Raw genomic sequence first — 57,671 nt, 5'->3', positions numbered from 1 at the left:
GGACGGCCTCGCGCGACGCACACGACCTGCAGGCGATGCTGCAGGCGCGCGGCGTACCGGCCCATGTCGTCCAGGACAGCCACGATCTCCTGCACGATCCGCAGCTCCTGCACCGGCGACACGTCGTCCAGCTCCGGCACCCGACGCACGGCACGAGCCCGGTCGAAGGCTCGCGCTTCGTGCTCTCGCGCACCCCGGCCGAGATCGGCGGCAGCGTGCCGACCTTCGGGCGCGACAACGAGGACGTGCTGTGCTCGATCCTCGGCTACGACGACGACCGCATCACCGCGCTCGTCGCCGCCGGCGCGCTCGAATAGCCGACGGCGAGATCCGGCTGCTCGAGCCAGCGGCTGACCAGCATCAGGCGCCAGAGCACGCCGCCGTCGTCGAGCCCCGCGTCGTGCTCGGCGCGCAGCCGCGCGACCGCCGCCGGATCGAAGAGTCCGAGACGCGCGACCCGCTCGGATGCCAGGACCTCGCCGGCGAACGCGGCGAGTGCCCCCCTCCGCCCTGGCGGCGGCGTGGGCGCAAGCGGTATGTGCACCGCGCGCCGGACCTCGCGCACGAGCGCGTCGCCGATGGCGCCCAGGAGCAGCGGGGTACGCCGGCGCAGCGACGCGCGCACGCGCGGCGGGATCGCCGCGGCGATCTGCGCCACGCGCGGATCGACGAAGGGCAGCCGCACGTCGACGCCCATCGGGGTGGCGGCGTCGAACATCGCCCCGATGCGCGGCACGCCGAGCACGAGACGGACGTAGTAGAGCGTGTCGCCGGCATCCGTCGCACCCGCCGAGACGGCCTCGGAGACGATCGGGACGAGCGCGCGCGCCGCCGGCGCGAGCGCCGTCGCGGCGCGCAGCTCCGGTCCGTAGAGGGCGTAGCGCCGTGCCGCCCCAGCGAGGGACTCGACGTCCGCATAGACGTCGAGCGGCGCGCTTCCCGCCGCCTGCGTCGTCCAGGCGAGGCGGCGCGGCCGGCCGCTCGCGCCGACGATGTCGAGCGCCTCGCGGACGAGCCCCGGGAGCGCGCGGTAGCGCTCGCAGGCGAGCCACGCGCGCTCGGCGGGGCCGCCGCCGAGGACCTCCTCCACACCGGCGCCCGCCATGAGCACGCGGGCCTGCGACGCGAGCGCCCCGACCGCCGGACCGAGGAGCACCGACTCGACCGCGCCGTCGGGCCCACCCTGCGTCGCGAGCATGACGTCGACGGCGCGTTCCCAGTCGACGTCGGGGTGGAGCACGTCGTGCGCGAGGTGCGCGCGCTGGGCGAGCGCGCGGGCGCGCCGGGCGTCGGCTTCGTCGTTGCCGGCCATGGTGATCGCACAGGCAGGCTCGCGACCGAGTCCGCTCGCGAGCGCGAGCAGCGTGCCCGCGCCGAGTCCGCCGGAGAGAAGGAGCCCCGTGACGACGCCCGCGGTGCGCTGCCGGACCGCCTCGTCGAGCTGCTCGCGGGCACGTCGGGCCGCATCGCGCGAGACGACCTGGCGGGCGCTGCGCGCCTCGGGAAAGCGGAGCTGCCAGTAGCGGTGTGCGCGATGGCGGCCGCTCTCCCACACGAGCAGCTCGCCCGGACGGAGCTGGCGGATCCCCGGGTAGAGCGTCGCCGGCGCCGGCACGGCGCCGAACGCGAACACGAGATCCACCATCGACAGGTCCGGCCCTCCGGCAACGCCGGGCAGGACGGCGAGCGGCGCCAGCGCGGAGGCAGCCGCGCACCGCGACCGCTCGGCCAGGTAGTAGAGCGGCCGCAGCCCGAGCTGGTCGCGCGCGAGCAGGAGCCGCTGCCGCCGTCCGTCCCACAGGGCGAGCGCGAACCCACCGCGCAGCGCGCCGACCGCGTTGTCGCCCCGCCCCTCGTAGAGCCGCAGCATGATGGCGGCGTCGTCGCGGGGCGCGTGCGCCGCCGCCGCGAGTCCGAGCACGTCCTCGAGCTCGCGACGGTTCGAGAGCGCGCCTGCGAACACCGCCGAGATGAGCCCGTCGGCCGACGTCGCGCGCGCGACCGCCGGGCCCGGGCCGCGCACGTCGCCGAGAACGATCGGAACCCCGCCTGCCGTCGAGCCCGTCCAGGCCTCGGGCGGCGCCTCGGCCTCGGGCCAACCGACGAGCGCGAGCAGCGCGCCCATCGTCAGGCGGGTCGGACGAGAAGCCCGACCTCGTCCTGCACGGCCGTGATCTCGTAGACCGTGGCGCCGAGTCGTACACCCGCGCGCAGCTCGAAGGCGTCGCTCTCCACCGCGATCTCGCCGGTTGCGCCCTCTTCGCCCGGCACGAGCGCGTAGGCGATCGTGAGCGGCAGCGACCCGTTCACGCGGAGCACGACGGCGGGGGCAGGCGCCCACACGCCCGGGGCGGTCGCGTACCATCCCTGCGTGTCGGGCTTGGTCGCTCCGCCGACCAGGCCGACGCTGCGCACGCCGGTGACGAGGACCGAGACCGCCGACGCCCCGGAGCGCGCGATCGTGACCACCGGCTTCCCCGCGCACGCCGCGCGCACCGTGACGTCGGGATGGAAGTGGACGAGCGTCTCGCCGGCAAAGGTCCCGCGGCCCGTGATCTCGTCACACACGAACCAGAAGCGACCCGGGAGGCAGAACACCCGACGCCGGTATTGGATGTCGGCGCCGAGGCCCGCGAAGCCTTTGGCCGTCCCGAGGAAGTACTGCACGCCCTCGCGTACGGTGAAGCGGCCTTCGATCTCGCCCTCCGGCTCGCCGCTGAGGCGCGCCGGCACGAGCACGTTGCGGGCACGTCGCGTGCGCGCGTGCCCGGGGACCGCCCCATCCTCTTCCAGCGTCACGCGCGAGCCGACGACGAGCGGCAGCCCGCCGACGGCGAGCTCGTAGCCGAAGACCGCCGATCCGTCCGAGCACGGGTGTGCGCCGCCGTCGAGGACCATCATGTCCCCGGGCCCGCCGGCCAGCACGTAATAGCCCGTGCGCCGCACCGCGCGCGCTTCGGGAACGATCTCGCCCGAACGGGTGAACCCGGCGTACGTCCGGCGGCCGCTCTCGCCGAGCAGCAGGAGTGGCCAGATGCCCGGCAGCTCCGGCGCCTGCGCGAAAGCCGGATCGTGCAGCACGACCGCCGCCGTCGCGAGGAGCTCCGCCACGGGCCAGGTGCCGTCGACGGGCGTCGGCCCGAACTCGGGAAGGAGGCCACCCGGCTGGACGATGCGCGCGAGGGCGTCGGTCATGCCTTTCACGTGCTTGCGACCCCAGACCGGGATGTCGTCGTTGTCGGCGCGCAGGATGGCGAGGACGCCCAGGTACTCGGCGAGGACGAATGCCTGCCAGCCCGGCGAGCGACTCTCCTGCGCACCGTCGTCGCGTCCCTGATCGCGCAGGCGGCCCCAGAGGAGCACCGTCGCGGCTTCGATCCAGCTCCGCGCCTCCATGCCGTCGAAGAACCGGCCGGCGAGCAGCAGCGCCTGGCCGGCGGCGACGAGCCACGGGCCGGGCGCGTGCTTCGCGGTCGCCGCCACTAGCGCGCCCGCCTGGTCGTAGAGGCTCACCAGCAGCTCGCGCCGCGTCTCGACGTCGCCGCGAAGCTCGGTCGCAAAGAGCGCGCTCATGAGGAGGTGGTTGCGGAGCCGTCGCGCGAGCGGCGGGACAGTCCAGGCGACGGGGTGTCCCGCCGGCACCTGGCGCATCCAGTCGCGCACCAATCCCTTCGCGAGGTCGTACCAGGCGCGGCGCTCGGCCGGGTCGGCCGCGGTCGCGCCGGCGACGGCGATCGCGAGCAGCTCGTCGTGCGCGTTGAGGGCCTGCTGCCACGCCGGGCTCGTGCCGCGCGGGAACCAATCCACCTGCTTCCCGAACCGGACGCTCCGGCCGAGGTGCGTGACGGTTCCCTTGCGGACCGCCGCGGCCTCGGCGACGAACGCCGCGGCGGCGTCCCGCTGCGCGGGGCCCAACGAGGCCACCCCCGGAAACACCGGTTGTCCGAAGCGGACCCGCGGCTCGGGTCGTCGGACCCAGCCACGCGCGGTGAGCGCCGAGCGCAACCGGCCCGGCAACGTCGTCGCCCCGGACTTGTCGCGCCGCGCGCCCTCGATGCTCGCGAGCTCCACCACCTCACCTCCCCTGACGACCTCGGTTGTAGCGCACCTTCGGCGCCGCGTCGACTCTTTGCGGCATGTTGCAGCGCGGACACCCGTCGACTAAGCGAGCCGCGAATGGACGGCCTGCGGGCAGCGTTGCGCGAGCTCGGCCGGCGTCGCCTGCGCACCACGCTCACCTGCGCCGGGATCGCGATCGGCGTGACCGCGCTCGTGCTCCTGGGCGCGCTCAGCGAGAAGATGGATCGCCTCGTCCGTGGCGGCCGCGACTTCGCGACCGGTCAGATCACGGTGAGCGGCGCCGGAAGCGGGGGCGCGACCGGCGGCCTCACGCGCGGAGGGCTCGTGTCGGCCGATCAGCTCGCCGCCCTGCAGGCGGTTCCGGGCGTGGAAGCCGTCGCGCCCATCGTGATGTTCCCGGTCGGCGACGGACCGCCGCCACTGCCCTTCACCTTAGCGCCGCTCGTGTTCGGGATCGACGTCGAGCGGCTGTGGATGAACCGCTCGACCGGGCCGCCGCGCGTCGCCGCCGGCCGGCTCGTTCCGCGCCCCGGCGCCGACGAGGTCGTGATCGGCAGTCAGGTCGCACGCAGCACGGGGCTCGCGGTCGGCGGGACGCTGACCGTCCGCGGACGGGCTTTCGACGTCATCGGGGTGCTCGAGCCCACCTTCACGGGCCCGGACAGCTTCGTGTTCATGCCCTTCCCGATCGCCGAGCAGCTCCTGGTCGAGAGCGAGCCCCTGCTCCGTCGGCTGGCGCTGGTGCCCGGCTCGAAGGTGCTGCCGGTCGCGACCGCGGCGGCCGCCTTCTGGAAGGACGGAGAGGACCCCGAAGCCGTGGCCGCGCGGGTGCGGGAGCAGGTGTCGGGCGTGTCGGTCCTCTCGCCGGCCGACGCGCGTCTGCAGGTCGACCGGGCGCTCGTCTTCCTGCGGGCCCTAGTGCTGGGGAGCGCGATCGTCGCGCTCGTCGTCGCCGCGCTCGCGGTTGCCAACACCATGGTGACCGCGGTCGTCGAGCGACGCCGCGAGATCGGGCTCCGGCGCGTCGTCGGCGCGACGCGCGGGCAGGTCGTGCGCGCGCTCGTGCTCGAAGCGACGGCGATCGGTGCTGCGGGCGGCCTCCTCGGCGCCGGCACGGGCATGGTCGTCGCGAGCGCGCTCAACGCCGTGACGGAGCGGCTGGGCGCGCCGATCTTCCTGCTCACCGTGCGCCTGCTCGCGGGTGCGATCGTGCTCCCCGCTGCGCTGGCCGCTCTCGCCGGGCTCTGGCCGGCCCGCCGTGCCGTGCGGCTCGCGCCGACGGACGCGCTTCGCTACGTCTGAGCGGGTGTGGCCGCGGCGGCCGGATGCTGGCCGTGGCCGCGGCGACGGCGGCGGCGACGGCGCCGGCGACCGCCCCCGGGGTGATGACCGGGCTGCTGCCCGGGTATCGGCGGCGGTACGTCGCTGCCGGCGAGGGGTGGCAGGCCGGGTGCTCCGAGCTCGGCCGCTAGCTCGTCCGCGTCGGCGCCGAGCGGCTCGAGGACCATCAGGGGCGGCGCCACCGGCTTCGCCACCTGCGGCTGGGCAGCACCGTCTCCGGCACCGCGGCGACCGCGCCGGCGCCGGCGGCGCCGGCGTGGGTCCGGGAAGTCGTGGTGCGATTCGGGCCGGCGTCCCTGCGCGGCGAGCGGCTGCTCCGGCGAACCCGACGGCTGCCCCCCAACCGGCGCCGGATGACGGTCGCCGCCGCGACCCCGGCGCCGGCGGCGCCGGCCGCGACCGGGCTCGGCGAGACCGTTCGCGCGGCAAAGATCGCAGCGACCGCACGGACGCGGATCGACGTCGCCGAAGTAGCGCCGCAACATCTGGCTGCGGCAGCCCGTCTCGTTGGCGTACTCGCTGATCGCGCGCAGGCGCCGATCGTCTTCACGGCGCAGCACCTCGAAGCGCGAGCGCAGGCTCTCGACCCGCTCGACGAGCGTGTCGAGCTCGCCGAGGGCCCGCACGCGATCGCCCACGCGCTCGGCGATGCCGGCCTCGACCAGCGCCGTCACGATGGAGGTGGCGGCACGCTGCGAGATGCCGGCCGAGAGCGCGAGCTCCTCGATGTTGGCGTCGCGGTCCTCGCCGGCGTAGGCGGCGATCGCGCGCCCGAACTTCCCGAGCAGGGCCGGCGAGAGACGCGAGAGCGCGAGCAGGTGCTCCTGGATCGCGAGGTCGCTCTCGTCGAAGAGGAGGATGCAGCGGGCCTGATGCCCGTCGCGTCCGGCGCGGCCGGCCTCCTGCAGGTAGCGCTCGAGCGACGCCGGCGCCTGGTAGTGCACGATGTAGCGGATGTCCGGCTTGTCGATCCCGAGGCCGAAGGCGCTCGTCGCGACCATGACGATGCGCTTGCCCTTGTGCATGAACCGCGCCTGGTGCTCGGTGCGGTCCTTGTCGGTCATCTTGCCGTGGTAGCGGGCGGTGGGGATCTTGATCAGGCGGAGCCCGAGCCACACGTCCTCGACCGCTTTGGTCGTCGAGCAATAGATGATGCCCGGACGCGGCAGGCGGCGCGCGAGCTTCGCGAGCTGGCGCAGCTTCTCGTCGCCGCGCACGTGCCGCACCTCGAAGACCAGGTTATGGCGATGGGGCGAGGCGACGATGACCTCGGGGTCGCGCAGGCCGAGGTAGCGGATGATGTCGTCGCGGACCGGCTGCGTGGCCGTCGCAGTCAGCGCCAGCACGTGGCCGGCCTGGAGCTTCGCGACGCGCTGGCCCAGCGCCAGGTAGGCGGGGCGGAAGTCGTGGCCCCACTCCGAGATGCAGTGCGCCTCGTCGACGGCGACGAGGCCCGGCGGGTTCTGCTCGAGCAGGCTCCCGAGCTCGTTGCCGGCGAGCGTCTCGGGCGTGGTGAGGACGAGCAGCGAACCGCCGTCCTTCAGGCGCGCCAGCGCTTCGCGCCGCTCGGTCACGCCGACCGTGCTGTCGAGACGGATGGCCGGGATGCCGTACTCGACGAGCTTCTGGTGTTGATCCTCCAGCAGCGCGAGCAGCGGCGAGACGACGACCGTCGGGCGGGGCAACAGGACGGACGGGAGCTGGTAGCAGAGGGACTTCCCGCCGCCGGTCGGCAGGATGAGGAGGGTGTCCCTGCCCCCGAGCACCGAGAGGATCGCGCGCTCCTGCTCGCGATGCAGGCGCGAGAGGCCGAAGCGCTCGCGCGCGACGCGGCGCACCTCGTCGATCATCTCGTGCGGCTGCACGATCTCGGCTTCGGGACTTTGGAGCATCACCTCACGTCCGGGCGGCGAGTGCACTGCGAGCTTCGAGCACACCGCGCGCGTCGGGCCGGTATGGCGCCACCCGAGGGGGCAGCGAGAAACAGCCCAGACGGACGGTGCTTAGCTTATCGACCTGACCAAATCCACCCCGGGCTCAAGGGGTCAGAGCAGGAGCAGCTGGGCCGCCATGGCGGCCATCGACACCACCGCCGCAAGCACCCCGATGGTGACCTTGCCGGCGGTCGAGGCGGCCTTCTCGTTCTCGGTCGGCGGTTCCACTGGACCGATGCCCTGCTCCTGCGAGGGCGCCACGCCCTGGACCACCTGGCCGCTCGCGGCAGGGCCGATGGGAGCGACCTGCTGCTCCCCGGGCGGCGTCAGCGGGACGATCGCCTGCTCGGTCGCGCGCGCACGCTCGCCGAACAGGATCGGCGCACCGGCCAGCAGCAGCACGACGAGCATCGCTCGCACGTCCCGAGCGTAGACCAAGTCCGTCGGGCTTGCGAGCCCTATTTGCCCGGGGTACGGGCAGCGGCTAGCTAGCACGCCGCCCCGACGGTCAGGGAGGAGTCCGCAGATGAGCGCACAGCACCCGAGCGAGCTCGAGGACGTCATCACCGAGGTCGCGGCGAGCTACGGCGGGGGCCGGCTGATCGACAGCCTCGGCACCGCGACCCTGCCGAGCAAGCGCCAGGTGATCGAGGCCCTGACGCACCTGAAGGCCGCCATGTACCTGGGCTACTACGCCACCGGCTCGCTCGACGAGAGCAAGCTGCGCTTCACGGTGGCCTCGCACCTCTATCCCGCCTACGAGATCCTGGTCGAGCAGATCCGGCGCGCCGTGAGCTACGTCGGCTTCCGGACGGCGGGCGAGCCGCGGGCGGCCGAGTGGCCCAAGGCGGTGACGGTCGAGCTCCTCCGCGACATCCCGACCATCCGGACGCGGCTCTCGAAGGACGTGCTGGCGGCCTTCCAGGGCGACCCGGCCGCGAACAGCGTCGAGGAGATCATCTTCAGCTATCCCTCAATCGAGGCGATCACCGTGCACCGCATCGCGCACGAGCTGCACACGCGCGGCGTGCCGATGCTGCCGCGCATCATGGCCGAGCACGCACATTCCCTGTCCGGCATCGACATCCATCCGGGCGCGAAGATCGGCGATTCGTTCTTCATCGACCACGGCACCGGCGTCGTCATCGGCGAGACCTGCGTCATCGGCGCGAACGTGAAGATCTATCAGGGCGTCACGCTGGGCGCGCTCAGCGTGGAGCGCGGTCCCGCGGGGCGCGGCAAGCAGCGCCACCCGACCATCGAGGACAACGTCACGATCTACGCCGGCGCCACCATCCTCGGCGGGCAGACGGTGATCGGCGCCGGCTCGGTGATCGGCGGCAACGTCTGGCTGGTCGAGTCGGTGCCGCCCGGCAGCCACATCACGTTCGAGGACGGACCACGGCGCTGAGCGCAGAACCGGTGCTCGCCCCTCCGCAGAAGCCGCTCGGGCTCCGCGTCGTCAACGCGGCCGGCGGGGCGCTCCGCGCCCTCGGCCTGCCGCTCGTCCGCCTCGACGAGGCGTCACTGCTCGCCGAGGCATCGCGCCGCGCCGGCCTCGACGATTTCGGCGACGACGCCTTCCGCGATCCGCTGCAGCGGCTCCTCGCGTCGCTCGAGACCGAGGCCAACCTGACGCTCATCGGTCGCATCGCCGCGCGCAAGGACATCGTCCGACTGCTCGAGAACCGGCTGCACATGCAGGACGAGCACCGCCGCCATCCGGAGATCGCGACGGGAGCCGTGACCGCCCCGCTCTTCATCCTGGGGCTCCCCCGCACCGGCACATCGATCCTGCACGAGCTCATGGCCCAGGACCCGTCGAATCGCGTGCCGATGACGTGGGAGGTGATGCACCCGTGGCCGCCGCCGGACGCCGTCACCTTCGACACCGACCCGCGCATCGCCGCCGTCGAGCGCCACTTCGCGGGGGTCGACCGCGTCCTGCCCGACTTCAAGAAGATGCACCCCATGGGCGCGCTCCTGCCCCAGGAGTGCGTCGCACTCACGGCGCACGACTTCGCGACGCTCATCAACCACACGACCCATCGCGTTCCGAGCTACCAGGCCTGGCTCGAGTCGACCGATCTCGTCTGGGTGTACCGGTCGCATCGGCGCCAGCTCCAGTACCTGCAGTGGAAGGCACCGGCGACCCGCTGGGCGCTGAAGTCGCCCGGGCACCTGTGGGCGCTCGACGCGCTCATCACGGTATATCCCGACGCGCGCATCGTGCAGACGCACCGCGATCCCCTGAAGGTTGCCGCATCGCTCGCAAGCCTCGTCACGGTTCTGCGGAGCCTCGCTTCCGACGCGATCGATCCGCGCGAGATCGCCGACGACTGGACGCGGCGCCTGGCGCGCGGTCTCGAGCACACGATGCGCGTGCGCACTGAGCGCCCGCTCCCGGCCTCGCAGGTGTACGACGTGCATTTCGCCGAGTTCATGCGCGACCAGATCGGCATGGTGCGGCAGATCTACGCGCACTTCGACATGACGCTCTCGGACGAGGCCGAGGCGCGCATGCGCCGTTTTCTCGCCCAGAACCCGGCCGAGAAGCACGGCCGCCACACCTACACGCTCGGGGCGGCCGGGCTCGACGTCGAGGCCGAGCGGCGGCGCTACGCCAACTACCAGCAGCACTTCGGCATCGCGTCCGAGGCACAGGCATGAAAGGAGTCGACACATGATCACCGTCTATGGCGTTCCCCGCTCCCGCACGATGCGCTCGCTCTGGATGCTCGAGGAGCTGGGCGTGCCCTACGAGAACGTGAAGACGAACTTCGCGACCGGAGACACGCGCAAGCCCGACTACCTGAAGGTCAACCCGAACGGGCACGTTCCGGCCCTGCGGGACGGCGACACGGTTCTCTTCGAGTCGCTCGCGATCAACCTCTACCTCGCCCGCAAATACGACAAGGGTCTGTGGCCGAAGAGCGTCGAGGACGAGGGACGGACCTTCCAGTGGAGCGTGTGGGCCATGACCGAGCTCGAGGAGCCGGTCCTCACCACGCTGCTCCATCGCATGTTCTTCCCCGCCGCGCAGCGCGACCCCGCCAAGGCCGACGACGCAGCCGAGCGCGCGAGGAAGCCACTCGGCGTCCTCGAAGGTGCGCTCGCCGGACGCGAGTACCTGCTCGGCGGCGGTTTCGGCGTCGCCGATCTCAACGTCGCGTCGGTCCTTTCCTGGGCGCCGCTCGCCGGCATCGATCTCGCGCCCTTCCCGGCCGTCCAGGCGTGGCTCACGCGCTGCACCAGCCGCCCGGCGTTCCAGCGCGTCCAGTAGACTTCGAGCCAGGACTACGTCCTGGCTCGAGTTGGGACGCGAGGTTTGTCACGTTGGTGGTACGCGCGACCGGCATGCCGCGGCCAGCCAAGCTGGCGCGGCAGCGCCGGCACGCGCGACGTGGCGAGCCGAGGCGGGGACGAAGCCGAAGGGCCAGCGGCAAGGTACTCGCCAGCGTCGTTCGATGACGCGGAGCGGTCCGGCCCTTCTCGAACCGTGGCCCCCGGCGCGTAACTGTGCTGCCGCGCCGGCTTCGCCGGCCGCGGCATACCGGTCGCGCGTGCCACGGACGCCACACCCTCGCGCCCGAGCCAAGACGTAGTCTTGGCTCGGACTAGAATATTTCGGCGAGGCTTTCGGCGACCGGGCGCACGCGCAGCCCGAGTCGCCGGAGGTCGTCGTCGACCGGCACCTGCCGCAAGCCCTTCAAGCCGAGCAGGCTCTCGCTGCGCAGCGGGGTCGGCACGCCCAGGCGCTCCAGGCTCCTGACCCCGAGGAGTGCCGGCCCGAACGGGAGCGGTACGAACACGCAGCGCACGCCCATCCGCTCGGCCGCCATGCGCAGGACGTCGCGGAACGCGCGCGGCGCCGGCTCGGCGACGTTGACGGCGCCGGTGACCCGGCGCTCGATGCCGAGGGCGATCGCCTCGCAGACGTCGTCGACGTGCACCGTCTGGAGCGGCTGACGCCCGCCGCCGAACAGCGGCACGACGTGCACCTTCTGCATGAGATCGCGCATGAGGCCGAAGATACCGCCCCCACCCCGCGCGAGGATGGTGCCGGGACGCACGACCAGGTCGCGCGCCGGATCGAGCAGCGTCTCGGCGACGTGCTTGGTGCGACCGTACTGGTTCGGCGCATCGGCCGCGGCGGCGACGCTCGACACGAATACGACGCGGCCCACGCCCGCGCGGCGGGCGGCGTCGACGAGGCGCCGCGTCCCCTCGACGTTGGCGCGCTCGGCGCGCGCCGGGTCGGTCTCGCGGGTCGCCCAGGCCGCGTGCACGAGCGCGTCGGCGCCGGCGAGCAGTTGGTCGTCGACGGCATCGGGAAGCTCCAGCCGTCCGGTGCGGATTGCCGGTGGGAGGGATGCCGCCTCGGGGCGTCGCACGAGTGCGCGCACCTCCCAGCCCCGCGCGCTGAGCGTGCGGCAGAGGTGGCCGCCCAGGAATCCCGACGCTCCGGTGACGACGACGGCGGGCACGAGTCAGGCCCGCTTCCGCGCGACGGCCCGCAGCAGCACCGCACCGGCGATCGCCTCCACGACCGCCCGGACGCCCGCGGCCCCGACCTTGAGCATGAGCGCCACCGGACCCACCTGTCGGGGCAGGAACTCGTCGGCGTGCTCCGGCGTCGTCTCGAGGATGGCCGCCATGACGAGGATCTTGCTGCGCAGCGCCCCGCCGGGACGAGAGAGACCCGACGCCCCGTCGAGCATGCCGACGCTCCACGGGTGGGCCTGCGCGAAGGCCAGCGCCGCGGCGTCCTCGGGCGCGAGCGGCTCCGTGAAGAGAGTCCGGTTCGCGGCGACGTAGCGCTCGACGACCGCCGGCTCTGGCTCGCGTCCCACGAGATAGCGCCCGAACAACCGGGCTTCGGCGGCGAGCACGTCGGGCTCCACGCGGGACGTTTCGCACGATCGCGCGGGGCCCGCAACGCGACGGAGGCCCTTGCACACATAGTTAACCCATGTTAACTATCGGTCCGGATGCCCGCCACGCCGCCCATCACCGACGTGCACGACGCGATCGCCAGGCTGCAGCGCCTGACGGACCTGTTCCGCGAGCGTCGCGCCCAGCTCGCGGAGGACGCGGGTCTCACCGAGCAGCAGTGGGAGGTGCTCGAGCGCATCGCGACCGAGCGCTTCATGCCGTCGCTGTTCGCCCGTCATCGCGAATCGAGCGCGGCGGCCGTCTCGCGCCTGATCCGCCAGCTGATCGAGAAGAAGCTCGTCTCGGTGTCGGTGTCGCCGAACGACGGGCGGCAGCGGCAGTACGTCCTCACCGCCAAGGGGCGCCGCACGCTCTCCGCGCTGGGCGCGAACCGCGCGGCCGCGATCGAGGCGATCTGGACGACGCTCGATCGCGAGGCGCTCGCCACCTTCACGCGGGTGAGCGACGAGCTCATCCGCCGCATCGAGACGTACGCCGAGCGCACGTAGCACGCCAGGAGGAAGCATGGGACAGACGCTCTACGAGAAGGTCTTCGACGCGCACGCGGTCCGGCGCCTGCCGTCCGGTCAGTACCAGCTCCTGATGGGGCTGCACCTGATCCACGAGGTCACCTCGCCGCAGGCGTTCTCCATGCTCCGCGAGCGCGGCCTGCGAGTCCTCTACCCGCAGCGGACCTTCGCGACCGTCGATCACATCATCCCGACCCACAGCCAGGCCCGTCCGCTCGCCGACCCCATGGCCGAGGAGATGCTCCAGCACCTCGAGCGCAACTGCGCCGACTTCGGCATCCAGTTCTTCGCGCCGTCGTCGGGCTCGCAGGGCATCGTGCACGTGATCGGACCCGAGCTGGGCCTCACGCAGCCGGGCATGACGATCTGCTGCGGCGACTCCCACACGTCCACGCACGGCGCCTTCGGTGCGATCGCGTTCGGCATCGGCACGTCGCAGGTCCGCGACGTGCTCGCCACCCAATGCCTGGCGATGGAGAAGCTGAAGGTTCGCCGCATCGAGGTGAGCGGCCGGCTGCGGCCGGGCGTGTACGCGAAGGACGTGATCCTCTCCATCATCGCCAAGCTCGGCGCGCACGGTGGCGTCGGGTATGCGTACGAGTACGCCGGCGAGGTGTTCGACCGCTTCTCGATGGAGGAGCGGATGACGGTCTGCAACATGTCGATCGAGGGCGGCGCGCGCTGCGGGTACGTGAACCCCGACCGCTCGACGTACGAGTATCTGAAGGGCCGCCGGTTCGCGCCGTCGGGCGCGGCCTGGGAGCGTGCCGTCGCCGCGTGGGATCAGGTCCGCTCGGATCCCGACGCGCGTTACGACGACGTCGTACGGCTGCGCGGCGCGGACATCGAGCCGGTCGTCACCTGGGGCATCACCCCGGCGCAGTCGACGCCCGTGGGCGCGCCCCTCCCCGACCGCAGCCGCTACCCCGAGGAGGAGCGCGATCTCGTCGACGAGGCCTACCGCTACATGCAGCTCCGCCCCGGTGCGCCCGTGCGGGGCGCCAAGATCGACGTCGCCTTCATCGGCTCGTGCACGAACGGGCGCCTCTCGGACTTCGAAGAGGTCGTGCGCCACATCCAGGGTCGCAGCTTCAAGGTGGCGCCGCACGTGAAGGCGCTCATCGTCCCGGGCTCGCAGGCCGTCCGCCAGGAGCTCGTGCGGCGCGGCTACGACCAGATCTTCCGCGACGCGGGGTTCGAGTTCCGCGAGGCCGGCTGCTCGATGTGCCTCGCCATGAATCCCGACAAGCTCGAGGGCACGCAGCTCTGCGCGTCGTCGTCGAACCGCAACTTCAAGGGCCGGCAGGGCTCGCCGACGGGACGCACGCTTCTCATGTCGCCCGTCATGGTGGCAGCGGCGGCCATCGCCGGCGAGGTGACCGACGCGCGCGAGCTGTTCGAAGCCACCCTGGGAGGCACGAATTGACATGAGCCACGCCAAGCGCACGATCATCGAGGCACCTGCCATCGCGCTCCGGGGCCACGACATCGACACCGACCGCATCATTCCCGCGCGGTTCTTGAAGTGCGTCGTCTTCGAGGGGCTCGGCGAGCACGTCTTCGAAGACGACCGCCGCCAGGAGCGCGGCCGGCCCGGGCCGCACCCGTTCGACGATCCGCGCTACGCCGAGGCGCGCATCCTGCTCGTCGGGCGGAACTTCGGCTGCGGCTCGTCGCGCGAGCATGCGCCGCAGGCCATCATGCGATGGGGCCGCGGCATCCAGGCGATCGTCGGCGAGTCGTTCGCGGAGATCTTCTTCGGCAACTGCGTCGCCAACGGCATCCCCTGCGTCACGGCCGACGAGCGGGCCATGGCCGCGCTCATGGAGCGGGCCGAACTCGAGCCCGGAATGCCCTTTCAGCTCGACCTGGCGTCCATGCGCATCGTCGCCGGCAACCTCGTGTTCCCGGTCGTCATGCCCGGCGGCGCCCGCTCGCAGCTCATGGAGGGACGCTGGGACACGACGGGCGAGCTGCTCGAGGGCAAGGACGCGACGGCCGCGGTCGCAGCGAAGCTGCCCTACTTCCGGGGGTGGGTCTGACGTCCGTGCGGGCCGTCGCCAGCCATCCGGCGCGGCTCACGCTCCGCTTCCTCCTGCCGGTCTTGGCGGCGATCGTGGGATCGCTCCTCACCGCCGTCCCGTGGCTCGTCGTCACGCTCGAGCGCGACCAGGTCACGACGCTGGTCACGCGACTCGAAGGCGACGCACACGTCGCGGCGGCCGTCCTGCCGTGGACGCGCGGCACGGCGCTCGATCGCGCCTGCGCCGAGCTCGCGGGGCGCCTCGACGCGCGCATCACGGTCGTCGCGCCCGACGGCGTCGTGCTCGGCGAGTCTTCGCAGCCGTCCGAGAAGCTCGTGAACCACGCCGATCGTCCGGAGATCCAGGCGGCGCTGCGCGACGGTCAGGGGCACTCGGTGCGCCGCAGCGAGACGATCGGACGGCGCCTCCTCTATGCGGCCTGGCTCCAGGAGCGGGGCGACGAGCGGCGCGTCGTCCGGATCGCCGTGCCGATCAGCTCGATCACGGAGCACCTGCTCGGGCTGCGCGGCCCCGTCTTCACCGGGCTCGCCGTCGCGGCCGGGCTCGGCTTCCTCGTAGCCTGGCTCCTCTCGGGCGCGATGCTCCGCCGCATCCAGCGGCTCGTGCGCTTCGCGGCGGCCCTGGCGCACGGCACCCCGCCGCCTCCCCTCGGCCCCGAGCGCAACGACGAGCTCGGCCTGCTCGAGGCGCGGCTGGCCGAGATGGCGCGCGACGTGAACGCGACCCTCGTCAGCGTGCGCGTCGAGCGCGAGCGGCTGGAAGCCATCCTGCGCGGCATGGTCGAAGGCGTGCTCGTGACCGATCTCGACGGCCGCCTCGTCCTCCTGAACACGCGGGCGCGCGAGCTGCTGGACCTTCCCCGCGACCTCGATCCGGCGGGGCATCCGCTGGTCGAGTTGGTGCGCGATCCCGGGCTCGCCGAGCTGCCGCGCGAGCTCGCCGCGGGCGTGAGCGTCGTCTCGCGCGACGTCTCGCTCGGCGGCGGCAGCGGACCGGTCGTGCAGGTGAACGGCGCGCGCCTCACGGGCCAGGACGGGAAGCCGTTCGGCCTCGTGCTCGTGCTCCACGACGTCACCGAGCTGCGGCGCCTCGAGACCGTGCGCCGCGACTTCGTCGCCAACGTCTCCCACGAGCTGCGCACGCCGCTGACGGCGATCAAGGGCTACGCCGAAACGCTCCTCGGCGCCGCCGGCGACGATCGGGCGACGGCGCTGCGGTTCCTCGAGGTCGTCGACCGCCACTCCGAGCGGCTGGGCCGTCTCATCGACGATCTCCTGACGCTCTCCGACCTCGAGTTCGGGCGCACGCCATTTCGCCGTCGCCCGATCCCGGTCGGCCCGGCGATCGACGACGTGCTGCAGATCCTGGCCGAGCGTGCGGCGCAGCACGGCGTCACGATGACGTCGGACGTCGCCCCGGATCTGCCACTCGCGTTCGCCGACGGCGACCAGCTCCGCCAGGTCCTCATCAACCTCGTCGACAACGCGATCAAGTACTCGACCGAGGGCGGCCGCGTCGTCGTGAGCGCGCGGAGTGGCGACCTCGGCGGCGCACCCTCGGTGGTGCTGGCGGTCGCCGACACCGGCATCGGCATCCCGAGCCAGGATCTGCCCCGCCTGACCGAGCGCTTCTTCCGCGTCGACAAGGCACGCTCGCGGGAGCTCGGCGGGACGGGGCTCGGGCTCGCGATCGTGAAGCACATCGTGCAGGCGCACGGCGGGCGGCTCATCATCGAGAGCACGCTCGGCCAGGGCACGACAGTGCAGATCGTGCTGCCCGCCGCGACGTCCGACGGCCGCTAGACCTACCCGCTCGGGCTCGTGCAGTCGCAGCTCGGAGGTTCCCCATAGGGTTCCGAGCCGTCTGCCGTCAACGCGAGCGCTGGTTGCCTTCCCGGCGACGGCCGGGCTAGAAGCCGCCCCCGGATGCTTCGCCGTCTCCTGCCGCGCGAGGACGATTTCTTCGGCCTCTTCGAGCAGCATGCCGCGCTCACGGTCGAGGGAGCGAAGGAAATGCAGCGCCTCGTGCAGGGCGGCCAGAACACGCGTGTCCTCGCCGCACGCATCAAGGAGATCGAGCACGAGACCGACGTCATCACGCACGACTGCGTCGAACGCCTCCACAAGACGTTCATCACGCCGTTCGACCGCGACGACATCCACCGGCTGATCACCCGGATGGACGACGTGATGGACTATATCGAGTCCGCGGCCGTCGCGGTCATGCTCTACGAGCTCCAGGAGATGACCGTCCCCGCGCGCGAGCTGGCGGCCGTCCTCGTGCGATCGACCGAGGAGGTCGCCATCGCCGTCGCGGGCCTGAAGAACGTCAAGCAGTCGCAGACGATCCTCAAGGCCTGCATCGAGGTGAATCGCCTCGAGAACGAAGGCGACGAGATCCTGCGCAACGCGCTCGCCGGCCTCTTCCGCGAAGCGAAGGATCCCCTGCTGGTCCTCAAGTGGAAAGAGGTCTACGAGGCGCTCGAGAACGCGACCGATCGCTGCGAGGACGTCGCCAACATCATCGAGGGCGTCGTCCTCGAGCACGCCTGATCCATGACGCTCGTGGTCGCCACCGTCGTCCTGGTGGCGCTCGCGTTCGACTTCGTCAACGGCTTCCACGACGCCGCGAATTCGATCGCGACCGTCGTCTCGACCCGCGTCCTCGCGCCGCGCTACGCGGTGCTGTGGGCGGCGTTCTTCAACTTCGTCGCCTTCCTCATCTTCGAGACCCACGTCGCGAACACGATCGGCAAGGGGGTCGTCGATCCGAGCGTGATCGACACGCCCGTCGTCTTCGCCGCGCTCACCGGCGCCATCGCCTGGGATCTCATCACGTGGTGGTTCGGGATCCCGTCGAGCTCCTCACACGCTCTCATCGGTGGGCTCGCGGGTGCCGCGGTCGCAAAGTCCGGCGCGTCGGTCCTCGACACGGCGGGGCTCACGAAAATCGGCCTCTCGATCGTGCTCTCGCCGTTCATCGGGCTGGCGCTCGGGTTCTGGCTGATGGTCGCGGTGTTCTGGATCTTCCGGCGCTTCACGCCGGCGCGCGTTGACGCGTGGTTCCGACGCGGGCAGCTCGTCTCCGCGGCGCTCTACAGCCTCGGCCACGGCGGCAACGACGCGCAGAAGACGATGGGCATCATCACGGTGCTGCTGTTCGCGAACGGCTACCTCGGCCAGACGTTCCACGTCCCGCTGTGGGTCGTCCTAGCGTGCCACGCGGCGATGGGGCTGGGCACGCTCACGGGCGGCTGGCGGATCGTGCGGACGATGGGCCTCAGCATCACGAAGCTGAAGCCGGTGGGCGGCTTCTGCGCGGAGACGGGCGGAGCGATCACCCTCTTCCTGGCGACAGGGCTCGGCATTCCGGTGTCGACGACGCACACGATCACCGGTGCGATCGTCGGCGTCGGATCGGTGCTGAACGCGTCGGCCGTCCGGTGGGGCGTGGCGGGGCGGATCGTCTGGGCCTGGGTCCTCACCATCCCCTGCTCGGCGTTCATCGCCGCCCTCACCTGGGCGCTGTTCCACTAGCCGGTCGCGCGGAGTCCTTCGCTAGGAGCGAACCTCGTAGCCCATCGGCAGATTGATCTGCTTCGGCTCGAGATAAGCCTCCAGGCCTTCGGGGCCCAGCTCGCGACCGATGCCGGAGGATTTGAAGCCGCCGAACGGGGCGCAGAACTCCATGGCGAAGCCGTTGACGGTGTAGGTGCCGGTGCGAACGCGGCGTGCGACGTCGAGGCCGCGACCGACGTCGGCGGTCCACACGGAGCCGGAGAGGCCGTAGTCCGAATCGTTCGCGATGCGGACGGCGTCGGCCTCGTCGTCGCACGGGATCACCGCGAGGACGGGGCCGAAGATCTCCTCCTGCGCGATCTTCATGCGGTTGTCGACGTCGACGAAGACGGTGGGCTCGACGTACCAGCCCTTGGGAAGGCCCGCCGGGCGGCCGCCGCCGCACGCGACCTTCGCGCCTTCCTTGCGTCCGATCGCGATGTAGCCTTCGACGCGATCGCGCTGCCGAGCCGCGACGAGCGGGCCGCAGAGCGTCGTCGGATCCATGGGATCGCCGAGCTTCCACTCCTTCACGGCGGCGACGAGCGCGTCGGCCACCTCACGGTAGCGGCGGCGCGAGACCAGGATGCGCGTCTGTGCCACGCATGCCTGTCCGTTGTTCATGAGCGCACCGGGGAGCAGTCCCGCCATCGCGCTCGGCACGTCGGCGTCGTCGAGGAAGATGGCGGCCGACTTTCCCCCCAGCTCGAGCGTCACGCGCTTCAGCTGCTCGCCGCAGATGGATGCGATGCGGCGGCCGGCCGCCGTGCTGCCGGTGAAGGCGATCTTGTCGACCTTCGGATGGCGCACGAGGTGCTCGCCCACCTCGCGCCCGGCGGGCACGATGTTCACGACGCCAGGCGGGATCTCCGCGGCGCGGATCGCGTCGGCGAGCAGGATCGCGTCGAGCGGCGTCTCGGGGGCGGGCTTCAGCACCACCGTGGCTCCCGCCGCGAGCGCGGCGCCGAGCTTCAGGATCGTGACGAACAGCGGAACGTTCCACGGCACGATGCAGCCGGCGACGCCCACCGGCTCGCGGCGCACGAGGCACGGGCCGAGCATGCCGGCGCGCACCTGCTCGAACGGGTACTCGCGCGCCAGGCGCACGTAGTAGTCGAGCACCATGTTCGAGGCCATCACCTGGGCCATGTGCGAGAACGAGATGGGTGAGCCCATCTCCTGCGTGATCGTCATGGCGAGCTCGCCGGCGCGCTCCTGGAGACCGGCGAGCAGCCGGGCCATGGCGTCGGCGCGCTCGGACGGCGTCATGCGCGGCCAGGGTCCGCGATCGAACGCGTCGCGCGCGGCCACGACGGCGCGATCGATGTCGGCCTCGCGTCCCTCGGGAACCCGGCCGATGACTTCTTCGGTCGCCGGCGAGACGACGTCGATCGTGTTGGACGTGGCGGGAGCGACCCACTCGCCGCCGATGAAGAGCTGCTCGTGTACCTGCATGCGCGAACATATGCCGGGGCGCCCGCCCCGGGGTCAACGGCGCACGGGCTTAGGCAGGCGGAAGGCGGCGTAGAACGCGACCAGCCACCCGCCCATGAACGCCGCGTAGGCGCCCAACCCCACGACCAGCGGCATCGAGGTCATCTGCCCGCCGCCGTGGAGGTTCGCCCGCAGCGCGAGCTCCTCGGCGAGCGCCAGCACCAGTGCGGTCGCGACGCCGAGCCACGAGAGCCATTCGCCGATCCGCTCGACCGACGCCTCGCGCCGCTCGGGCGCGAGCCAGTAGTCCTTGTTCGGCAGGTTCACGAACCGCACCGGCACGCGGCGCAGGAACGCCGGCATGCCGACGAAGACGACGACCAGCAGCGCGAACATCGTCACGTTCGTGGTGACGAACGCGTCACGCGCCATCCAGCCGTTCGGCCGACCCGCGCCGTCGAAGTGCGACGCGACGCGTTCGGGTAGCGCGCTGCTCGCCAAATACGTGCGTCCGACCGAGCAGGCGGCGATCAGTACCAGCGCGACGTTGCCGAGCCCCATGCCTCCCCTCCTCCTTTACCCTCGTCCCGGAGCCTTGTATCGAAATCGGGCGCCGACGTCAGGGAGGTAGATGACCATGGCCTGGGATTTCGAAACCGAGCCGGAGTTCCAAGAGAAGCTCGACTGGATGGACACCTTCGTCCGCGAGGAGGTGGAGCCGCTCGACCTGGCCTTCCGCGAGCCCGGCGCCGCCTACGATCGTCGCAACCCGGTCTACAAGAAGATCACCGATCCGCTGAAGGCCGAGGTGAGGCGGCGCGGGCTCTGGGCCTGCCACCTCGGGCCCGACCTCGGCGGCCCCGGCTACGGCCAGGTGAAGCTCGCGCTCATGAACGAGATCCTCGGCCGCTCGAACTGGGCGCCGAACGTCTTCGGGTGCCAGGCGCCCGACTCCGGCAACGCCGAGATCCTCGCACACTACGGCACGCCCGAGCAGAAGAAGAAGTACCTCCAGCCGCTCCTCGACGGCGACATCGTCTCGTCGTTCTCGATGACCGAGCCGCAGGCCGGCGCCGACCCGAAGGAGTTCAAGTGCCGCGCCACGCGCGACGGCGACCAGTGGGTGCTCGACGGTGAGAAGTACTTCTCCTCGCATGCCGACCTGGCGTCGTTCCTGATCGTCATGGCCATCACCAATCCGGACGTGCCGGTGCATCAAGGCGCGAGCATGTTCCTCGTTCCGCGCGACACGCCCGGCCTCAAGTTCCTGCGCATGGCGGGGCTCGGCGGCGAGCCGCTGGGCCACGGGCACCATCCGCACCTGCGCTACGAGCACTGCCGCGTCCCGGCCGAGAACCTCCTCGGCGGCGAGGGGCAGGCCTTCACGATCGCGCAAACGCGCCTCGGCGGCGGCCGCATCCACCACGCCATGCGGACGGTGGCGATGGTGAAGCGCTCGCTCGCCATGATGTGCGAGCGCGCCCTCTCGCGCCGCACGCAGGGCGAGCTGCTGGCGCAGAAGCAGATGGTGCAGCAGTACGTCGCCGACTCCTTCATCCAGCTGGAGCAGTTCCGCCTCCTCGTCGTCTACACGGCGTGGCTGATCGACAAGGGCCGCAAGAAGGAGGCGCGCACGTACATCGCGGCCGTGAAGGTGGGGATGGCCGAGGTGCTGCACGACGTCGTGCGGCGCGCCCTCCACGTCCACGGCGCGCTCGGCTGCTCGAACGAGATGCCGCTCGCCGGCCTGTGGATGGCCGTGCCGGTGATGGGCATCGCCGACGGCCCGACCGAAGTGCACAAGGTGACGGTCGCGAAGGCGGTCCTCTCGCAGCACAAGGCATCGCCGGGCCTGTGGCCGACCGAGTTCCTCCCCGATCGCGTGGCGGCGGCGCGAGCCCGCTTCGCCGAATACCTCGAGCACGAGGCGGGCAACCAGTGAGCGCCGAGACCGATCGCACCACGGGTCTGATCGACGCCGAGGCGCTCGCGCGCTGGATGGACGCGCGGAAGCTTCCCGGCTCGGGTGAGCCCCTCACGGCACGCTTCATCACGGGTGGCGCCTCGAACGAGCTGTTCGAGATCCGCCGTGGCGATGCGCGCCTGGCGCTGCGACGGCCGCCGCGCAAGGTACCCAAGGGACGCAACGAGACGATGCTGCGCGAGTACCGCGTGCTCGAGGCGCTCAAGGACACCGACGTGCCGCACTCGCGCGTGCTCGCCGCGTGCGATGATCCGGCGGTCACCGGCGCCGCGTTCTATCTCATGGAGTTCGTCGACGGCTGGTCGTGCATGAGCACCGACGGCTGGCCGGCGCCGTTCGACACCGACCTCGAGGCCCGCAAGGGGCTCGCCTACGAGCTCGTCGATGCGATCGGGAAGCTCGCGTGCGTCGACTGGAAAGCGCGCGGGCTCGAAGGGTTCGGGAAGCCGGACGGCTTCCACGAGCGCCAGGTCGACCGCTGGCTCGCGCATCTCGCCGCCTGCAAGTTCCGGGAGCTGCCGGGCATCGACGAGGCGGCGGCGTGGCTGCGCCGCCACAAGCCGCGCACCTATCGCCCGGGCATCCTGCATGGCGACTACCAGTTCGCGAACGTCATGTTCCGCCACGGCGCACCGGCGCGCATGGCCGCCATCGTCGACTGGGAGATGGCGACGATCGGCGACCCGCTGCTCGACCTCGCCTGGGTGGTGATGGGATGGCCCAACCCGGACGAAGATCGCAGCGGCGCCGGCTACGTCGACTACACGGGCATGCCGTCACGCGAGGAGCTGCTCGAGCGCTACGCGAAACGCTCGGGCCTGCCGGTCGACGAGATGGACTACTACGTCATTCTCGGCCGCTTCAAGCTCGCGATCGTGCTCGAAGCGGGCTACGCGCGCTTCGTGCAGGGCGGCGCCGACAATCCCAAGATGGCGATGTTCGGCGACGTCGTGCTCGACCTGGCGAGGAAGGCGGGCGACCTGTCCCGCACGACCCGGCTGTGAGCCCTGGCGCCGAGGCCGTCGCCCCTGTCGCGACGCGCCATGGCGTCGCCGGACGCCCCCCGGACGGGGGAGTTTGCGGCGCGGCGAAAAACTGCTTTACCTCGCCCGGTCAATTTTCCGATCGAGGGGGACCCTGATGATGCGTGAGCTCGTGCTCCTAGTCGCTGCAGCGATGATCTCGACGGCGCTGACTACTTCGGTCGCGCGCGCCGAGTTGAGTCCCGGCGAGACGCTCGACGCGAGCAGCTACCAGAAGGCGGAAGGCCTCCTGCCTCCCGAGATCCTGCGCCACTACAAGGACGGCGAGTACATCAACAAGATCGCCGAGTGGCCAGCCAGCCGTTACAACTGGCCCCCAGACTTCAAGGCCGCGACCAAGGCGAACGAAGGCAAGTTCACGGTCAGCCCGGTCGGCACGATCCTCGACAAGTCGACCGGGAAGCAGCCCGAGTACATCATGGGGCACCCCTTCCCGACCATCGATCCGAAGGACCCCGAGGCCGGGGTCAAGATCCTGTGGAACTTCTTCTATCGCACCTGGTACTTCGGCAACCTGCACGCGGAGTCGCAGGTGAACTGGGTCAGCCCGACGGCGCTCGAGCGCCGCAGCGACCAGGATGTGTACTTCGCGTACTACGACGGCGTTCCGGACGACGAGAAGAACCCGAACCCGCAGAACTTCCTCTCGCAGTCGCTGACGGTCGCAAAGACGCCCGCCGACCTCAACGGCACGGCGTCGCTCACCTGGCGCTACCGTGACGCCGACAAGCACGACTCGGTGTGGGCCTTCGTGCCGGCGCTGCGTCGCGTGCGCGCGGTCTCGCCGGCGAACCGCTCCGACGGCTTCCTCGGCTCCGACATGAGCCAGGACGACGGACCGTTCTTCGACGGCAAGGCCGAGGACTTCGAGTGGAAGCTGAAGGGCGAGACCGATCAGTACCGGCTGGCCGAGTCGCTCAACCTGGCGGGCAAGGCCGAGAGCCGCTGGGTCGACGGCAAGGGCTGGGACACGGTGTGGCCGGACATCCCGTTCATCGGCTACATGGATCCCAACTGGAAGGGCGTCGCCTGGGCGCCGACGGGCAACGCGGTGCTCGTCAAGCGCCACGCCTACGTCGTCGAGGGCACGCCGAAGGACAAGTACTACCTGTTCGGGAAGCTCGAGCTCCTCATCGACTCGGTCACCTTCCAGGGTTTCTGGAACCGCAAGTTCAGCTGGAAGGGCGAGCTGCTGAACACGCTCCAGATCATGGGCTGGGACCCCCTGCCGTTCACCCGTCCGAGCGGCAAGGTCGACTACAACCAGGGCTCGAACCAGGCCTTCCAGACCGCCGAGAACCTTAAGCTGAACCGCGCCACGGTGGCCGGCGTCAAGTCGAGTCCCACGGCCGGGTTCTACGGCCGGATGAAGTTCAACCCGTCGCTGTTCGACGTCGACGCGCTGGCACGGTCGGGCAAGTAGGTTCGTCGCATCATCACGCCCCGCGTCCCTACGTCCCCTCCTATATCTGGATGTGGGTGCCGAGGTCGACGACGTCGTTCGGCGGGATGCCGTAGAAATCCGTGGGTGAGCGCGCGTTCCTCGCCATGAACGTGAAGAGCGCCATCCGCCAGCCCGGTAGCCCGATTGCGGACGCAAACCCAATCTGAGACAAGCCACGACCCCGATGTCGTTCCTGCTGGCGGTGCTGGTGGCGCTGTGGGTGGGCTATGCGGCCTTCGGCCGGCGCTGGCGCATCGAGCCGCGCCTGGGCGTGGCGCCGCCACGCGTCGCGTTCGCCGAGCCCGTCGTCGCCGTCGTGCCGGCGCGCAACGAAGCGGCCGAGCTGCCGCGCACCCTGGCGGCCCTTCTCGGGCAGACGCACGCCGACCTCCACGTGGTGCTCGTCGACGATCATTCGGACGACGGCACGGCCGAGATCGCGCGCCGGATCGCCGACGAGCGCGGCGTGCCCGAGCGCCTGACGGTCGTGCCGGCCCCCGATCTCCCGCCGGGATGGACCGGCAAGGTGTGGGCGCAGCATCAGGGCGTCGCGCAAGCGCGGGCGCGCGGCGCCCGCTGGGTGTGGCTCACCGACGCCGACGTGCGCCACGATTCCGACGTGCTCGAGCGCCTGCTCGCGACGGCCTATCGCGAGACGCGCGACCTCGTCTCGATCATGGCGCGCCTGCGCTGCGCGACCGTGTTCGAGAAGCTCCTGATCCCCGCCTTCACGTACTTCTTCGCCATGGTGTACTCGTTCCACCGGACCCGGGACGACCGCGCTGGCGACGCCGGTGCGGCGGGTGGCTGCGTCCTCGTACGCGCCGCGCTGCTCGAACGCGTCGGCGGCATGGCGGCCATCCGCGACGCCGTGATCGACGACTGCGCGCTGGCTCGCGTCTGCAAGGATGCGGGCGGACGCCTCTGGCTCGGATACCATCCGGGCGTCGAGTCGACGCGAGGCTACCCGACGCTCGCCGCCATCTGGAACATGGTGGCGCGCAGCGCCTACACGCAGCTCCGCTACAACCCGCTCATCGTCGCAGGCGTCGTGCTGGGTCTCGCCTACGTGTTCTTGCTGCCGGTCGGGGCCATCGTGTTCGGTCCCTGGCCGCTGCGGGTCATGGGGCTCGTCGCGTACGCGGCGATCGCGTGGACGTACCGTCCGATGATCGACTACCTCGGGTGCGAGCCGCCGTGGGCGCTCGCGCTGCCGCTGTCGGCGACGATGTACGCGGCGATGACGGTGTCGTCGGCATGGCATCACCATCGCGGTACCGGCGCGGTGTGGAAGGGGCGCGCCTATCGCGTCACGCGCGGTCCCGGCACGGGCGGCGAACGTGACGCCCGCGCCTGACGCCCCGTTGCGTCGTCCGGGCGTCGCTGCTCTACCCTGCGCACCCATGCCCTTCACCGGCTTCGGCCTCGACCCCTCGATCCTGCGCGCCGTGCGCGAGCTCGGCTTCATCCGTCCGACACCCATCCAGAAGGACGCGATCCCGCTCGCGCTCTCGGGACGCGACGTGCTCGCCTGCGCCATGACCGGCAGTGGCAAGACCGCCGCCTTCCTGCTGCCCATCATGCAGCGGCTCCTGCCCAAGCGCCGCGGCACGACGCGGGCCCTCATCCTCACCCCGACGCGCGAGCTCGCGGCCCAGATCGACGCCGACCTCGGTGAGCTGGCGGTGCACACCCCGCTCACGGGCGCGGCCGTGTTCGGCGGCGTCGGCATGGGTCCGCAGGAGCACGCGTTGCGCAGCGGCGTCGACATCCTGGTCGCGACGCCCGGCCGCCTGCTCGACCACTTCCGCCAGCCCTACGCGAAGCTCGACGGCCTCGAGGTGCTGGTGCTCGACGAGGCCGACCGGATGCTCGACATGGGCTTCCTGCCCGACATCCGTCGCGTGCTGCGCCACCTCCCGGCACGCCGCCAGACCCTCTTCTTCTCGGCGACCATGCCGCAGCCGATCGTCGCCCTCGCGCGGGAGATCCTGCACGACCCCGCGACCGTGAACCTCGAGCGCAAGGCGGCGCCCGCGGTCGGGATCACGCAGGCGGTTTACCCCGTGCCGCAGGACCTCAAGAGCGCGCTGCTGCTCGAGCTGCTGCGGCGCGGCGAGATGAAGACCGCGCTCGTCTTCACGCGCACGAAGCACCGCGCCAACCGCCTCGCCGATTTCCTCGGCAAGCGGCACGTCGCCTGCGATCGCATCCACGGCAACCGCTCGCAGGCACAGCGCACGGCCGCGCTCGCCGGCTTCAAGGCGGGGCGCTTCCCCGTCCTGGTCGCGACCGACATCGCGGCGCGCGGGATCGACGTCGAGGCGCTGAGCCACGTCGTCAACTTCGACGTCCCGAACGTCCCCGAGGACTACATCCACCGGGTCGGACGGACGGCGCGGGCGGAGGCGACGGGCGATGCGTTCACGTTCGTATCGCGCGAGGAGGAGTCCGATCTTCGCGCCATCGAGCGGGCCATCGGCAGGAGCCTGCCGCGCGTCACCCTGCCCGGCTTCGACTACACGACGAAGCCGGCCGAGCGGCTCGAGATCCCCGTGCACGAGCGCATCGCCGCCATCCGTGCGCGGAGAGCCGACGAGCGGGCGCGGGCGCGATCGAACGCGGAGCGGCGCGGACACCCCCAGGCGCCCGCGTCGCCGGCCGCGCCGCGCGCTCATGCAGGCGCGAAGCCGGGCCGCGGGCGCGTCCGCCGCTTCCGTCCGAGCCGCTGACAACGCCCGTGATTTCAATGGTGAAACCCACCGGCGACCCTCCGACGGCCGGCTGAGATCGACACTCGGAGGGTGCCCCGGCATCCTCGAACCATGAGGTGGTTGGTGGTGGCGGCGGTGGTGGGGCTCGTGTGTGCGCGCGCGGTTCCGTCGCGTGCGGACTCGCTCTCGAGCATCGGCAGCCCGAGTCCGGACGAGACGTTCGACCTCGATTCGTCGTTCGTCACCGGGATCGACCAGATCACGGACTTCCGATGGCTCCCCGACGGGCGGGTCGTGATCCTCTCCAAGACCGGGACCGCGTACGTCCGGCCGGCGGGCGGCGGCGCGATCGTCCCGGCGGGAAACTTCGCGGTCGACTCGTCGAGCGAGAAGGGGTTGCTCGGCGTCGCGGTCGATCCGCAGTTCGCGACCAACCATCGGCTCTACTTCTACTACTCGGCCAACGGCTCGGCGCCGGTCCCCGGCAACGATGCCAACCGGCACCGCGTCGTCGTGCGCGTGCTCTCGGCAACGAACCAGCTCGGACCGGAGACGCTCCTGCTGCAGAACCTCTGTGGCCCCGCCAACCACGACGGCGGCGCGCTCGACATCGGCCCCGACGGCTACCTGTACGTCGGCGTCGGCGACACCGGGAGCAACTCGAACACCATCCCAGAGCCGCCGTACACGCCGTCGAACTTCTACCCCACGTGCCTCTCCGACGATCCGACGGCGCACGGCGCGGGCAACGGGAAGGTCCTGCGCATCGGGCTCGACGGCAGCATTCCCGCGACGAACCCGCTCGTCGGTGCGACCAACGTCTCCGCCTGCGGCCCGAGCCCCGGGGTGGCGATCGATCCCGGAGACGTGGGTCCGCCGCGCACCGAGGTCTATGCCTGGGGCTTCCGCAACCCCTTCCGGCTGTGGGTCGATCCGCAGACCGGCAAGGTGTGGGTCGGCGACGTCGGCGAGATCTCGTACGAAGAGGTGAACATCCTGCAGCCCGGCCGCCATCATGGCTGGCCGTGGCGCGAGGGACAGCACGGCTGGCCGCTCGACAAGTGTCGGGACGTCCGCGTCGGCACCACCACCGGCGGTGCGCCGATCCAGGACCAGGACTGCGTCGAGCCCATCTACTACTGCCGCCACGGGGGAACGGGCGGCCTCGACCAGAGTGTCGACGGCGGATGCGACGCGATCACGGGTGGCCTCATCGTCGACAGCTGCGACTGGCCGGCGCCGTACCAGGGCCGCTACGTCTTCGGCGACAACGCGAACGGAAGCCTCTACTCGCTGACGCCGAACGCGACGCGCGACGGCATCGTCGGCCCGCGCCGCGACTTCGGCTCGGTGGCGCCCGACCTTCCGGTCTCGATCCGCACCGGCAACGACGGCGCGCTCTACGTAGCGGTGTACCCGAACGGCGGATCGAGCCGCATCATCCGCATCTCGCCCAAGGCGCCGGTCATCTGCACCACGACCACGACCAGCACGACGACGACCACGCTCGCCGACCCGTGCGCCGGTCTCGCCGGCGCGGCGCTCCTGGTCTGCCAGCTCGACGCCGCGAGCAAGGCGTCGCTCTGCTCGAGCGGGCAAGTCGACGCCACGCTCGGCAGCGTCGTCCACGCGCACTACGGCAATGCCGCCGTGCTCGTGCAGCGCGCCGGCGCCAGCACGCGGGCACGCCAGACCAAGAACCTCCTTCGTCGCGCCGACCGGCAGCTCCGCACGCTGCTCCCGCGCCTCCGTCGGGCTGCACGGCGGGGCGTCCTGGACCCCGCCTGTCGCGCCGAGATCGAGGGGCGAATCGCCACGTTCCGCGCGGCGATCGCGAGCCTGGCGCCCGCATGAAATTCCCGCGATCGGCTTACCTTCGACGTGCGCGTTCGGTATACCAGCCACTCCGCGTGGTGGGTGTGGTGTCGGTCCAGCGATCGTTCGTGGTGGCGGCTCTTCTCGGTGGGGTCCTCGCGGGGGCTCCGGCGGCGCACGGCAAGGCCGAGATCCCATGTCGGGGCGGTCGCTTCCTGTTCCAGCTGAACCAGGTGGTGGGCGGATCGCCGGCGGACCGGCTGGTGGCGATCGCGGTCGATCCCTCCGAGATTGCGATGAGCATCGGCTGCAAGCCGGTCCGGCCGGGCTTCAGCGGAGTCAGGAACACCAGCCGGATCAACGCCTCGTGGCCGCCGTGCAGCGGCATCGCCAATCGCTCCGGAAGGCCCGCGCGCGTGAAGCTCGTGAAGGGTCTCATCGCGGGGCCGACGTGTGACCGGTTCACCGGCACGCTCGTGGTGACCAATGGCCGCCCCCGCCGCCGTCCCTTCGTCGCGACGCTGTCGACGTGCAACGACGGGCGCCTGGACACCGAGGGCGGCGAGCAGTGCGACGGATCGCTCGGCTGCGCGGCCGACGAGCACTGCACCGACGCCTGCGTGTGCGAATCGTCGTCGCCGACGACCACGGTCGTCAGCTCGACGTCCACTAGCTCGACGAGCACGACCGCGCCGCCGCCGACCACCACGACGACCTCGACCACACGCACCACGACGACGGCGCCCACGACCAGCACGACGCGCACGACGACCACCACGACCACCACGACGTCGACGCCGACGACCAGCACGACGCGCACGACGACCACCACGACGTCGATACCGACGACCAGCACGACGCGCACGACGACCACGACGACCTCGCTCGCGCCGACGACGACCACCACCACGTCGCGTCCGCCCACCACGACCACGGTGCCTGGCGGCGGGGGCTGTACGGAGATCCTCGGCTTCTCGCAGACCGGGATGGTGTGCCTCGATCCGCCGGATGGCGGCGGCGGGTTCTTCGCCGTCGTCGGACACGGCACTTATCAGGTCCGGGCCTGCGCCAGCGCCGGCCTCGCGTGGATGGACCCGAACTATCCGGGCTGGGGGACGACGTGCCCAGGGCAGAGCCGCCCGGCGCTCAACGCGCCCTGCTCGCCGGGTCTGCCGATCGATCGCGTGCTGTTGACCATTTCGATCCCTTCCGGCATCCCGACCGTCGCCGAGTGGGTGTCCGACATCCGCACGGAGATCGCCGTCATCCGCACGAAGTACGCGGCGCTACGCCAGATCATCTTGCAGCCGGTCGTCGGCGGCCCGAACAACAGCGTGTGCCAGTTCGGCGGTAGCGACGTCCATGCCTCCGTGATCCATCCGGCGATCGACCAGGCCATCGCGATCGTTGCGCAGGACGCCGCCGACCTCGCGATCGGCTACTCGCCCGAAGTCGACTCTTGTAGCGACTACATCGACAACACGGGTCATCTCGGCACCGACGCCCGAACGCGCATCGGCCGGAAGATGGGCACGTACTACGCCGGAGTGCCGGCGCTGACGACCGCTCGCTGACGTGGCAGATCGACGACGCGCGCTGGCAGATCCGCTTCAAGTGCGGCGGCGCGGCCCCGGTCACGCCGTCCGGCCGACGGCCGTCACTCCGCAAGGCGTGCGCGCCTCGTTCAATTGCTCGTAGCGCCACGGGCGGGACGAATCCGCCCGTCCGAGTCATCCGTGGCACACTCCGGGGACGAACGTCCACCGATTGGGCGGAATTTCGCGGGCACGACCCTTGCGATGAGGGGATCTCGATGCCTTCCGACAAGACCCCCGACCTACCTGCCGAGAAGGGACGCCGGGCGCACGGCGAGATCCTGGTGGCCCGCCGGTACATGAGCCACGGGTTCCTCGACGCGTCCATGCGCATCTTCGCGCGCAACACGGCCCACACGACAGCCGACGACTGGACGCAGCTCGTCGACCACCTGCTCGAGCGCGGGCGCGTCGACGAGGCGGTGCACGCCTGTCAGACCGGTGGCATCCCGCTCCCGCGCCAGCAGCTGATCACGCTGGGCGACCGGCAGCTCCGCCGCAAGGATGTCGACGGCGCGATCCACTACTACGAGCTGGCGAACGCCGATCACGATCGCTGGGCGGGGCTGGTCGATGTGCTGACCCGGCTCCCCGGCCGGGAGCTGCACGCCATGGAGATGGCGCAGCGCCATCTCGTCCCGAGCGAGCCCGCCGAGCCCGCGCTCGCCCTCGCCCTCGCCGCGTCGGCATAAGACCGACTCGCCCTCGCCAAGCCGCCGCGGCTCGTCGTGCGTACCTCGCAGTGCCGCGCCGGCTTCGCGGGCTGCGGCATGGCGGTGGCGCGTACCGCCCACGCAACACCCTCGCCTCCGGCTCCGACCCACGACGCAGTCTCGGGTCGGGTTCAGCCCTTGCACGAGAGCCCGCCGTCGACCGGCAGCACGACGCCGGTGACGTAGCGGGCTTCGTCCGAGGCGAGGTAGAGCGCCGCGTAGGCGACGTCCCACGCCTCGCCCATCCGCTTCATCGGGACGGCCTCGTCGCGCCCCCGCACGAGCCGTTCGCGGTCGATCCCGATCCGGCGCACGACGTCGTCGATCGCCATCGGCGTGCGGATGAGACCCGGCATGATGGCGTTGGCGCGGATGCCCCGCGGCGCGTACTGCATCGCGATCGACCGTGTGAACGCATTCACGCCGCCCTTGGACGCGTTGTAGGCGAGCATCGGGAACGGCGCGAAGCGGATCGCGGCCAGTGACGACACGTTGACGATGGCGCCGCTCCCCTGCGCCTCCATCTGCGGCAGCACGTGCTTGCAGGTGAGGAACATGGCCGTGAGGTTCACGTCCAGCACGCGCCGCCACTCGTCCTCCGCGAGCTCGACGGGACCGCCGAGGCTCCCGATCCCGACGTTGTTGTGCAGGACGTCGATGCGGCCGTAGGTGGCAATGCACGTCTCGGCCATCCGCCGGCAGGCGTCGGACCGGGTCACATCGGCCTCGATGACCGATGACATTCCGCCCTCGGCGTCGATCGCGCGCTTGGTGTCGGCCGCCGACGCGCCGTCGCGGTCGACGAGCAGGACCTTGGCGCCCTCGCGAGCGAACACGAGCGCGGTCGCACGGCCGTTGCCGATCGTCTCGCCGGCGGTCTGCCCCGCGCCGACGACGATCGCGACCTTGTCGTGCAGGCGCTCGCCCATCTGCTCAGCGATCGCCGCTGCGACGGCTGATGCCCGAGGCGTGGCCGGGCGCGCCGGGCGAGGCCTTCTTCGCGCCGCCACCCCCACTGCCGTCGGCGTGCCCGGACTCCTCCCCGACGATCTCGATCTCGCCCGCTTCGATGAGCTTCTTCACCGCCGGATGGTCGGCATCGTCCGAGGCGATCTGCCCGGTCTTGAGCGGGCTCAGGTGGAGCTTCTTCCCGCGCGGCAGCGGAACGGCGAGTGGCTTGTGCGTCTTGTTGCGAACGGTCTTCATCGCGAAGTCCTCACGCGCGTAGCTCGCGGTCGGTGAACGTGAAGCGGGCCGCGCGGGTCACGCGCACCATGGCGGCCTCCGGCGGCTCGGCCGCCGGTGCGGCGTCGTGCTCGACGACGACGTCCCAGGCGAGCCGCGCGCCACCCGGCGGCGACGCAGGCTCGCAGCGGGCACGCGGATTCACGCCCCGCACCATCGCGTCGAGCCCCGGATGCGACGCCGGGCCGAGCAGGCCGAGCCATCCATAGGGGTCGCCCTCGGCGAGCGCATCGCAGTCCTCGATCCACAAGCGGCCACGGTCCGGGGACCGCAGCTCGAAGCCGAGCCGCATGTAGCCCGGGAGGAATCCCGGATGGAGCTGCAGCACCTTCAAGATGGCCTCGGCGCCGTCCGGCGCGATACCCATCGCCGCCTGTACGCGCCCCGACGCGATCGTCCCCGCCCCGACCCACTGCGCCGTGCCGACGCGCACCGCCATCTCGTCCCCGCCACGCTCGGCCACCGCCATGAGCAGCGTGCGAATGAGCAGATGGTTCTGCATCGAGAGCTCACGACACACGCGCACCAGCGCGGCGTGCGAGAGGTGCTCGAGCTGGAAGTCCGGGTCGAAGGCGGCGCGATAATCGCTCCAGCCGCCGGGCATCGCCGACGTGACGGGCGCGAACTCGAAACGGGCGAGACGCGACTTGCGCGCGCGTGCGGTGAGCGGGATCTCCTGCACGGGCGCGGCGGACGGGTCGATCACACACTCCCAGCGGCAGTGCGGCACGCGATCGGCGGGCGTGCGTGGCGGGCGATGGATGGGACGGCAGCGCGCGCGGGGATTGGTCGCGACGGCGGTCGCGTCGAAGGTCGGGTCCTCGATCGTGTGGCACATCGAGAAGACCGCCGCCTCGCCGTGCGGCTCGAGCTCGAGCAGCGCGCCACAGCTCTGCAGCCAGAAGAAACCGCGCTCCGGGCCCTCGAGCTCGTAGTGAACGTCCATGTACTGGTGCGCGAAGCCGACGTCGAGCTGCAGGCCCTTGAAGATCGTCTCGACGTCGTCGCCCTCGATGCCCATCGCGCGCTGCATGCGCGGGGTGTAGATCGGGCTCGCACCCATCCACTCCTCGATCGCGATACGCTCGCGCGCCTGCGGACCGAGCAGCATGTGGACTGGCGGCAGACCCGCGCGATTGAGGAAGTGTCCGAACAGCATGTACTCGCGGCCGAGCGAGGCGAGGGCGCGGCGCGAGAGTCGCGCGAGGTCCATGCCGGGCTGGAAGGGGCCGATCTGGTCGCTCATGTCCCCGTCCGCGTAGCGATCTGCCGGCCGGGAGGCAAGACCCGCGGCTCAGCCGACCGCGACGACGCCCGACGCGATCAGCAGGCCGAGGACGATCGAGAGCACGATCCGATACCAACCGAACGGCGCGAGCCCTCGCCTCGTCAAGAACGCGACCAGCCAGCGAACGGCGATCATGGCCGACACGGTCGCCACGAGGATTCCGAGCACGAGCGGGCCCGTGCCGAGCTGCTGGAACATCGACGGCCCGTCGCCCTCCGCCGCGTGGCGGACGTTGCCGACCAGGTCGTGGAGACACGCCGCGCCGAGCGTCGGCAATCCGAGCAGGAAGGAGAACTCGGCCGCCGCCGGGGCGGCGAGCCCCAGCAGGATGCCGCCTCCGATCGTCACCATCGATCGCGACGTGCCGGGCCAGAGCGCAAGCGTCTGGAAGAGGCCGACGCCGAGGGCCGTGCGCCACGTCATGGCCGTCACGTCGTTGCCCGCCCGCCCCCCGCGCCGGCCGAGCCAGATCATCCACACGCCGCCGACGAAGAGCGCGAGCAGGACCGGAGCGTCGCGGAACAGGACCGCCTTGATGCTCTTGCTCAGCAGCGCGCCGGCGATCGCCGCAGGTACGAAGGCGAGCGCGATGTTGCCCGCGAGGCGCAAGCCCTCGGTATCGCGTCCGAGGACCCCGCGGATCATCTGCCCGACGCGCTCGCGATACAGGAGCGCCACCGCCAGGATCGCGCCGCCCTGCACGACGACGAGGTAGGCGTCGAGCGCATCCTTCGTCTGGGGATGATCCAGGTGCATCAGCGACGAAGCGAGGATCAGGTGCCCCGTCGAGCTCACCGGCAGGTACTCGGTGATGCCCTCGACCAATCCCAGCACGACCGCCTGCCACCACGTCAGCACGTCCGCCTCCTGCGCCGCCTCGTGTCCGCCCGCGGAAGATAGCCGGGCCGGGACGCCACCACCAGCGCGGCACCTTCCGTCGGATCGCCGCCTGGGCCATAGGGGGCGGTATGACCCGGTACACCGACTTCTTCTCGGCCGCCGCCGCGCTCGGAATGATCGAGCACCTCGACGTCGATGCCATGCGCCTGCTCTTCAAGGTCGAGCGGTCCGGCGAGGACTTCTACAACGGCCTCGCCGATCGCATCGGCGAGCCGCGCGCCGCCGAGCTGCTGCGTCGCAACGGGCGCGAGGAGCGCGGACACGCCGAGCGCGTGCGGCGGGCGATCGCCATCAAGCTCGGCGGCGCGTTCGAGCCCGCGGCGGAGGACCTCGAGCACTACCCCATCCCGCTCCCCGACGAGATCTCGCCCGCGCTCTTCCCGCAGATCGTGAAGGCGGAGATCGACGGCGACGCCGGCTATCAGCGCTGGGCCGATCGCGAGACCGACCCCGAAGTGCAACGCCTCCTACGCCAGAACGGCCGGGAGGAGACCGTTCACGGCGAGCGCGTGACCGAGGTCATCGCCATCCTCGAGCGGCGCTGAATCCGGCTACGGAAGGTACGTCACGTCGAGCTCCGGCCGCAGGCTCGGGTCCGTATGGTCCCCGGTCGCGAAGGAGATCCGGTCGGAGGTGGCGTTCGCGTTGTCGTGCGTCTCGAAGCGGAGCCGCACCTGCGTGCGTCCCGTCCGATTGATGGCGGCCAGTCCCGGCGCGTCGAGGCTGCCGGTCGACCACACGCCGTTCGTGGTCGGGTTGCTCATCGACGCCGACCCGGGCGCCGTCGCGACCGCCTGGAAGTCGCTCGTCTGAAGCGCCGGATCGCCGCCGAACGCGCCCGACTGCACGTCGACCAGCAAGCGACCCAGGGTCCCGAACGGATTCGTCCCTGACAGGCCGATGCGGTTGAGCCGCAGGGTCGCCGAGACGATCGTGGCGCCATCCGGGAGGCTCGAGGTGTCGAACGACGCCAGCACGCGCGACTGCGCGTTGTTCGCCTGATCGCCCACCTGCATGTTGTTGTTGGCCGCGTTCAGGGTGCCACCGACGCCGCTCCCCGGCGCGGACTCCCCCAGGCTGCCGTCCTCGGCCGCGATCGATCGGAGCGCGACGGTGACGGGCGTCTGTGGCTGCGTCGACGTGGTGGTCGACGTGCTCGTGGTGGTCGTCGTCGACGCGCTCGTGCTCGACGTGGTGGGCGTCGTCGACGTGCTCGAGCTCGTGCTCGAGGTGGTAGGCGTCGTCGAGGTGCTCGAGCTCGTGCTCGACGTGGTGGGCGTCGTCGACGAGCTCGAGCTCGTGCTGGTGCTCGAACTCGAGCTCGTAGTGGTCGTGCTCGTCGGCGCCGGCGCCGAGGTCGTCGTGGTGGTGCTCCCCACGGGGGCCTGGTACGTCACGCTGAGCTCGGGCCAGAGGCTCGCGTCCGTGTTGTCGCCCGAGGCGAACGAGATCCGGTCGGCCACGAGGTTGCCGTTGTCGTGCACCTCGAAGCGCAGCCGGACCTGCGTGCGACCGGTGCGGTTGATCGCGGCGATCCCCGACGCGTCGAGCGCGCCCGTCGACCAGACGCCGTTGGTCGTGGGATTGCTCAACGACGCCGCGGCCGGCGCGGTCGCGGTCGCTTCGAAGTCGTTCGACACGAGGGTCGCGTTGTTTCCGAAGCTGCCGTTGTTGACGTCGGCGAACAGACGACCCAGCGTCAGGAACGGATTCGCGCCCGTGAGGCCGAGGCGATTGAAGCGCAGCGTCGCCGATACGATCACCACGCCCGGCGGAAGCGTCGACGTGTCGAATGAGGCGATCACCCGGGACTGCGCGTTGTTGCCCTGATCGCCGAGCTGCAGGTTCACGGTGGAGACGTTCACGGCGCCACCGAGGCCGCTCCCCGGTGCCGACTCGCCGATGCCACCGTCCTCCGCGCCGATCGATCGGAACGAGACGGTCACGGGTCCTTGTGGGACGGTCGTCGTGGTGGTCGACGACGTCGAAGCGACGGTGGTGCTGGTCCCCGCCATCGTAGTGGTGGTCGTGGGTACCGTCGTCGTCGTCGGGATCGTGGTCGACGACGTCGTCGTCGGCGGTGCCGAGGCCGACAGGTAGGTCACGTCGAGCATCGGCCACTCGCTCGGGAGCGTGCTATCACCCGCGCCGTACTGCATCCGGTCGGACGTGGCGTTCGCGTTGTCGTGCACCTCGAAGCCGAGCCGGAACTGCGTTCGGCCGGTCTTGTTGATGGCGGCGAGCCCGGCCGCGTTGAGCTTGCCGATCGATACCAGATCGCCGTTCATGTCGGGGTCGTTCAGCGTGGCCGCCGCGGGGACCGTCGCCCCCACCTCGAAGTCGCCCGGCTCTGCCACCGGGTTGCCGCTGAAGCCACCCGTTTGCACGTCGACGAAGAGCCTCCCCAGCGACGCGAATGGCGTCGTCCCCTGGATGCCGACGCGCTTCAGGCGCAGCGTGGCGGAGAGGATGACGGCATCGTCAGGGATGGGCGACGTGTCGAAGGACACTACCGCCCGCACCTGCCCGTCGTTCTGCTGATCGCCGACGTGCAGGTTCAAGCCGGTGTTGTAGACGTAGCGGCCGAGTCCGCTCGTGGGCGGGTACTCGACGAGGTAGGCGTCTTCCGCCGCGATCGACGGGAACGACGCAACCGTCGCCGGCACCGTCACGCGGACCGACGCGACGCCCGTGCGCCCGCTGGTGTCACTCACCGAGGCCGTGATCCAGTGCGTGCCGAGCGAGAGCGCCGACGTCGTGAAGCCCGCCCCCTGCCCGATGACCCCGTCGATGCTCGACGCCCATTGGATACTCGCCGTGAGATCTCCCTCCTCGGGATCGATGGCGTTGCCCACGAACGTCAGTGGCTGTCCCGGCGGACTGCTGGCGCCGTCGGCGGGTGCCGTGATGGTCACGATCGGCGCCTGCGAGTCGATCGCCGGCACCGCCGGGAACCAGCTCTGCGTCACGGGCGAGTGCAGCATGAAGTCGAGCAGCATCGCCCCGACCTTGCGGGACGAGAACATCTGCAGGTGCAGGCCGTCCTGGTTCGAGAACTCGCCGCAGGCCCAGGTGAGGCCGTCCGATCGTGGCGTCAGGCCATCGGCCCACAGGTACGCGCCCCACCCGAGCCACGGCGCGACCGTCGTGTTGTTGAGGTCACCGATGATGGCGTCGATCGGGTTGAGCGGCGTCGACATCTGGCGGATCTGCGCCTCGATGACCCACTTCGCGGCGAACCCTCCTTCGTACGCGGAGGGCTCCGGGCTCAAGAGCGACGTCGTGTACCCGGCGTACACGCGGCTCGAGAAGAAGATCTGCTTCAGGTTGGGATAGCGGATCCTCAGCGAGCGGACGATCGTCGCGAGGCGTCCTTCGAGGATGTACGCGTCCGCCTTCGGGTCCGGCAGCGTCGCATCGGGGTTCGTGTCCGCTTGCTTGATCCAGGCGGCCGCCACCTGCGCCTCGCTGAAGCCCTGCGAGGCGAGCAGACCGGCGAGGTTCACGTAGTTCGTGCCGGTGGGATCGAGCCACCACCGCGCCTCCTGGCCCGAGCGTGCGCCGTTGATGAACGCGAGGGTCGTATGGTTGACGTTCGTGTCGACCGCCGCCTGGCCCATGAAGCTCTGCACCCAGCAGTTCGTGGTGCCGGACCCCTGGGTGCAGAACTCGGACGTCGCGTTCGACATGCCGACCGAGATCATGACGACCTTGCCGTTCACCGGGTCGGGTACGCCCTCCGTGTTCCGCGGCACCATCGCGGCCGCGGCCTTGAGGCCGGCCGCCAGGTGCGCCATCGGCATCGCGTTCGTGCCGCCCGGATAGAGGCCGCCCTGGAACTGTCCCAGGTAGAGACCCGTACCGAGATCCATGATGGGCACCATGCCCGTCGACGTCTGCGCGCAGTTGGGCTGCGCCCGACCGACGGCGGGCACGAGGAGCACCATCGCGATCGCCAGGAGCGACGAGCGCCATGTCTCACGGAAACACACGTGACTCACAGACCGGGGACCATCGCACACCGCGGATCGGCGCGGCAAGAGGAAACGTTCCTAACAAGATCCCGCACTTGCGCGGCTAGCCCATCAGCGACCGCACGTCGTCTGCGAAATGCGTGCGCAGTTGCGCGGTTTCGTCCCCGATTAGGGAACGTACGTCACGTCGAGCTCGGGCCACAGGCTCGCGTCGGCGTGATCGCCGGTCGCAAACGAGATGCGGTCGGCGACCGCATTGGCGTTGTCGTGCACCTCGAACCGGAGGCGCACCTGCGTGCGTCCGGTGCGGTTGATCGCCGCGAGGCCGGCCGCGTCGAGTGTCCCGGTCGCCCACATCCCGTTCATCGTCGGGTTCGAAAGCGACGCCGAGCCCACGGCCGTCGAGCTCGCCTGGAAGTCGCTCGTCTGGAGCGCCGTGTTGCCGCCGAAGCCACCCGACTGCACGTCGACGAGCAGACGTCCGAGCGTCGCGAAGGGATTCGCGCCCGAGAGACCCGTGCGGTTCAGGCGCAGCGTGGCCGACACGATCGTCGCGCCCGCCGGGATCGTCGACGTGTCGAACGACGCGAGCACGCGCGACTGCGCGTTGTTGGCCTGGTCGCCCACCTGCATCGTCGTGCTGGTCGCGCTCATGTTCCCGCCGACGCCGCTGCCCGGCGCCGATTCGCCCAGGCTGCCGTCCTCGGCGCCGATCGATCGCAGGGCCAGCGTCACCGTCGTCGGCGCGGTGGTCGTCGTGGTCGTGGACGACGTCGAGGTCGTCGTCGTGCTCGTCGAATCGGTGGTCGACGTGCTGGCGGCAGTCGTACTCGTCGTCGTCACGGTGGTCGACGTCGTCGCGATCGTCGTGCTGGTCGTCGTCGTCGCGGGCGCGAGGTAGGTCACGTCGAGCTCGGGCCACAGGCTCGCATCGGCGTAGTCGCCGGTGGCGAACGAGATCCGGTCGGCGACACCGTTTGCGTTGTCGTGCCCCTCGAATGCGAGCCGCACCTGCGTGCGGCCGGTGGGGTTGATGGCCGCGAGCCCCGCCGCGTCGAGCGTACCGGTCGACCACGAGAAGTTGGTGAGTGGGTTGCTGAGCGACACCGATCCGGACGCCGTCGCGCTTGCCTGGAAGTCGAGGGTCTGGAGCGCGATGCTGCCTCCGAACCCGCCGCTCTGGACGTCGGCGAGAAGGCGTCCGAGGGTTCCGAACGGATTCGTGCCCGTGAGCGACACGCGGGCGAGACGCAGGGTCGCCGAGACGATGACCGCACCGGGTGGGAGCGTCGACGTGTCGAACGAGGCGAGCACGCGCGACTGCGCGTTGTTCGTCTGGTCACCGACCTGCATCGTGGTGGCGGTGGCGTTGACGTTGCCGCCGACGCCGCTCCCGGGCGCGGACTCGCCGAGGCTGCCATCCTCGGCGGCGATCGAACGGAAGGCGACGGTCACCGGCGTGTCGCCGAGCGTCGTCGTCGTGGTGGTTGGCGGGATCGAGGTGGTCGTGCTGCTCGTCGTGTCCGCGACGGTCGTCGTCGTGACGGGCGCGGTCGAGGTGGTCGTCGTGCTCGCCGGCATCGTGGTCGACGTCATCGACGTGGTCGTCATCGACGTGGTCGTGGTCGAGGCGATCGTGGTCGACGTCGTCGTGCTGGTGGTCACCACCACGGTCGTCGTGGTGGTGCTCGTCGTCCCCCCGGATCCCGAGAGGTACGTCACGTCGAGCTCGGGCCATTGGGCCGGATCCGTGTAGTCGCCCGACGCGAACAGGTCGTTGTCGGCCGTGCCGTTGCCGTTGTCGTGCGCCTCGAAGGCAAGCCGCATCTGCGTGCGGCCCGTCTTGTTGATGGCCGCGACACCCGTCGGGTCGAGCGCCGCGATCGACCACAGGTCGCCGTTCACGAGCGGCTCGCGCAGGGACGCCGCCGCGGGCGCGGTCGCCGTCGCCTGGAAGTCGCTCGCCTGCAGCGTGGGGTCGTTGCCGAAGGAGCCCGCCTGCACGTCGACGAGCAGACGGCCGAGCGTGTCGAACGGATTCCCGCCCTGCACGCCCACACGCTTCACCTTGAGGGTCGCGGAGAGAATCACCGCGTCGTCCGGAATCGGCGACGTGTCGAAGGACAGGAACTGGCGCACCTGCCCGTTGGTCGCCTGGTCGCCGACCTGCGAGTTGCCGTACGAGGAATACGCGTAGCGCCCGATCCCGACGCGCGGCGGGGCGTCGACGATGTACCCGTCCTCGGCCCCGATCGAGCGGAAGGCGGCGACCGTCGCCGGCACCGTCACGTGGATCGACTGCTGGCTCGTGAGCCCGGTGCCGTCCGTCGCGTAGGCGGTGATCCAGTGCGTGCCGAGCGACAGGGACGACGTCGTGATCTCACCGCCGGTGCCGATGTCGCCGTCGATGCTCGACACCCAGCGGATGGCCGGCGTGAGATCGCCCTCCTCCGGATCGCTGGCGGCCGCGGTGAAGGTGAACGGCTGGCCGGGCGGGCTCACGGCGCCGTCGCCGGGCGACGTGATCGTCACCGTGGGCGCCGTCGGGTAGGTCGTGGGCACGGCGGGGAACCAGGTCTGCGTCACGGGGGAGGTGAGCAGGAAGTTGAGCAGCATCTGCGCCACCTTGACGATGGCGAAGACCTGCAGATGCGCGCCGTCGTTCGGCTGGAACTCGGGGCACGTCCACGTGAGGCCGTCCGAGCGCGGGTTCACGCCGTCGGCCCACATGTAGGGCCCCCAGCCCATCCATGGCGCCACCGTCGTGTTGTTGAGGTCGCCCGCGACCGGATCGATCGGGTTGAGCGGCGTCGACATCTGCCGGATCTGCGATTCGATCGCCCACTTCGCCGCGAAGCCGCCCTCGTAGGCCGACGGCTCGGGACTGTTGGTCGTGATCGCGTAGCCGGCGTAGATGCGGCTCGAGAAGAAGACCTGCTGGATGTTCGGGTACCGGATCTTGAGGGTGCGCGCGATGGTCGCGAGCCGGCCCTCGAGGATGTACGCGTCGGCGAGCTGGTTCGGCAGCGAGAGGCTCGGATACGTGTTCGCCTCCTTCACCCAGAAGGCGCCCACCTGCGCTTCGGTGAGACCCACCGACGCCATGATCCCCCTGATGAGATCGTAGTTCACCGCAGCGGGATCGAGCCACCAGCGCGCGTCCTGACCCGAGCGTGCGCCGTTGATGATGGCGAGCGTCGAGTGGTTGACGTCGGGATCGGCGGCCGCCTGCCCCATGAAGCTTTCGGCCCAGCATCCGACGATCCCCGAGCCCTGGATGCAGAACTCGCCGGTCGTGTTCGACATGCCGAGCGAGACGAGGACGACCTTCCCGTTCACCGGGTCGGGATTGCCGAACGTGTCGCGGGGCACCATGCGCTGCGCCGCCGCGAGGCCCGCGGCGAGGTGCGCGGGCGGCATCGTGTTCGATCCGCCTGGATAGAGACCACCCTGGAACAGGCCCTGGTAGAGACCGGTGCCGAGGTCGTTGATCGGGGTCCAGCCCTCCGACGTCTGCGCGCAGTTGTTCGCGCGCGCCAACGTCGCCGCCAGCAGGACGCCGGCGATCGCCGGTACGAGAGCCCGGCACGTCACGCGGATGGCCAGATGCATCGAATGACGAACCATGACACAGGGACGCTTCCTCGAACAAGACGGAAATACAGCATGTAGAGCGCGCTAACCAGCATCTGTCAGGGACGATGCGCGCTTCCGCGCCGCGCACAGGGCCCCGCACAGGACAAACCCCCAACCGATCCTGACATTCTGCCCCGATCGTCTTGTCCCGGCCGTCCACTCGCCCTACGCTCCGCCCATGCGCATTGCCATCGGCATCTACGAGCGGTTCACTTCCCTTGACGCGATGGGGCCCTTCCAGGTCCTCTCAAGCCTCCCCGGCGCCGAGGTGACCTTCGTCGCTGAAAAGGCGGGCCCGGTGCTCGACGAGTCGGGCTTCCTCACCGTGACGGCGCGCGCCGCATTCGACGACCTGCCCGATCCCGACATCCTCCTCGTTCCCGGCGGGATCATCACCGGCACGCTCGTCCCGGACCATCCCGTCGTCGGGTGGATCGCGCGCGCGCATCGCACGACCACGTGGACCACCTCGGTGTGCACCGGCGCCTTGCTGCTTGCGGGGGCGGGCGTGCTGAACGGGGTCGAAGCCACGACGCATTGGGGCGCCATGGACGAGCTCGCGCGGCTCGGCGCCGTGCCCGTCCGCGAGCGCGTCGTGCGGCGCGGGAAGATCGTGACGGCGGCCGGCGTCAGCGCCGGCATCGACATGGCGCTCACGCTCGCCGGCGCGATCTACGGGCCGGAGCTCGCGCAGACGCTGCAGCTCGCGATGGAGTACGATCCCGCGCCGCCGTACGACACGGGCTCGCCCGAGAAGGCCGGCCCCGCCACCGTGGAGCGTGCCCTCACCTCCATGGCCGCGGTGATGCAGAACCTGCTCGCGTAGCCACGCCCGCGTTGACCGCGCCGCGACCTGCGTGCCATGCAGCGCCGTGCGGCTCGTCCAGAACCTCCTGCTGGCGCTGGGCTCGCTCGTCCTCTTCTTCGCGACCGCCGAGGGACTGGCACGCCTGCGCTATCACCCCGAGCGCATCCAGTACGCGGGAATCTTCGAGTACGACCCCGACAAGGTGTTCGCCTTGAAGCGCAACGTCAGGGGCGGCGACTTCGTCGGCCGTCCCGTCGACACGAACGCGCTCGGCTATCGCGATCACGAGATCCCCGTAGCCAAGCCGGCGAACGGCTTCCGCGTCGTCGCGGTGGGAGATTCGGTGACGTTCGGCCACGGCGTCCTCGGCGACGAGACCTGGCCGGAGGAGCTCCAGCGCCTGCTCGCCGCCCAGTACCCGTCCCTCGACGTCGAGGTCGCGAATACCGCAGTGCCGGGCAACGCGCCCTTCCAGGAGTACGTCGACCTCGATCGCGCGCTCGTGCTCGAGCCCGACGCCGTCGTGATCCAGTTCGTCCTGAACGACGTCGTGGGGCCGTGGAACCTCTTTCGGCGCTACGGCGGGAAGGGCATCGACTACCACGGGGTCGAGGACGTCCCGTACTGGGACTGGGTCCTCTCGCAACGAAGCGCGTCCTACCTTCTGATGAAGGACGTCGTGGCGCGCATCCGCTTCGGCGCGCTCACCGCCGACGGGGTCCGCGAACGCGCCGTGCGCACCGAGGCGGAGTATGCGTGGCAGGCGGCTGCCGACGACCCGAGCGATCCGATGATGCGCCGGGCCTGGCGGGAGTGCCTGCGGTGGCTGCAGCGCGAGGTCGACCTCTGCAAGGCGCACCGGATTCCGGTCGTGCTGCTCGCGACGCCGGCGGACTTCCAGTTCCAGGACGACTCGCGGACCTACGCCCAGAAGCGGCTCACCGGGTTCGCGTCGCGCAACGCCATTGCCTACGTCGACCTGCTGAAGCCGATGCGCGAGCGCGCGATCGACGTCGCGGAGCCGCGCGATGTCGTCTGGCAGCGCTACTTCCTCGACTACGATCACCTGACGCCCGCGGGACACGCCTTCGTGGCGAATCTCCTCGTGCCGCTCATCGCGCCGATTGCATCGGCGCGCACGACGCCCACGCACTCGACGCACGCTGTGCTCGGGACCGCGTACAATAGCGGACTCGCGCGCTAACGATCCGCCGCGCGCGTCGTGAGATCTCCGCGCCAGACCTGGAAAAACTAGCGTCCGACGCGCACCGCGCGTGGCACGCGCCCTGCTCTCCACCGCCGATCGCTCCCAGCGACCGGAGGTGGTGTGGTGAAGAGGCGTCGTGCATATCGTGTAGTCCTTGCTGTTGCATCCGCTTGCTTCATGTTCACCGCCAGATCGGCGCACGCGACGGCGTATTTCGTCGACGGCGGCTGCCCCACGGCCGGAACCGGCCGTAGCGCGACCTGCGGCGCGACCGGTCCGTTTCGCACGGTCGCCCAGGGCGTCCTGGCGATGCAGGCCGGCGACACGCTCACCGTGCAGGGAGCGCACGGCTCGTTCGACGGCATCTATCGCGAGCAGCTGACGCTCGCGAACGGCGAATCGTCGCTGACGCCCGGCCGCGCCCTCGCCTGCACGCAGGCTGCGCCGTGCACGATCCAGGGGAGCGGCAGCCCGATCGTCCGCGGGTCGCGCCGCTACACCGACTGGGTGGACCGCGGCGGCGGCGTCTACAGCCGCATCGCCGAGATGTCCCCCGACATGGAGAGCACCTTCAACCGCGACCAGTACGAGCCCGAGACGCTCCTCCAGGCCTCGACGACGTCGACGCTCCTGAGCTTCCTGCCGTACGCGGGCGACAGCGTCGCGAACCCGCCGGACGGCAACTGGTCGTACAACCCGACCACGCACGAGGTGCGCGTCAACCCGCCCGGCACCGCCGACGCGAGTCTGATCGAGGTGCCGTACTACCAGCACGCGCTCCTGTGGCACCTGCCGACCCAGTACGTGACCATCCAGGACATGGGGTTCGAAGCGAGCCGCTACAGCACGCTGCAGACCTACGGGTCGCCGCCGGACGGCGGCATCCACGGGCTCGTCTTCCGTCGCATCCGCGGCTGGTACGCGCCGCGGTTCCTGCTCATCATGACCAACGGCGCGGTCGCGCCGCTCCTCGAGGACGTCGACCTCCAGTACGGCGCGCGTGGCAACTCGCAGCCGAACGGCGTGAACCACGGTGTGTACGGTCTGCGCCTGTTCATGGTGCACGGGATCACGATCCGCCGTGTCCACGTCGCCCACCTGGGGACGATGGGACGCACCCTCGCCGGCGCGCCGCAGTTCGGTGGGCCGTTCCTCGACCCGCCCTGGAACAACACGCAGGTGACGGAGTACCCCGAGTGGGGTCACTGCCTCAACATCAAGCAGACCGACGGCGGCCTCGTCGAGGACTTCTCGTGCGAGGACTTCGCGAGCGTCGGCATCATCCTCGACGTGTCGAACGGCGTCGTGGTGCGGCGCACGACGCTCAACCGGGGTGAGATGGGCCTCAGCATCCGCGACCAGACGCCGGACGGGACCCATACCCAGTGCTACAACAACTCGTTCGAAGACACCGTGCTGCAGAACATCTTCCCGCCCGGCTCGCCGCAGTGCGCGGTCAACACGAACGTCAACGGGCGGAACCCGCTCGTGAGCTATCAGAACACCACGTTCGTCGGCGGACAGCCGGCGGGCCCCCTGCAGTTCTGTCCCTCGTCCGGGACGGGCATCACGATCAGTGGGACCGGCACGGGCGGCACCACGACGACCACGACCTCGTCGTCGACGACGACGATCCCGACCACGTCCTCGACGACGACCACGCGGCCGACGACCAGCACCACGAGCACGTCGTCGAGCACCTCGTCGACGACGACCCGTCCGCCGACGACGACGACCACGACCAATACGGTCCCGACGACGTCGACGACCACGAACACCACGCCCACGACCTCGTCGACGACCACGACGTCGCCGACGACGTCCTCGACGAGCACGTCGTCGTCGACCACGACCACGCGGCCCACGACGACCACGACCTCGTCCAGCACGTCCACGTCGTCGACCTCGTCCTCAACGACCACCTCGCGTCCTTCGACGACGACGACGCCGGCCACGTCGAGCACGACCTCGTCCACGGACCCCGTCACGACTACGACGCTCATCGTGGGACTCTGCGGCAACGGCGTTCTCGACTCGGGTGAAGAGTGCGATGACGGCAATCTCGTCGCCCTCGACGGTTGCGACGGCTCGTGCCTGGTCGAGCAGATCGTCGAGTCGGATTTCGGCCGCTCGGTCAGCACGACCATGGACGCCCCAACCGATCCGCTCGCGACCACCGTGCTCGCCCCGACGCCCGCGGAAATGATGATCGTCCAGACCTCGGCGACCATGCCGGCGCCGCAGGCCTTCGCCTTCACGCGCCGGCAGGTCCACGTCGACGCGCCGCCGGCAACGATGGCGAGGCCGCTCGTCGTCCGCTTCACGGTCGACAGCTCGCTGATCCCGCAGGGCACCGACTTCCGGTACCTGCAGGTCTTCCGCGACGGCGCGCTCGTGCGCCCGTGCCCGCGGCTCTCGCGCAACACGGTCGATACGTGCCTCAGCTCCCACTTCCGGCGCTCGTCGACCGAGGCCGGGTTCACGGTCTTCACCTCCACGCCGGGCGAGTGGAACTTCGGCGTCCCGAGCGGCACCGAGCCGACCACGGCGTCGATCGACCGCTGCCTCGGCGGCTCGAAGCTCCTCATCAAGAGCAATCCAGCGAATTCGACCGCCAAGCGGTTCCTGCTGAAGTCGAACGACGCCTCCGAGCTGGTCGTCGGCGACGGCAACGATGCGGCGGCGCTGGTCGATGGGGGCGGGAGCCTCCACGTGAAGGCGATCGGCGGCGACGGCTTCGAGATGCTCTACCCGCTCTCGCCGATCGGCTGGACTCCGCTCAATCCGGGCTCGCCGAACGCCGGCCTGCGCTACAAGGATCCGTACGGCCCGATCAGCAGCGTCGTCTTCAAGGCCGGCCTCGGGCTGCAGATCAAAGGCAAGGGGCCGGACCTAGTGCAGTCGCTCGGCAGCGAGCCGGAGACGATCCAGGTGGAGCTCCGCATCGGACAGTACCGGTATCGCTTCGAGTTCGGCGGTGATGCGCGCACGTTCACACCCGACAAGCAGCTCGTCCGCAAGTGGACGCTGCGGCCGGACTGCACGAGCCCCGACCCGGTGGGTCTCGCCGCGAAGTGATCAGCGCTGCGCCCGGCGCCCAGCGACGTCGCGTCCGCGGTCCTGCAGGACCTTCGCGACGAGCCGTGTGCCGGGGGCGGTTCGGCCCCCCGGTCCGCCGTGTGCGACGACGTCCTCGGCGGTCACGGTCTCGCCGCAGTGCGAGCAGGCCACCGTGGGCGTGAAGAACTTCCCGCACGTGCGGTGCTGAAGGCGCAGCGGCGGCCCCTGCTTCGGCGCCAGCCACCGGTCGCCCCACGCGGTGAGGGCCACGAGGACGGGCACGAGGTCACGCCCCGCCTCCGTCAGGTGGTAGGCGTGGCGCGGTGGGCGCTCGGAGTACCGGCGCCGCTCGACGAGGCCGCGCTCGACGAGCGCCGCCAGGCGCGTCGTGAGGAGGTTCCTGGAGATCCCCAGGTCCTCCGCCAGCTCGTCGAAGCGCGTCAGCCCCAGATGCAGATCGCGCAGGATGAGCGGCGTCCACCAGTCGCCCATCACCTCGAGGCTCCGGGCCATCGAGCAGTGCATGCCGGCGAAGCTCGTCCGTCGCATGCCCACACCCTAGTGGGTTGACTCATTGAACTCAATTGGCATAGAGGGTTCAGTGACTGAACCCATAGGGAGGTGCTCCATGCCGTTCGTCGAAGTGTTCACTCCCCGCGGCGCCGTCTCCGAGGCGCGCCGCACCGCCGTCGGAGAGCGGCTCGTCTCCGAGGTCATGCGCGCCGAAGGCGCACCCGACACGCCGGCCGCCCGCTCGATCTCCTGGCTCGTCTGGCAGGAGATCGACGCCTGGTGGGTCGGGGGCCATAGCGCGGTCCCGGGCGAGCCGCCACGCTTCGTCGTGCGCATCGCGGTTCCCGCCGGATCGCTCGACGACCACAAGCGCTGCGACATGATCGAGCGCGTGACGGCCGTGCTGGCGGCGACCGACGACGATCCCAGCCGCCTCGTGCACGCCCCCGTCGCCTGGGTGCACATAAACGAGGTCCCCGAGGGCAATTGGGGGGCGATGGGCCGCGTCGTGCGGTTCGCGGACATCGCGAGCTTCGTCGTGACCGGCGAGGTGGCCGCATGAGCCGCCTCGTCCTCCACCAACCCCCGGGCGAAGGAGGCCTCTCCTATTCGCCGTACTGCAACAAGGTGCGCTGGGCGCTCGAGCTGAAGGGGCTTGCGTTCGACACGGTCACGACGAGCGCCTTCAAGAAGCACAGCCGGACCGGGAAGCTGCCGGTCCTCGTCGTGGACGGTGAGCGCGTCCACGACTCGACCGAGATCCTGCGCCGGCTCGGGACCCTCCACCCCGACCCCGCCCTCCTTCCCCGCGATCCTCGTTTGGCCGCGCAGGCGACGCTGGTGGAAGAATGGGCCGACGAGTCGCTGTGCGCGCTCGTGACCTACGAGCGGGCGTTCGACCCGTCCGCGCGGCGCCGCATGGTCGCGGGGGTGCTCGCATTCAAGGGCCTGCCGTCGTTCCTGGGCCCCGTTGTGGCGGCACGGCTGCGGCGGAGCGGCAGCAATCGTTACGGCCACCTGGTGCCGCTCGGACCGGACGTCGTGCGGCAGCAGCTCCTGCGTCACCTCGACGTCGTGAACGCGCTGGCCGAGGGGCGATCCTGGCTCGTCGGCGACTCGCCGACGATCGCCGACGTGGCCGTCGCCGCGTGCCTTCACGTCGCGCACATCGGCCGGGTGGCCGCGGTGCTGTCGCTGATCGCGTCGCGGCGGCACGCGGCCGCGTGGCTCGAGGGGTTCTTCGAGCGCCTCGGCCGCCCGGAGGCGGGCCGCAACCCGGTCGCCGCCTGAACCATGTATCACCGCATCGTGCAGCGCCGGCTCCGCCGCGCCTTCGAGGACATCAACGCCGGCCGCTACGATCGCATCGTGCCGCAGTTCGCGCCGGCCCATCGCCACGTGTTCTTCGGGGACCACGCGCTCGGCGGGACGCGGCGGGGCCTCGACGCGACACGCGCCTGGTACGGTCGCCTCGCGCGGGTGTTCCCTGATCTCCGTTTCGAGATTCGCAGCATCGCCGTCGCGGGCTGGCCGTGGGACACCGTCGCGATGATCGAATGGGTCGACCACTTCACCGTGAACGGTGCTCCGGCCGGCAATCAGGGCGTCCACGTGTTCCGCCTGCGCTGGGGTCGCGTGGTGGGGCTCTCGGTCTACTGCGACACCGCGAAGCTCCGCCGCTACCTCGAGGAAAAGGCGGCGGCTGGGCTGGTGGAAGCGAGTGCGCCACCCATCACCGACTAGCGGTCTCGACAACCCCATCCGGCCGCGCTACCCGCCACGAGAGGAGGACGGCATGGGCTCCACGATGATCCCCTCGATGCGCTACAAGGACGCACCCCGAATGCTCGAGTGGCTCTGTCGAGCCTTCGGATTCGAGCGCCATCTCGTCGTGCCCGGCGAGCACGGCACCATCGCGCATGCCGAGCTGACGCTCGGCGACGGCATGATCATGCTCGGCTCGCACCGCGACGACGAGATCGCCAAGCTGTGGAAGCCCGCCGCGGATGCGAGCGTGCTCACCGGCTCCGTGTACGTCGTCGTCGAGGACTGCGACGCGCACCATGCGCGTGCGAAGGCGGCCGGCGCGGAGATCGTGTTCCCGCTGGAAGCCAAGGAGTACGGTGGAAAGGGCTACGGAGCCCGCGATCCCGAGGGACAGCTCTGGTACTTCGGATCGTTCGATCCGTGGCCAAAGAAATGAGGATCCCCCTCAACGACGGTGCATCACCGACCGCCCGCCCTTGATCTCGCGGTAGACGATCAGCGGCCCCTTGTAGCCGTCGCGATCCCAGGGTGCGAAGCCGATGGTCGTACCGGCCGCGCCCGCCGCCGCGGGGATACCGCGGAGGTGCTCCAGGCCGCTGCGCACGCCGGCAGGCGTGAGCGACGGGGCGCGGCGCAGGGCTGCGACCGCGGTCGTCGCGAGGTCGTGCGACGCCGCGAGGCCGAGGAGAAGCGGTGGCGAACCGAAACGCGCCTCCCACTTCTGCGCGAAGCGCTGCAGCACCGGGTTCGCGTCGTCGACGACGTCGGTGAAGACGACGCCCTCGAGCGCAGGCTCGGGAAAGACCCCGATGCCGATGTTGCCGATCACTGCTACGCGGTCACCGCTCGCCCGCAGCGCACGGCAGAAGGCGACGCCGCTGGGCCCGAGTCCCAGATAGACGACGCAGGGTGGCTCGGCGCGCCGGATCGCATCGACGCAGCGCCCGGCGGCGTCGGGCTTCGCGATCTCCACGTCGGCGGCCACGCCGACGCCGAGGCTGCCGAGCCCGCCGCGCAGGTAGCCCGCGTACTCGTCGCCGATCGGGCCGGCGTCGCGGACGAGCGCCACCGCGCGGTAGCCGCCAGCGGCGACGAGACGGGTGAGATACCCGGCTTCGTCGGGCAGCGAGCCGACTTTCAACTGGAATGTCCATTTGCCGCGCGCGAGGCCGCTGCCGGACCAGTTGATCGCCGGCACCCGGATCTCGTCGAGCACGGGGACGAGCGGCACGGCGAAGTCGGTGACGGCGGGACCGAGGATGAGAATGCACCCGTCCGACGCGAGCCGCCGTGCGCCCTCCTTCACGCGTTCGATGCTGCCGACGGCGTCGACCTCGACGATGGTGATCGGCGCGCCGTCGATCCCGCCGCGTGCGTTCACGTCGTCGAACACGAGGTCGAGCGCGGCGCGGCCGTAGTCCATGGCACCGCCCGCTTTGGTGGGATGGTCGAGGAGGCGGCCGATCTTCACCACGATCCTGCCGTCCTACGACGCGCCGATGCGAGCCGTCCAGTCGCCTTGACGCCCATGCAGGTGGCGGGCAAAGACTCCGCCCGACGATGCGACTCGACGGCAAGGTGGCGATCGTCACGGGCGCCACGAGAGGCATCGGGCGCACCATCGCGACCGTGTTCGCGCGCGAGGGCGCAAAGGTCGTCCTCGCGGGGCGGACCGTCGCCGCCGGCGAGCGGGCGCAGGCGAAGACCATGGACGCCTACTCGGCGAGCAAGGGCGCGATGAACGCCCTCACGCGATCGATGGCCGTCGGCTACGCGAGGGACCGGATCCGGGTGAACGCAATCTCGTCGGGGCTGATCGAGAGCGGCGAGAGCATCGAGCGCCTGCTCGCGAATCCCGAGCGACGCGTCTGGCTCGAGCGCAGCATCCCCCTGCCGTACTTCGGAACACCCGAGGACATCGCGTGGGGCTGCGTCTATCTGGCATCGAACGAGTCGCGGTACGTGACGGGCACGGTACTGCCGATCGACGGTGGCTACCTCGCCTGCCCTGCCTGATCGCACGCTCGTGCCGTTTGGGTGCGGGACGCTCCTCTGGCACCATGCCGCGCGATGTCGAATACCGACCTTCCGCTTGCCTACCGCAACGAGGAGTTCCTCGACAGCGCCGATGCGCGGCCGCTGCGCATCCTGGCGGAGTATCTCCAGCCGCTGCACGCGTTCGAGCACGCACGGGTCCACGACACCATCGCCTTCTTCGGGTCGTCCCGCCTGACCCCCGACGGCCCGCTCGGTCGTTACTACGCCGAGGCGCGCGAGCTGGCCCGCCTGCTGACCGAGTGGTCGCTCGCGCTCGCATCGCCGGCACACCGGTTCCTCGTCTGCAGCGGCGGCGGAGGCGGCATCATGGAGGCCGCGAACCGCGGCGCGAGCGATGCCGGCGGGCGGACGATCGGCCTCAACATCGGCCTTCCGCACGAGCAGCGACCGAATCCGTACATCACGCCCGGGCTCAGCTTCGAGTTCCACTACTTCTTCATGCGCAAGCTGTGGTTCGCCCACTTGGCGCGCGCGATCGTCGTCTTCCCCGGCGGCTACGGCACGCTGGACGAGCTGTTCGAGATCCTGACCCTGTGCCAGACCCGCAAGCTCGAGCGCCCGATCGTGACCGTCATGTACGGATCGACCTACTGGAACGAGATCGTGAACTTTCCGGCGCTCGTCCGCCACGGCGTGATCTCGAAGGAGGACCTCGAGATGGTGAGGTTCGTCGATTCGCCGCCCGAAGCGCTCGCCTGCCTCCAGTCCGCGCTCGGGACGGAAGCGGCGATCACGGCGCCGTCGTTCGCGCGCTCGCGCACGTGCGCGAGCCCCGACGGTGCTCCCTGACGCCGTCCCGAGAATCGGAGCGCGCCCTCCTTCTCCGCGTCGCGCGGAACGCGATGATCGAGTACGGGCTCGAGCCCGAGTTTCCGCCCGCGGCGCTGGCCGAGGCCGGCGCGCTCCCGGATGGCGCCGGCGGCCACGGCCACGCGCGCGACCTGCGTGCCCTGCCCTGGTGCTCGATCGACAACGACGACTCGCGTGATCTCGACCAGCTCACGGTGGCCGAGGCGTCGATCGACGGCTGCACCACGATCCGCGTGGCCGTCGCCGACGTGAGCGCGACCGTGTCCCCGGGCACGGCGCTCGACCGGCACGCGCGCGCCAACACCACCTCGGTCTACACGCCGCCCCGGATCTTCCCGATGCTACCGGAGCGACTCAGCACCGATCTCACGTCGCTCAACCCGGACGTGGATCGCCTCGCGGTGGTGATCGAGATCGCGGTCGGGCCCGACGGCGTGTGCGGCGAGTCGACTGTCTACCCCGCGCTCGTGCACAACCACGCGAAGCTCGCCTACCACGCGGTCGGCGCCTGGCTCGAGGGCGAGGGCCCGCTGCCTGCGGCGGTCGCCGCCGTGTCCGGGCTGGCGGAGAACCTGAAGCTCCAGGACGGCGTGGCGCAGCGCCTGAAGGAGCATCGCCACGACCACGGCGCACTCGAGCTCGAGACCATCGAGGCTCGTGCGGAGTTCGACGGCGACCGCGTGAGCAGGCTCGCGGCCGAGGCCCCGAACCGCGCCCGGCAGCTGATCGAGGACTTCATGATCGCCGCGAACGGGATCGTGGCACGGTTCCTCGAAGCGCGGCGGTTCCCGGTGTTCCGCCGGGTCGTGCGCTTGCCCGAGCGCTGGCAGCGCATCGTGTCGCTCGCCGCCGACTACGGTGAGCAGCTGCCCGGCGCGCCCGACGCGCCGGCGCTCAACGCGTTCCTGCTGAGGCGCAGGGCCGCCGATCCGCTGCGATTTCCGGATCTCTCCCTCACCATCGTCAAGCTGCTCGGGCGCGGCGAGTACGCGGCCAGCTTCCCCGGCCAGACCGTCGTCGGGCACTTCGGGCTCGCGGTGAGCGAATACACGCACTCGACGGCGCCCAACCGGCGCTATCCCGACCTCGTCACGCAGCGCCTCGTGCACGCGGCCCTCGCGCAGAAGAAGGTGCCGTACGGTCGAGACGAGCTGAACGCCCTCGCCGCCGAATGCACCGAGAAGGAGGACGGCGCCCAGAAGGTCGAGCGGCGGGTGCGCAAGGCCGCCGCCGCGTGCCTGCTCTCGAGCCGGATCGGCCAGCAGTTCGACGGCGTCGTGACGGGCGCCTCGTCGAAGGGCACGTGGGTGCGCGTCTTCGATCCGCCCGTCGAGGGACGCGTCGAGCGCGGCGAGGAAGGGCTCGACGTGGGCGACGAGGTGCGTGTCCGGCTCGTCCACACGGACCCCGAGCGCGGGTTCATCGACTTCGTGCGGGTATAGGGGGGCTGCATCCGGGGGCCGTCTTGTTGTAGGGGTGTCGAATGATTGCGCTCCCACGCCTGGTCCTCGCGGGCGCGTTGCTGTTGGTCGTCGCCACCGACCCGGCGAACGCGCTCACGCTCTGTGCGAAGAAGTCGGGGCGGGTCGTCGCCGCCGAACGCTGCAAGCGCCGGGACACGGTGCTGACGCCAGCGGACCTCGGCATCGTCGGGCTTCCCGGCCAGATGGGCGCTACCGGTCCGACCGGACCCAGCGGGCAGGTCCCGCTTCGCATCGTCGACGGCAGCGGCAACGACGTCGGTCACGTCATCGACGCGGGCACGGAACCAGCGTGCGTGATCGATCGGGCGCCGCTACCGCAACCGACGCTGCTGGTATTCCGGACGCTACCCATCGACACCGGAATCGACGTCGGGTTCGATGACCTGATCTACTACCTACAACCCGATTGCGCTGGGCAACCCCACGTGGGGCACACCCGGCCATTGCTCCCGTCGGCGAGCGTGGTGGGTCAGGCGCTGTACTACTCGACCGCAGCGTCCGTGACTCTGCTGCCGCAATCCTTCGAGGCGGTCGAGGAGAGCTGCTTGACCCCCACGACGCGGGGAACCTGCTGCCAGCCGTACACGTCGGTGCTCATGACGTCCGTCGCGCCCGCCGCGCGGTTCGACGTGACCGACCTCGGCATCACGTTCCCGATCACGGGCGTGACGCCATGATCCGAGCCAGCACCGTGATCGCCGTCGCCATGGTCATCGCCGGTGCGGCGGACGCGGGCGCCACCGGGTGCGTAGGTCGGAACGGCAAGCTCACCTCGCGCGCGAACTGCAAGAAGTCGGAGCGACCGCTCGACGGCACGGCCGTCAGCCCTACGGGTCCCGCCGGCCAGGCCGGCCTGCCGGGCAAGCAAGGAGGGTTCCCGCTCGCCATCCTGGACGCGCATGATCAGGAAGTCGGAACGGTTCTCTCGTTCGAGTTCGGGACCGCGCTCGTGAGCATGACCTACCCGGGATTCGCATCACCCGTCCGGTTCGCGGTCGCCTCGAGCGGCTTCACGAACCTGGGTGACGATGCATTCGCGTTCGTGGAGTACACGGAAGCGAACTGCAACGGCCAACCTCACCTGTCGGCCATGCTCGGCGCATACGCCCATTTGGAGGGATCCGCCGCCTACCTGGCATCGGGTAGCGCGGCCTCGATCCCCATCATATCGTACGAAACCGACATCTTCGGCCTGTGCGACGTCGCCGATCTGACCGTCCGCGGAACGTGCTGCATCGCCGCGACGTTCAACGACGACCTCGTCCCCGCCGTCCGCATCGCGCTGCCCGACTTCACCCCTCCCTTCAGAGCCGTGCTGCGATGAGGCGACGGATCATGACGACCCCGCGATGGCTCCCGCTGCTCCTCCTGGCGACGCTCGTCGCGACCTCCGCGCCCGCTGAAACGCTCTGCCGGAGCAAGCGCGGGGGCGGCGTCAACGTGCGGAGCGCCTGTCGCAAGCACGAGACGGTCCTGTCGCTCACTGCCCTGGGCGTCACAGACACTCCCGGGCCGAACGGATCGCAGGGGCCGGCCGGTCCCACACCGGTCCATCTCGTCGACGCGACCGGGCTCGAGGTCGGTCCGGTGCTGAACGCGGCGGGGACCTCCAGCAACAATCAGGTGATGGCGGCCGTCCTGTTCACGCATTCGAGCTTGCCGGGACCCGTGCTGCTCGCCGTCACGGGCGACGGCCGGATCGGCGGCAACGTCTACCACGAGTCGACGGACTGCAGCGGACCGGGGTACGTCGATTCGGGAGGTTGGCTTCCGATCCTCACTGGAGTCCAGAGCACGATCTACATTCCGGGTGCGGCTGCACCGGCTCCGATCCACGTGCGATCCTACGAGGTCAGCGATCCGCAGAACGGCATCACTCCCTGTCCGGTCCGGACCGCGAGCGGAAGCTGCTGCAACACCTACGACCACACGATCAACGTCCTGACGACGACCACGACCTCGTACATGGCGCTCGGGCTCACGCCGCCGTTCCGAGCGCTCACCAGGTAGGGACGTCCAGGTCGCGCCGCCGGCATCGGCGGAAGCGAACGTCGCTTCCCGAACATGGGAAGGCGGACGTCCGGGGTTCTCGTCCCTGAAACCGTCGGGGGTGCGCGTCGCGACTTGCGGCGGTGGCACGCCGACTGCTCAAGGCCCGGGATGGTCTCGAGCGGCGATGCGCCGACGACGTCCGGTGACTATTTCCTTACCGGCGGCACCGGCTTCATCGGCCGCCATCTGATCCAGGAGCTGCTTCGTCGGCGAACGGGGAAGATTTTCGTCCTCGTGCGGACGCGTTCGCTCGGCCGCTTCGAAGAGCAGCTCGCGCGTCGGGACGCCGGTGCCGAGCGAGTCGTTCCGGTGGTGGGCGACCTCGTCGTGCCGAGCTTCGGCCTCGCTGGCGCGCAGCTCGCGGATCTGTGCGGGCGTGTCGCGCATTTCTTCCACGTCGGCGGCCTCTACGACATGGCGGCGAGCGAGCGAGCGCTCGACGAGGTGAACGTCGTGGGGACCCGCAATGCGGTCGAGGTCGCCGAGCGCATCGCGGCCCGGCGCTTCCACCACGTGAGCTCGATTGCCGTGGCGGGACGATACGACGGCGTCTTTCGCGAGGACATGTTCGACGAGGCCGGCGATCTCCAGGACCCGTACTTCCGCACCAAGCACGAATCCGAGCGCATCGTGCGCACCGCGTGCGCCGTGCCGTGGCGCATCTACCGGCCGTCGCTCGTCGTGGGTCATTCGGTGACGGGCGAGATGGACAAGGTCGACGGGCCCTATTACTTCTTCCCCCTCCTTTCGCGCCTCGGGGCTTCGCTGCCGGCGTTCCTGCCGCTGCCCCGCGTCGGGACGGGCTACCTCAATCTGGTCCCGGTCAGACTTCGTCGCCGCCGCGCTCGACCACCTCGCGCACCGGGAGGGTCTCGACCGCAGGACCTTCCATCTGGTCGACCCGTCGCCGCGAACCGCTGCCGAGACGATCAACGTCTTCGCCGACGCCGCCAGGGCCCCACGACTCTCGCTGCCCATTCCCGGCCTCAACGGGATCGCGGAGACGGCCATGCACGCCATCGCGCACTATGGAGATGGGGTGGCGAGCCGCCTCGTGCAACGCGCGATCGGGATCCCGCCACGGGCGCTCCACTACGTCGGCAACCCGACCATCTTCGACTGCGGCGAGACCCTGGCTGCGCTCGCGGGCTCGGGCATCGCGGTGCCGCCGCTCGCCTCCTATGCCCCGCGTCTGTGGAGCTATTGGGACGGCAATCTGCACCCCGACTCGTCGCACACGCAAAGTCTCGAACGCGCGGTGCGGGGCAAGTACGTCCTCGTCACCGGCGCGTCGTCCGGTATCGGGCGGGCGCTCGCCATCAAGGTCGCGGCCGCGGGCGCGCACGCGATCCTCGTCGCCCGGCGAGCCGATCAGCTCGCCGAGGTGCGAACGCTCATCGAGCGCGCCGGCGGCACGGCATCCGCGTTTCCGACCGACCTCACGGACGCCGCAAGCGTCGAGCGCCTCTGCCACGACGTCGTCGCACGCTTCGGCGGCGTGGACGTCCTCGTCAACAACGCCGGCCGCTCGATCCGACGCTCGCTCAGCCTCTCGGAAGATCGCTTCCACGACTTCGAGCGCACCATGGAGATCAACTACTTCGGTGCGGTGCGCCTGCTCCTCGGCCTGCTGCCCGCCATGCGCAAGCGTGGGGGCGGACACGTCGTCAACGTCTCCTCGATCGGGGCTCAGGTTGGCACCCCG

General features: G+C 70.6%; 51 protein-coding genes (1 of these 51 running past the window's edge). 34 read left to right on the top strand and 17 right to left on the bottom strand.

Annotated elements, in window-relative coordinates; translation table 11 throughout:
* On the top strand, positions 1-317 hold the end of the coding sequence (locus tag VMS22_25305; protein HXJ37360.1) for a CoA transferase. The gene continues 898 nt to the left of window position 1, outside the view; only the last 317 of its 1,215 coding nucleotides appear in the window; its start codon lies beyond the left edge, outside the window; the stop codon is at positions 315-317.
* On the opposite strand, the gene VMS22_25300 is transcribed toward VMS22_25305, so the two are convergent.
* Positions 266-2,125 (bottom strand): asparagine synthase-related protein, encoded by a 1,860-nt coding sequence (locus VMS22_25300; GenBank protein HXJ37359.1) that lies wholly within the window; start codon positions 2,123-2,125, stop codon positions 266-268. The genes VMS22_25305 and VMS22_25300 overlap by 52 nt on opposite strands.
* Positions 2,126-2,127: 2 nt before the next feature.
* Positions 2,128-4,071: a heparinase II/III family protein gene (locus VMS22_25295; GenBank protein HXJ37358.1), complete on the bottom strand. Its 1,944-nt coding sequence runs from the start codon at positions 4,069-4,071 to the stop codon at positions 2,128-2,130.
* 105 nt (positions 4,072-4,176) lie between these two features.
* On the opposite strand from VMS22_25295, the gene VMS22_25290 reads away from it, so the two are divergent.
* Positions 4,177-5,382, top strand: a complete 1,206-nt coding sequence (locus tag VMS22_25290; protein ID HXJ37357.1) for an ABC transporter permease — start codon at positions 4,177-4,179, stop codon at positions 5,380-5,382.
* Here the strand turns inward: VMS22_25290 and VMS22_25285 are convergent.
* Complete coding sequence (locus VMS22_25285; GenBank protein HXJ37356.1) at positions 5,373-7,313, bottom strand: RecQ family ATP-dependent DNA helicase; 1,941 nt, start codon at positions 7,311-7,313, stop codon at positions 5,373-5,375. The two genes, VMS22_25290 and VMS22_25285, sit on opposite strands and share 10 nt — an antisense overlap.
* Before the next feature lie 153 nt (positions 7,314-7,466).
* The gene (locus tag VMS22_25280) at positions 7,467-7,775 is read right to left on the bottom strand and encodes a hypothetical protein (GenBank protein ID HXJ37355.1); all 309 of its coding nucleotides are present in this window, start codon (positions 7,773-7,775) and stop codon (positions 7,467-7,469) included.
* A 106-nt stretch (positions 7,776-7,881) separates the two neighbouring features.
* Here VMS22_25280 and epsC point away from each other — a divergent pair, with 106 nt between their 5' ends.
* Genes epsC through VMS22_25265 form a run of 3 tightly spaced genes read left to right on the top strand, consistent with a single transcriptional unit; the run spans position 7,882 to position 10,638 of the window.
* Complete coding sequence (gene epsC / locus VMS22_25275) at positions 7,882-8,766, top strand: serine O-acetyltransferase EpsC (GenBank protein ID HXJ37354.1); 885 nt, start codon at positions 7,882-7,884, stop codon at positions 8,764-8,766.
* Between the two features lie 11 nt (positions 8,767-8,777).
* Positions 8,778-10,025 (top strand): sulfotransferase, encoded by a 1,248-nt coding sequence (locus tag VMS22_25270; GenBank protein HXJ37353.1) that lies wholly within the window; start codon positions 8,778-8,780, stop codon positions 10,023-10,025.
* A 13-nt stretch (positions 10,026-10,038) separates the two neighbouring features.
* A complete protein-coding gene (locus VMS22_25265) occupies positions 10,039-10,638 on the top strand; it encodes a glutathione S-transferase family protein (GenBank protein HXJ37352.1) in 600 nt (199 codons plus the stop codon).
* Positions 10,639-10,972: 334 nt separating this feature from the next.
* Here VMS22_25265 and VMS22_25260 read toward each other — a convergent pair whose 3' ends face one another.
* Together VMS22_25260 and VMS22_25255 are read right to left on the bottom strand one after the other, a co-directional pair.
* Positions 10,973-11,842: an NAD(P)-dependent oxidoreductase gene (locus VMS22_25260; protein HXJ37351.1), complete on the bottom strand. Its 870-nt coding sequence runs from the start codon at positions 11,840-11,842 to the stop codon at positions 10,973-10,975.
* A gap of 3 nt (positions 11,843-11,845) precedes the next feature.
* Positions 11,846-12,259: a hypothetical protein gene (locus VMS22_25255; protein HXJ37350.1), complete on the bottom strand. Its 414-nt coding sequence runs from the start codon at positions 12,257-12,259 to the stop codon at positions 11,846-11,848.
* Between the two features lie 87 nt (positions 12,260-12,346).
* On the opposite strand from VMS22_25255, the gene VMS22_25250 reads away from it, so the two are divergent.
* From VMS22_25250 to VMS22_25225, 6 genes are all read left to right on the top strand, one after another.
* A complete protein-coding gene (locus VMS22_25250) occupies positions 12,347-12,799 on the top strand; it encodes a MarR family transcriptional regulator (protein HXJ37349.1) in 453 nt (150 codons plus the stop codon).
* Positions 12,800-12,815: 16 nt separating this feature from the next.
* Complete coding sequence (gene leuC, locus VMS22_25245) at positions 12,816-14,246, top strand: 3-isopropylmalate dehydratase large subunit (protein ID HXJ37348.1); 1,431 nt, start codon at positions 12,816-12,818, stop codon at positions 14,244-14,246.
* Between the two features lies 1 nt (position 14,247).
* On the top strand, positions 14,248-14,862 hold the full coding sequence (gene leuD / locus VMS22_25240; protein HXJ37347.1) for a 3-isopropylmalate dehydratase small subunit: 615 nt from the start codon (positions 14,248-14,250) through the stop codon (positions 14,860-14,862).
* Positions 14,853-16,667, top strand: a complete 1,815-nt coding sequence (locus VMS22_25235) for an ATP-binding protein (protein HXJ37346.1) — start codon at positions 14,853-14,855, stop codon at positions 16,665-16,667. Before leuD ends, VMS22_25235 begins: the two co-directional genes overlap by 10 nt.
* A gap of 123 nt (positions 16,668-16,790) precedes the next feature.
* On the top strand, positions 16,791-17,417 hold the full coding sequence (locus VMS22_25230; GenBank protein HXJ37345.1) for a DUF47 family protein: 627 nt from the start codon (positions 16,791-16,793) through the stop codon (positions 17,415-17,417).
* A 3-nt stretch (positions 17,418-17,420) separates the two neighbouring features.
* A complete protein-coding gene (locus tag VMS22_25225) occupies positions 17,421-18,401 on the top strand; it encodes an inorganic phosphate transporter (GenBank protein ID HXJ37344.1) in 981 nt (326 codons plus the stop codon).
* Positions 18,402-18,422: 21 nt separating this feature from the next.
* Here the strand turns inward: VMS22_25225 and VMS22_25220 are convergent, their stop codons facing one another.
* Both VMS22_25220 and VMS22_25215 read right to left on the bottom strand, forming a co-directional pair.
* Positions 18,423-19,877, bottom strand: coding sequence for an aldehyde dehydrogenase (locus VMS22_25220; protein HXJ37343.1), 1,455 nt, complete (start codon positions 19,875-19,877; stop codon positions 18,423-18,425).
* A 33-nt stretch (positions 19,878-19,910) separates the two neighbouring features.
* The gene (locus tag VMS22_25215) at positions 19,911-20,417 is read right to left on the bottom strand and encodes a DUF1648 domain-containing protein (GenBank protein ID HXJ37342.1); all 507 of its coding nucleotides are present in this window, start codon (positions 20,415-20,417) and stop codon (positions 19,911-19,913) included.
* A gap of 76 nt (positions 20,418-20,493) precedes the next feature.
* On the opposite strand from VMS22_25215, the gene VMS22_25210 reads away from it, so the two are divergent.
* From VMS22_25210 to VMS22_25175, 8 genes are all read left to right on the top strand, one after another.
* Positions 20,494-21,798: an acyl-CoA dehydrogenase family protein gene (locus tag VMS22_25210; protein HXJ37341.1), complete on the top strand. Its 1,305-nt coding sequence runs from the start codon at positions 20,494-20,496 to the stop codon at positions 21,796-21,798.
* 56 nt (positions 21,799-21,854) lie between these two features.
* A complete protein-coding gene (locus tag VMS22_25205; GenBank protein ID HXJ37340.1) occupies positions 21,855-22,844 on the top strand; it encodes a phosphotransferase family protein in 990 nt (329 codons plus the stop codon).
* 136 nt (positions 22,845-22,980) lie between these two features.
* Complete coding sequence (locus VMS22_25200; GenBank protein ID HXJ37339.1) at positions 22,981-24,306, top strand: outer membrane lipoprotein-sorting protein; 1,326 nt, start codon at positions 22,981-22,983, stop codon at positions 24,304-24,306.
* A gap of 205 nt (positions 24,307-24,511) precedes the next feature.
* Positions 24,512-25,684: a glycosyltransferase gene (locus VMS22_25195; protein ID HXJ37338.1), complete on the top strand. Its 1,173-nt coding sequence runs from the start codon at positions 24,512-24,514 to the stop codon at positions 25,682-25,684.
* A gap of 46 nt (positions 25,685-25,730) precedes the next feature.
* Positions 25,731-27,059 carry a DEAD/DEAH box helicase gene (locus VMS22_25190; protein ID HXJ37337.1) on the top strand — a complete coding sequence of 443 codons (1,329 nt, stop codon included), beginning with the start codon at positions 25,731-25,733 and terminating at the stop codon, positions 27,057-27,059.
* A 93-nt stretch (positions 27,060-27,152) separates the two neighbouring features.
* Positions 27,153-28,895 carry a PQQ-dependent sugar dehydrogenase gene (locus tag VMS22_25185; protein ID HXJ37336.1) on the top strand — a complete coding sequence of 581 codons (1,743 nt, stop codon included), beginning with the start codon at positions 27,153-27,155 and terminating at the stop codon, positions 28,893-28,895.
* Positions 28,896-28,987: 92 nt separating this feature from the next.
* Positions 28,988-30,430 (top strand): hypothetical protein, encoded by a 1,443-nt coding sequence (locus VMS22_25180; GenBank protein ID HXJ37335.1) that lies wholly within the window; start codon positions 28,988-28,990, stop codon positions 30,428-30,430.
* Between the two features lie 239 nt (positions 30,431-30,669).
* On the top strand, positions 30,670-31,143 hold the full coding sequence (locus VMS22_25175) for a hypothetical protein (GenBank protein HXJ37334.1): 474 nt from the start codon (positions 30,670-30,672) through the stop codon (positions 31,141-31,143).
* 152 nt (positions 31,144-31,295) lie between these two features.
* Here the strand turns inward: VMS22_25175 and VMS22_25170 are convergent, their stop codons facing one another.
* From VMS22_25170 to VMS22_25155, 4 genes are read right to left on the bottom strand one after another with little or no spacing between them, the layout of a single operon-like run.
* The gene (locus tag VMS22_25170; protein HXJ37333.1) at positions 31,296-32,093 is read right to left on the bottom strand and encodes an SDR family NAD(P)-dependent oxidoreductase; all 798 of its coding nucleotides are present in this window, start codon (positions 32,091-32,093) and stop codon (positions 31,296-31,298) included.
* A 4-nt stretch (positions 32,094-32,097) separates the two neighbouring features.
* Entirely contained in the window at positions 32,098-32,370 is a 273-nt protein-coding gene (locus VMS22_25165; protein ID HXJ37332.1) for a hypothetical protein, read from the bottom strand.
* 10 nt (positions 32,371-32,380) lie between these two features.
* Complete coding sequence (locus VMS22_25160) at positions 32,381-33,655, bottom strand: hypothetical protein (protein HXJ37331.1); 1,275 nt, start codon at positions 33,653-33,655, stop codon at positions 32,381-32,383.
* Between the two features lie 48 nt (positions 33,656-33,703).
* Positions 33,704-34,555, bottom strand: coding sequence for an undecaprenyl-diphosphate phosphatase (locus VMS22_25155; protein HXJ37330.1), 852 nt, complete (start codon positions 34,553-34,555; stop codon positions 33,704-33,706).
* 110 nt (positions 34,556-34,665) lie between these two features.
* On the opposite strand from VMS22_25155, the gene VMS22_25150 reads away from it, so the two are divergent.
* A complete protein-coding gene (locus tag VMS22_25150) occupies positions 34,666-35,142 on the top strand; it encodes a ferritin family protein (protein ID HXJ37329.1) in 477 nt (158 codons plus the stop codon).
* A gap of 6 nt (positions 35,143-35,148) precedes the next feature.
* Here VMS22_25150 and VMS22_25145 read toward each other — a convergent pair whose 3' ends face one another.
* Together VMS22_25145 and VMS22_25140 are read right to left on the bottom strand one after the other, a co-directional pair.
* Positions 35,149-38,544: a hypothetical protein gene (locus VMS22_25145; protein ID HXJ37328.1), complete on the bottom strand. Its 3,396-nt coding sequence runs from the start codon at positions 38,542-38,544 to the stop codon at positions 35,149-35,151.
* A gap of 195 nt (positions 38,545-38,739) precedes the next feature.
* Positions 38,740-42,183 carry a hypothetical protein gene (locus VMS22_25140; GenBank protein HXJ37327.1) on the bottom strand — a complete coding sequence of 1,148 codons (3,444 nt, stop codon included), beginning with the start codon at positions 42,181-42,183 and terminating at the stop codon, positions 38,740-38,742.
* Positions 42,184-42,385: 202 nt separating this feature from the next.
* On the opposite strand from VMS22_25140, the gene VMS22_25135 reads away from it, so the two are divergent.
* From VMS22_25135 to VMS22_25125, 3 genes are all read left to right on the top strand, one after another.
* Positions 42,386-43,033: a DJ-1/PfpI family protein gene (locus VMS22_25135; protein ID HXJ37326.1), complete on the top strand. Its 648-nt coding sequence runs from the start codon at positions 42,386-42,388 to the stop codon at positions 43,031-43,033.
* Between the two features lie 46 nt (positions 43,034-43,079).
* On the top strand, positions 43,080-44,219 hold the full coding sequence (locus VMS22_25130; protein ID HXJ37325.1) for a GDSL-type esterase/lipase family protein: 1,140 nt from the start codon (positions 43,080-43,082) through the stop codon (positions 44,217-44,219).
* Positions 44,220-44,399: 180 nt separating this feature from the next.
* On the top strand, positions 44,400-47,300 hold the full coding sequence (locus tag VMS22_25125) for a myxococcus cysteine-rich repeat containing protein (protein HXJ37324.1): 2,901 nt from the start codon (positions 44,400-44,402) through the stop codon (positions 47,298-47,300).
* Here the strand turns inward: VMS22_25125 and VMS22_25120 are convergent, their stop codons facing one another.
* The gene (locus VMS22_25120) at positions 47,301-47,831 is read right to left on the bottom strand and encodes a helix-turn-helix domain-containing protein (GenBank protein ID HXJ37323.1); all 531 of its coding nucleotides are present in this window, start codon (positions 47,829-47,831) and stop codon (positions 47,301-47,303) included.
* A gap of 79 nt (positions 47,832-47,910) precedes the next feature.
* Here VMS22_25120 and VMS22_25115 point away from each other — a divergent pair, with 79 nt between their 5' ends.
* From VMS22_25115 to VMS22_25100, 4 genes are read left to right on the top strand one after another with little or no spacing between them, the layout of a single operon-like run.
* On the top strand, positions 47,911-48,357 hold the full coding sequence (locus VMS22_25115) for a hypothetical protein (GenBank protein HXJ37322.1): 447 nt from the start codon (positions 47,911-47,913) through the stop codon (positions 48,355-48,357).
* Entirely contained in the window at positions 48,354-49,085 is a 732-nt protein-coding gene (locus tag VMS22_25110; GenBank protein ID HXJ37321.1) for a glutathione S-transferase family protein, read from the top strand. The genes VMS22_25115 and VMS22_25110 overlap by 4 nt, the downstream gene beginning before the upstream one ends.
* 3 nt (positions 49,086-49,088) lie before the next feature.
* Positions 49,089-49,538 (top strand): nuclear transport factor 2 family protein, encoded by a 450-nt coding sequence (locus tag VMS22_25105; protein ID HXJ37320.1) that lies wholly within the window; start codon positions 49,089-49,091, stop codon positions 49,536-49,538.
* Positions 49,539-49,590: 52 nt separating this feature from the next.
* Positions 49,591-49,998, top strand: coding sequence for a VOC family protein (locus VMS22_25100; protein HXJ37319.1), 408 nt, complete (start codon positions 49,591-49,593; stop codon positions 49,996-49,998).
* Between the two features lie 9 nt (positions 49,999-50,007).
* Here the strand turns inward: VMS22_25100 and VMS22_25095 are convergent, their stop codons facing one another.
* A complete protein-coding gene (locus VMS22_25095) occupies positions 50,008-51,036 on the bottom strand; it encodes an ABC transporter substrate-binding protein (protein ID HXJ37318.1) in 1,029 nt (342 codons plus the stop codon).
* A gap of 86 nt (positions 51,037-51,122) precedes the next feature.
* Here VMS22_25095 and VMS22_25090 point away from each other — a divergent pair, with 86 nt between their 5' ends.
* Genes VMS22_25090 through VMS22_25065 form a run of 6 tightly spaced genes read left to right on the top strand, consistent with a single transcriptional unit; the run spans position 51,123 to position 55,924 of the window.
* A complete protein-coding gene (locus tag VMS22_25090) occupies positions 51,123-51,578 on the top strand; it encodes an SDR family oxidoreductase (GenBank protein ID HXJ37317.1) in 456 nt (151 codons plus the stop codon).
* Between the two features lie 54 nt (positions 51,579-51,632).
* The gene (locus VMS22_25085; protein HXJ37316.1) at positions 51,633-52,409 is read left to right on the top strand and encodes a TIGR00730 family Rossman fold protein; all 777 of its coding nucleotides are present in this window, start codon (positions 51,633-51,635) and stop codon (positions 52,407-52,409) included.
* Between the two features lie 53 nt (positions 52,410-52,462).
* Positions 52,463-53,872: an RNB domain-containing ribonuclease gene (locus VMS22_25080; protein ID HXJ37315.1), complete on the top strand. Its 1,410-nt coding sequence runs from the start codon at positions 52,463-52,465 to the stop codon at positions 53,870-53,872.
* A 41-nt stretch (positions 53,873-53,913) separates the two neighbouring features.
* Positions 53,914-54,591, top strand: a complete 678-nt coding sequence (locus tag VMS22_25075) for a hypothetical protein (protein HXJ37314.1) — start codon at positions 53,914-53,916, stop codon at positions 54,589-54,591.
* A complete protein-coding gene (locus VMS22_25070) occupies positions 54,588-55,238 on the top strand; it encodes a hypothetical protein (protein HXJ37313.1) in 651 nt (216 codons plus the stop codon). Before VMS22_25075 ends, VMS22_25070 begins: the two co-directional genes overlap by 4 nt.
* Positions 55,239-55,249: 11 nt before the next feature.
* The gene (locus VMS22_25065) at positions 55,250-55,924 is read left to right on the top strand and encodes a hypothetical protein (GenBank protein HXJ37312.1); all 675 of its coding nucleotides are present in this window, start codon (positions 55,250-55,252) and stop codon (positions 55,922-55,924) included.
* 138 nt (positions 55,925-56,062) lie between these two features.
* Here VMS22_25065 and VMS22_25060 read toward each other — a convergent pair whose 3' ends face one another.
* A complete protein-coding gene (locus tag VMS22_25060; protein HXJ37311.1) occupies positions 56,063-56,656 on the bottom strand; it encodes a hypothetical protein in 594 nt (197 codons plus the stop codon).
* A gap of 319 nt (positions 56,657-56,975) precedes the next feature.
* Here VMS22_25060 and VMS22_25055 point away from each other — a divergent pair.
* Positions 56,976-57,671, top strand: a 696-nt coding sequence (locus tag VMS22_25055; protein ID HXJ37310.1) for an SDR family NAD(P)-dependent oxidoreductase, incomplete at its 3' end; no start/stop codon positions are given.

The sequence above is a fragment of the Candidatus Eisenbacteria bacterium genome (genome assembly GCA_035577985.1).
GTDB lineage: Bacteria > Desulfobacterota > Binatia > DP-6 > DP-6 > DATJZY01.
Note: the sequence above shows the minus strand (reverse complement) of the source record. Positions and strands in the feature narration are given on the sequence as shown.

What these genes read in the sequence shown, in the direction of transcription:
- VMS22_25185 (HXJ37336.1), top strand. Translation starts at nt 27,153, where the DNA reads ATGAGGTGGTTGGTGGTGGCGGCGGTGGTGGGGCTCGTGTGTGCGCGC.
- VMS22_25250 (HXJ37349.1), top strand. Translation starts at nt 12,347, where the DNA reads ATGCCCGCCACGCCGCCCATCACCGACGTGCACGACGCGATCGCCAGG.
- VMS22_25175 (HXJ37334.1), top strand. Translation starts at nt 30,670, where the DNA reads ATGCCTTCCGACAAGACCCCCGACCTACCTGCCGAGAAGGGACGCCGG.
- VMS22_25090 (HXJ37317.1), top strand. Translation starts at nt 51,123, where the DNA reads ATGCGACTCGACGGCAAGGTGGCGATCGTCACGGGCGCCACGAGAGGC.
- VMS22_25160 (HXJ37331.1), bottom strand. Translation starts at nt 33,655, where the DNA reads ATGAGCGACCAGATCGGCCCCTTCCAGCCCGGCATGGACCTCGCGCGA.
- VMS22_25100 (HXJ37319.1), top strand. Translation starts at nt 49,591, where the DNA reads ATGGGCTCCACGATGATCCCCTCGATGCGCTACAAGGACGCACCCCGA.
- VMS22_25060 (HXJ37311.1), bottom strand. Translation starts at nt 56,656, where the DNA reads ATGACCCACGACGAGCGACGGCCGGTAGATGCGCCACGGCACGGCGCA.
- VMS22_25145 (HXJ37328.1), bottom strand. Translation starts at nt 38,544, where the DNA reads ATGGTGCTCCTCGTGCCCGCCGTCGGTCGGGCGCAGCCCAACTGCGCG.
- VMS22_25110 (HXJ37321.1), top strand. Translation starts at nt 48,354, where the DNA reads ATGAGCCGCCTCGTCCTCCACCAACCCCCGGGCGAAGGAGGCCTCTCC.
- VMS22_25065 (HXJ37312.1), top strand. Translation starts at nt 55,250, where the DNA reads ATGACGACCCCGCGATGGCTCCCGCTGCTCCTCCTGGCGACGCTCGTC.
- VMS22_25105 (HXJ37320.1), top strand. Translation starts at nt 49,089, where the DNA reads ATGTATCACCGCATCGTGCAGCGCCGGCTCCGCCGCGCCTTCGAGGAC.
- VMS22_25140 (HXJ37327.1), bottom strand. Translation starts at nt 42,183, where the DNA reads ATGCATCTGGCCATCCGCGTGACGTGCCGGGCTCTCGTACCGGCGATC.
- VMS22_25070 (HXJ37313.1), top strand. Translation starts at nt 54,588, where the DNA reads ATGATCCGAGCCAGCACCGTGATCGCCGTCGCCATGGTCATCGCCGGT.
- VMS22_25120 (HXJ37323.1), bottom strand. Translation starts at nt 47,831, where the DNA reads ATGCGACGGACGAGCTTCGCCGGCATGCACTGCTCGATGGCCCGGAGC.
- VMS22_25115 (HXJ37322.1), top strand. Translation starts at nt 47,911, where the DNA reads ATGCCGTTCGTCGAAGTGTTCACTCCCCGCGGCGCCGTCTCCGAGGCG.
- epsC (HXJ37354.1), top strand. Translation starts at nt 7,882, where the DNA reads ATGAGCGCACAGCACCCGAGCGAGCTCGAGGACGTCATCACCGAGGTC.
- VMS22_25195 (HXJ37338.1), top strand. Translation starts at nt 24,512, where the DNA reads ATGTCGTTCCTGCTGGCGGTGCTGGTGGCGCTGTGGGTGGGCTATGCG.
- VMS22_25080 (HXJ37315.1), top strand. Translation starts at nt 52,463, where the DNA reads ATGATCGAGTACGGGCTCGAGCCCGAGTTTCCGCCCGCGGCGCTGGCC.
- VMS22_25285 (HXJ37356.1), bottom strand. Translation starts at nt 7,313, where the DNA reads ATGCTCCAAAGTCCCGAAGCCGAGATCGTGCAGCCGCACGAGATGATC.
- VMS22_25225 (HXJ37344.1), top strand. Translation starts at nt 17,421, where the DNA reads ATGACGCTCGTGGTCGCCACCGTCGTCCTGGTGGCGCTCGCGTTCGAC.
- VMS22_25170 (HXJ37333.1), bottom strand. Translation starts at nt 32,093, where the DNA reads ATGGGCGAGCGCCTGCACGACAAGGTCGCGATCGTCGTCGGCGCGGGG.
- VMS22_25215 (HXJ37342.1), bottom strand. Translation starts at nt 20,417, where the DNA reads ATGGGGCTCGGCAACGTCGCGCTGGTACTGATCGCCGCCTGCTCGGTC.
- VMS22_25205 (HXJ37340.1), top strand. Translation starts at nt 21,855, where the DNA reads ATGGACGCGCGGAAGCTTCCCGGCTCGGGTGAGCCCCTCACGGCACGC.
- VMS22_25165 (HXJ37332.1), bottom strand. Translation starts at nt 32,370, where the DNA reads ATGAAGACCGTTCGCAACAAGACGCACAAGCCACTCGCCGTTCCGCTG.
- VMS22_25265 (HXJ37352.1), top strand. Translation starts at nt 10,039, where the DNA reads ATGATCACCGTCTATGGCGTTCCCCGCTCCCGCACGATGCGCTCGCTC.
- VMS22_25150 (HXJ37329.1), top strand. Translation starts at nt 34,666, where the DNA reads ATGACCCGGTACACCGACTTCTTCTCGGCCGCCGCCGCGCTCGGAATG.
- VMS22_25200 (HXJ37339.1), top strand. Translation starts at nt 22,981, where the DNA reads ATGATGCGTGAGCTCGTGCTCCTAGTCGCTGCAGCGATGATCTCGACG.
- VMS22_25135 (HXJ37326.1), top strand. Translation starts at nt 42,386, where the DNA reads ATGCGCATTGCCATCGGCATCTACGAGCGGTTCACTTCCCTTGACGCG.
- VMS22_25230 (HXJ37345.1), top strand. Translation starts at nt 16,791, where the DNA reads ATGCTTCGCCGTCTCCTGCCGCGCGAGGACGATTTCTTCGGCCTCTTC.
- VMS22_25220 (HXJ37343.1), bottom strand. Translation starts at nt 19,877, where the DNA reads ATGCAGGTACACGAGCAGCTCTTCATCGGCGGCGAGTGGGTCGCTCCC.
- VMS22_25210 (HXJ37341.1), top strand. Translation starts at nt 20,494, where the DNA reads ATGGCCTGGGATTTCGAAACCGAGCCGGAGTTCCAAGAGAAGCTCGAC.
- VMS22_25075 (HXJ37314.1), top strand. Translation starts at nt 53,914, where the DNA reads ATGATTGCGCTCCCACGCCTGGTCCTCGCGGGCGCGTTGCTGTTGGTC.
- VMS22_25300 (HXJ37359.1), bottom strand. Translation starts at nt 2,125, where the DNA reads ATGGGCGCGCTGCTCGCGCTCGTCGGTTGGCCCGAGGCCGAGGCGCCG.
- leuC (HXJ37348.1), top strand. Translation starts at nt 12,816, where the DNA reads ATGGGACAGACGCTCTACGAGAAGGTCTTCGACGCGCACGCGGTCCGG.
- VMS22_25085 (HXJ37316.1), top strand. Translation starts at nt 51,633, where the DNA reads ATGTCGAATACCGACCTTCCGCTTGCCTACCGCAACGAGGAGTTCCTC.
- VMS22_25125 (HXJ37324.1), top strand. Translation starts at nt 44,400, where the DNA reads ATGTTCACCGCCAGATCGGCGCACGCGACGGCGTATTTCGTCGACGGC.
- VMS22_25190 (HXJ37337.1), top strand. Translation starts at nt 25,731, where the DNA reads ATGCCCTTCACCGGCTTCGGCCTCGACCCCTCGATCCTGCGCGCCGTG.
- leuD (HXJ37347.1), top strand. Translation starts at nt 14,248, where the DNA reads ATGAGCCACGCCAAGCGCACGATCATCGAGGCACCTGCCATCGCGCTC.
- VMS22_25290 (HXJ37357.1), top strand. Translation starts at nt 4,177, where the DNA reads ATGGACGGCCTGCGGGCAGCGTTGCGCGAGCTCGGCCGGCGTCGCCTG.